Here is a 48,839-nt window from a genome sequence, read left to right as displayed (position 1 = left end):
GCATGGCCGATGGCGAACAGTGGGGATGCCGCTATTGTCTCAGGTCCGACTGCCGCGCGGAGCAGCGCCTGATGAATTAATCAGTGCTTCCTTAGAGATGCGCACGGGAAGGAGATAATGATGGAAGCTGCAAACTCAGTCGAGAAACAGTTTCATTGTTCGCGTGATGAGGTTGCGAAACAGATGGAAAAGAATGAGATTCCGGAAGACATTAAGAGCTTTTTCCGCAAACTCAAGGCAATGTGTGAAATCTCTTCATAGGACCCGACAGTGATGGCAAGGCTGAACAGCCAGCGCTTTCGTTTCGTTGATTCTTCCCAGGGTGACCAGAGAGCGACCAGAAACAAAAAAGTCCACGAACCGAAATTCGTGGACTTCCTTGATAATTCTTGGTAGGCCGTGCGGGATTCGAACCTGCGACCAACGGATTAAAAGTCCGCTGCTCTACCAGCTGAGCTAACGACCCAAAGGTATGAAACCTTGGCTTCTTTCGAGTGGTAGGCCGTGCGGGATTCGAACCTGCGACCAACGGATTAAAAGTCCGCTGCTCTACCAGCTGAGCTAACGACCCCCGAAAGAAGCGAGATTATAGGATGCCCCGGCGACCTTGTCAAATGCCTCTTGGCATCTTATTTGCGTCGGGACACCGTTCCCGCCGGCTTACTTGCCGCGCAGGCGCTCTTTGGCGGTGGCGGCGGCTTCCGATTCCGGATACTGCTTGATCAGCTCGGTCAGCGTCTTCTTGGCGTTGGCCACGGCTTTCAGTTCGGTCTGGCAGCTGGCGATGTTGAGCATGGCGTCGGCCGCTTTCGGGCTGTCGGGGTAGTTCTTCACCACGGCTTGCTGGGCCAGGATGGCGGCCTTGCAGTCGCGCTGGGCGTAGAAGGCGTTGCCGAGCCAGTATTGGGCGTTGGCGGCGTAGCCGGATTCGGGATAACGGCGCACGAATTCCTGCAGCGAGACAGCGGCGTTCTTGTAGTCGCCGTCCTTGAACAGCTGCAGGGCGGCGTCGTAGGATTTTTGTTCGGACAGGTCGACCGAGGCGGCTTTGCCGTCGATCGTGACTTCGCGCGGTTCCAGCTTGCGCAGGCGGGCGTCGAGGTCGGTGTACAGGTCGCGCTGGCGCTTTTGCACGGTGGCGATGTCGTTGGCCAGGATTTCGATCTGGCCGCGCAGCTTGGCGATTTCCTGCAGGGTTTGTTCGTGCTGGGCGACCAGGTCCAGGGTGGAGCTCTTGTCGGTCTTGGTTTCCAGGCGGGTTTGCAGTTCGCGCGTGATGTTCTCTACCTTGGCGCGCAGGTCGAGGATGGCTTTGCGGGCTTCGTCGTCGTCGAAGATGCCGGCTTGGGCCTGCATGGACAGGGCGGCGAGCAGGGCCAGCACCAGGGCTTTGGGAGTGAATTTCATCATGGTTGGGACGCTTTCAGTTACAGGTTCTGGCTGTGGAAACGGGGCAGGGCGCAGTTCACACTGCGCGCCGCCCCGTATTATTGCCTGTTACTTGAATCTGCTGACAGATTACTTGTAAACGATGTCGGCACGGCGGTTTTGCGACCATGCTTCTTCGTTGTGGCCTTCAGCCTTTGGTTTCTCTTTACCCAGCGATACGGCTTCGACTTGCGCTTCTGGCACGCCCAGGGTGGTCATCGCTTTACGCACGGCTTCAGCACGTTTCTGGCCCAGGGCCAGGTTGTACTCGGCGCCGCCGCGTTCGTCGGTGTTACCTTGGATCAGGATGGAGCGCTTGCTGTTTTTCGACAGGTAAGCGGAGTGGTTTTCCACCACTGGCTTGCCGTCGGCGCGCACTACATAGCTGTCGAAGTCGAAGTACACGCTGCGGTTAGCCAGCACGCCTTTTGGATCGTCCAGTGGATCGATCGATTGGGTTTGCACTGGGGCCACGGTGCGGGTGTCAGCTTGTGGTGGAGCGACTGGCTTTTCTACGACTGGAGCCGGTGCTGGCTCTTTCACTGGGGTGCTGGAGCAGGCTGCCAGCAGGGCGGCACTGGTGATGATGAGGGCTGCACTTTTTACGTTACGCATTTTTGCTTCTCCTGGTCATTGTTAAACAAACTACTGCTTTACTTCATGAAAGGACCCCAAGTGGGCTCCTTGATATTGCCCGCTTGAGTGGTCAAGCGCTGCTTTACTCGGCCGTCCACCGACACCACGGCGAGCGATTTGCGGCGCGCCGATTCGGTCGCGTACAGAATGTACTTACCGTTCGGCGAGAAGCTTGGCGATTCATCGCTGGTTGTGTCAGACAGGCGTTGCTCCTGGCCGCTTGCCAGATCCAATACAAAGAGCTGGAAGTTGCCGCCGTCGCGCCGGGAAATGTAAGCCAGCGTTTTTCCATCGGAGGAAATGCGCGGGCTGATGTTGTAGCTGCCGCTGAAGGTGACGCGCTGGGCATCGCCGCCGTTCACGCTCATGCGGTAGACCTGCGGGCCGCCGCTGCGGTCGCTGGTGAAGTAGATGGACTGGCCGTCGGCCGAGAATTGCGGTTCGGTGTCGATGCCGGAGCTTTGGCTCAGGCGGCGTAGGCCGCTGCCGTCGGCGTTGACGATATACACCTGGGTATTGCCGCTCTTGGACAGGGCCACGGCCAGGCGCTGGCCGTCGGGCGACCAGGTCGGGGCCGAGTTGCTGCCTTTTTCATTGGCCACCACCGTGCGCGCTCGGGTGACCAGGTTCTGCACATACACCACCGGCTTCTTCTGCTCGAAGGAGACGTAGGCGACCTTGGTGCCGTCGGGCGACCACGATGGCGAAATGATCGGCTCGTTCGAGCTCAGGGCCAGTTGCACGCCTTCGCCGTCGGCATCCGCCACTTCCAGGCGGTAGGAGCGGCCTTGCTGCGTGACGTAGGCGATGCGGGTGGCGAACGCGCCTTTCACGCCGGTCAGCTTTTCATAGATGTCGTCGGCGATCTTGTGGGCCGAGAGGCGGGTGAATTGCGGCGTGGTGGACTGGTCCAGCTGCGACAGCTTGGACGATTTGATGGTGTCCATCAGCTTGTAGCGCACGTCGAAGGTGCCGTTGGCCAGCTTTTGCACGCTGCCCACCACCAGCGCGTCGGCGCCGCGCGCCTTCCAGGCGCTGTAATCGACATTGGCGGCGTCCGAAATGGTGCCGGCGTCGATGATCTTGAACACGCCGCTGCGTTCCAGGTCGGCCTTGATGATGGCCGAAATCTGGGCCGGGGCCACGCCTTCGTCGGCGAAGGCGGCAATCGCCACCGGGATCTGGTTGCTGCCGACGCCGGAAATCTCCACGCGCAGTTGCGCATGGGCCGTGCCTGCCAGGCCGGCCAGCATGCCGGCGGTCATAAAGAGGACGTTCAGTTTTTTCATGGTTCGCATCAAGGTAAGTCTTTCATATTGAACACCAGATCAAGATCTCTTTCCACTGTGCCATCCTTTTTCTTTGGCAAAGGTGAAGATTTGTTGATGGCGTTTTCCACAGCGGCGTCGTAAGACGGGTTGCCGCTACTCTTGATCTTTCGGACCGAAATAATTTCCCCAGTTGGCATCTGCGAGACGCGGAACACGGCTTCGATATCCTGCTTGGCGCCGCCATAAGCGACATTGCTTTGCACCTTGGCGCGCAGCGCGGCGAGATAACCGCCATCGACGCGCGAGCCGGTGGATTTCGCCGCCGTGCCGGTGGAGCCGGTGCTGCCGTTGCCGACCGCGCCCGTGATGCGGCGCATTTCCGCCTCACGGTTCTTGGCCAGCTTGTCGGCTTCCTTCTTCTCGGCCAGCTTCTTCGCCTTTTCCTCGTCCAGCTTTTTCTTCTTGTCTGCTTCTTTTTTCTCTTCGGCCAGGCGCAGTTCTTCCTGTTTTTTCTTTTCCTCGGCCAGTTTTTTCTTCTCTTTTTCTTCTTCCAGCTTTTGCAGGCGTTTTTCTTCCGCCAGCTTGCGCTCTTTCTCTTCTTTCTCTTTTTTCTTTTTGGCCAGCGCGATCTCAGGATCGGGCTGCGGCGGCGCGATCTTCTCGGGCGGCGGCGGGGCTTCCACTGGCGGCGGGGTTGGCGTCGGCTCCGGCTGCGGCTCGGGTTCGGGCGCCGGTTCCGGCGGCGGCGCGGCCGACTGGATCGTCATATCCCATACCTCGGCTTCCACCGCCGCTGGTTCCGTATTCTGCCAGCGGATGCCGCCCCAGAGGAAGAAGAACAGCACGGCGTGCACGCCCACGGCCAGCGCCAGGGCGCGCCAGCCGTTCTGCCGCTTGGGAACCCGGTAAGGGCCGCTTGCTGTTGCCGGTTTCGTTGCCATGCCTTATTTCGTCGCCAATCCAACGCGCACGATGCCCATCTTCTTCGCTTCCGAAATCAGCTGAATCACATCGTCGTACTTGCTTTCCTTGTCGCCGGCGATCAGCACCGGATACTCGGGATTGTCTTCATGCAGGGTTTTCAGTTTCTTGACCACGGCGTCGCGGTTGGGCGCGGTTTCCGGCGCGTCGGCGTTCTTGCCGGCGATGCCGATCGACAGCGCGCCATTCGGCTTGATCGAAATCTGGATATAGGAGTCGGGCGGACGCACGGCCTTCTCGGCGTGCGGCAGGTCGACCGAGCTGGGATTGTTCGAGCTGGGCATCACCATGAAGATGATGAGCAGGCACAGCATCACGTCGATATACGGCACGACGTTGATCTCGGACTTCAGCTTGCGGCCGCCGCGGCTGCCGCGCATGCTGCTGGAGAAGGAAGAAGCCATGGCTTGCCTGTCCTCTTAGCGCGACTGGCGTTGCAGGATGTTCGAGAATTCTTCCACGAAGCTCTCGAAGCGGATCGCCAGACGGTCGATGTCGTGCGAAAAACGGTTGTAGGCCACCACGGCCGGAATCGCCGCGAACAGGCCGATGGCGGTGGCGATCAGCGCTTCGGCAATGCCGGGCGCCACGGCCGACAGCGTGGCTTGCTGCACATTGGCCAGGCCGCGGAAGGCGTTCATGATGCCCCACACGGTGCCGAGCAGGCCGATATACGGCGAGACGGAACCGACCGAAGCGAGGAAGGCCAGGTGGGCTTCCAGCGCATCCATCTCGCGCTGGAAGGCGGCGCGCATGGCGCGGCGGGCGCCGTCCAGCACCGCGCCCACGTCCAGCGATTCGCGGCTGTTGGCGTAAGCCTGTTTGCCTTTGATGAATTCACCCATGCCCGCTTCGAAGATGCGCGCCAGGGCGCCGCTGCTGGCGCGGTTGCTGCCGGCGCTCTGGTGCAGGGCGTGCAGATTGCCGCCGGCCCAGAAGGTTTTTTCGAATTCGATGGTCTGGCGGCGCGCTGAGCGCACGTCGAACAGTTTCTTGAAGATGTAAGTCCAGCTGATCAGCGAGATGCCGAGCAGCAGCGCCATGATCAGCTGAACGATCAGGTGCGCATTCGAGATGAGGGCGATGAAGGAAAGGTCTTGGGTGACGTTCATTGGATCTCAGTCTGGATAGATAGGGGCGGGCTGGCCTAGAGAACAAAGCCGCGCATGCGGGCGGCGGTATCGTCCGGCACAGCGCGCGGACGCAGGGCGGAATCGACGCAGCCGATTTTGACGCGCGCCGTGTTCAGCAGGGTGCCGCCGGTCCACGCCTCTTGCACGACGACGAGGGAGGCGCGGCCCAGTTTCTCGATTTTGAGGGTTAATTTTAGTACATCGTCCAGCTTGGCCGGCGCGTGGTAATCGGCGCTGACGCTCTTCACGACAAACATGGCATCTTGCTCCTGGAGCAGCTGGTGTTGACCAACGCCGATCGCGCGCAGCCACTCGGTGCGCGCGCGTTCGAAGAACTTCAGGTAATTTGCGTAATAAACGATTCCGCCGGCATCCGTGTCCTCGTAATAGACACGCACCTCCCAGTTGAACTCTGAAGACATGTTTGTTTTGCTACAAATGTAATTGGGCAACATTTTACGCGATTTTTATTAAGAAAGTCGCTTAAAAATTGCTTATTCCGAAAAACTGCCCAGTAGAACCGATTGCTGTGATAACGCCAACAAATGTAACAATCATTTACGTTTCCACAGTGTAAAGCCCATTCTAGCCGCGTTTGATGTTAAATGGCGAGAAACCCTGGCAAGTTGGCATCAGCTCGATCAGGTTCACATTGATGTGCGGCGGCAGGGTGGCGATCCAGTAGGCGGTGGCGGCGATGTCCTCGGCCGTCAGCGGCTGGGTGCCTTCATACACCTTGGCTGCGGCCGCGTCGTCGCCCTTGAAGCGCACATTCGAGAACTCGGTGCCGCCGCACAGGCCGGGCGCCAGATTGGTGGCGCGCACACCGGTGCCGACCAGGTCGGCGCGCAGATTCAAGGTGAATTGCTCGACGAAGGCCTTGGTCGCGCCATACACATTGCCGCCCGGGTAGGGGTAGTGGCCGGCCACCGAGCCGAGATTGATGACCGTGCCGCGGCCGCGCGCCACCATGCCGGGCAGCACGGCGCGCGTCATCGTCACCAGGCCGGTGCAATTGGTGGCGATCATGGTTTCCCAGTCTTCGAGCGGCGCTTCATGGGCCGGCTTCACGCCCAGCGCCAGGCCGGCGTTATTAATTAATACATCGATTTCTTGCCAGCCGGCCGGCAGGGCGGCCAGCGTGGCGTGGATGGCGGCCTTGTCGCTGACATCGAGGGTGAGCGGCAGCGCCAGCTCGCCCAGTTCGGCGGCCAGGGCTTGCAGGCGGTCCGCGCGGCGGCCGCTGAGGATGACTTTATGGCCTTGGGCGGCGAAGGTGCGCGCCATCGCGGCGCCGAAGCCGGCCGTCGCGCCGGTGATGAAAACGATCATGGGGCGGTCCTTGTGGATAGGTGAATGCGAGGGAAATTGTAGCCGAAACGCCAGTATTTCCGGGACTTGCCATGCTGTTATCGCTTTTCTTGCTCTAATCAGGCACATCACATACAATTTGCGCTCCATTACGTCTCACGTAACTGGCGAAAAGCGGATGCGGCGCGCTGGGCGCGACATCGGCGAAAGGTGGACATCCACCGGGGAACGTGAGAATTTCAACAGCCGTTCGCCTGGGCAGCCTATCGATGGACTCGTGCGAAGAGGCTGCCTATACCCTATCCGGCTCCCCTCATTCGATCCAACCTGCCAGTAATACTCTCAATTGGAGTTTTTTCATGTTTGCAAAAGATCACACCCTCGCCAACGTTGACCCAGAGCTGTTTGCCGCCATCCAGGCCGAAAACGTGCGCCAGCACGACCATATCGAACTGATCGCGTCCGAGAACTACACCTCGCCAGCCGTGATGCAAGCCCAGGGCTCGCAGCTGACCAATAAATACGCCGAAGGCTACCCAGGCAAGCGCTACTACGGCGGCTGCGAACACGTGGACGTGGTCGAGCAGCTGGCGATCGACCGCGTGAAGCAGCTGTTCGGCGCCGAAGCGGCCAATGTGCAGCCGAATTCCGGTTCGCAAGCCAACCAGGGCGTCTTCTTCGCCGTGCTGAAACCGGGCGACACCATCATGGGCATGTCGCTGGCCGAAGGCGGCCACCTGACCCATGGCATGGCCCTGAATATGTCGGGCAAATGGTTCAACGTCGTGTCCTACGGCCTGACCGCCGAAGAAGACATCGATTACGAGGCGATGGAGCGCCTGGCCCACGAAAGCAAGCCTAAGCTGATCATCGCCGGCGCATCGGCCTTCTCCAAAAAGATCGACTTCGAGCGCTTCGCCAAGGTGGCGAAAGCCGTTGGCGCTTACTTCATGGTCGATATGGCCCACTACGCCGGCCTGATCGCCGCCGGCCTGTATCCGAACCCGGTGCCGCACGCCGACTTCGTCACCTCGACCACCCACAAATCCCTGCGCGGCCCGCGCGGCGGCATCATCCTGATGAAGGCCGAGCACGAGAAGATCATCAACTCCTCGATCTTCCCAGGCATCCAGGGTGGCCCGCTGATGCACGTGATCGCCGGCAAGGCTGTCGCCTTCAAGGAAGCGCTGAGCCCTGAATTCGTGGAATACCAGAAGCAAGTGATCAAGAACGCCGACGCCATGGCGCGCACCCTGATCGAGCGCGGCCTGCGCATCGTGTCCGGCGGCACCGAGTCGCACGTGTTCCTGGTGGACCTGCGTCCGAAGAAGCTGACCGGCAAGGAAGCCGAGGCGGTGCTGGGCCAGGCCCACATCACCTGCAACAAGAACGGCATCCCGAACGATCCTGAGAAGCCATTCGTGACGTCCGGCATTCGCCTGGGCAGCCCGGCCCTGACCACGCGCGGCTTCAAGGAAGCGGAAGCGGTGGAAGTCGCCAACCTGGTCGCCGACGTGCTGGATAATCCGAAGGACGCCGCCACCATCGAGCGCGTGAAAGCCGCAGTGAAGGTCTTGGCTGACAAGTACCCAGTTTACGCCTGATCGGGCGGTTGGTAATATCGGGGCGCCGGGCCGCAAGGTCCGGCGCTTTTTCATTCTATTTTTAGCGCACACTATGAAATGTCCTTTCTGCCAGCACGGCGAAACCCATGTCCTCGATACGCGCGTATCGGAGGAGGGCGACGTCATCAAGCGCCGCCGGCGCTGCGGCAACTGCGACAAGCGCTTTACCACCTATGAGCGCATCGAGCTGATGATGCCGTCGGTGGTGAAAAAGAACGGCAACCGTACCGACTACGACCCGGCCAAGCTGCGCGGCAGCCTGTCGCTGGCGTTGCGCAAGCGTCCGGTGGCGGCTTCGGCGGTCGACCTGGCGATACAGTCGATCGAGGAAAAGCTGCTGACCAGTGGCAAGCGCGAAGTCGATTCCGGCTACGTGGGCGAGCTGGTGATGCAGGAATTGCAGCGTCTGGACAAGGTCGCCTATATCCGCTTCGCCTCGGTGTACAAGAACTTCGAAGACCTGGCCGAGTTCCAGGACGCGATCGAAGAAGTCGGCCAGGGCGGCAAGCCGCGCCAGGGCTGATCCCTTACATTCCATTTGCAAGTCTCCAGCACAAATTTCATTTGGAAATTTGTGCCGATCACGTTCGCCTTTGCGCGGGCGCAAACCCCCACCTGAGCTAGCTGCTAACTTGCCTGTATCGGGACGGGAGGCGGATCATGGGCACTCGGAAAATGACGGCCGCGGCGGGTTTCAGCCTGCTGGAAGTGCTGGTGGCGATGCTGCTGCTGGCGATGGGCGTGATCGGCGCCTCGGCCATGCAGCTGCATGCGCTGCGCACCCGGCACGAATCGGCCACGCTGTCGGCGGCCATGCGGATGGCGGCCGATATGGCCGACCGCATCCGCGCCAATGCCGCTTCGGCCCATCTCTACCTTGAACTCGACTACGAATCGGCGCGCGAAGGCGAGCCGCAGCTGCCCGCGCGCCAATGCCGTGCCGCCGCCTGCACCAGCGGGGAAATGGCGCGTTTCGATGCCTACCAATTCCAGCAGCTGGTGCATGACAGTCTGCCCGGCGGCCGCGCGCGCATCTGCCGCGATGCCGCCACCTGGGCCGCTGGCCGGCCGCGCTGGGAATGCAGCAATGCGGCGGGCGCTCCCTTGGTGATCAAACTCGGTTGGCGCGCCCGCAATCCCGACGGCACGCCGGCCCAGGCGGCGACGGATGAACAGCCGCCGGCCGCGGTGCTGGTGCTGGCCGGACTGACGTTATGAGAAGGTATTTTGCCGGCCGGGAGGGCTGCGCCGGCATGGGCCTGGCCGAAATGATGGTGGCGCTGTTGCTGGGCATGGCGTTGGCGCTGGCCGCCGCCGGCATGCTCGTCGCCAGCAATGCGGCGTATGTCAATCATGGCGCCCATGTACGGCTGGATGATGGCGGCAGGCTGGCGCTGGCGCTGATCGGACAGGCGTTGCGCCAGGCTGCTTTCGTCAACTGGGAGCCGGGGCAGGCGCCCGGCGTGCCGGCGGAGCGCAGCGCCAGCATTGCCGGCCTGGATGCGCACACCTTGCCGCGCGCCAGCCAGGCCATCGATGGCGCGCGGCCGGGAGCTGTCAATGGCAGCGACGTGCTGGCGCTGCGTTTTTCCGGTTCCGGCTTCGGGTCCGGCGCTTTTGCTGCGGATGGTTCGGCGCTCAACTGCGCCGGTTTCGCCGTGGGCGGTGGCGCGTCCGAGGCGGAGCAGGGCTGGAGCATTTTCTACGTGGCGCTGGCGGCCGACGGCGAGGCCGAACTGCGCTGCAAATACCGCGCCGATTCCGGCTGGACCTCCGATGCGCTGGTGCGCGGCGTCGACGCCTTCCAGGTGCTGTATGGGCTGGATACCGACACGCCGCCCGACGGCATTCCCAACCGCTTCCTGAACGCGACCGAGATCAATGCGCTGGACGAGGCCCTGGTGCTGGCGGCCGGCAGCGCCGGCGAGCGGCAGCTTGAGCGCAACCGCAAGACCCATTGGAAGCGTATCGCCAGCGTGCGCGTGGCCTTGCTGCTGCATGGCGAGTTTGCCTCGCGCCCAGCCGGGCCGCCGCTGCGCTATGCGCTGTTTGGCCCGCAGCAGGCGGACGAACCGGATGCCCTGGTCGATGAAGCGGCCATGCCGAAATCCCTGCGGGAACGCGCGCGGCGCCTGTTCGCCATCTCGGTTGTCTTGCGCAATACCGGCAAGGGTTGAGGCATGCGGCGCAAGAGGGAAGGGGGCGCCACCCTGCTGGTCGTGTTGCTGATGCTGGCCGGGATACTGCTGCTGGGGGCGTCGGGTGCGCAAATGGCTTTGCAGGACGAGATGGCGGCGCGGGCCGAACGCGACCGGCTGGTGGCTTTCCAGGCTGCGGAGGATGCGTTGATGGACGCGGAAAAAGATATCGGCGGCGCGCCCGGCGTCCCGCCCGAGCGCGGCGCTCACTTCAGCGGCGACGGTAGCGCCTTCACCGCCGATTGCGGCGGCATGGCGTCGGCCGCAGGCCTGTGTTGCGGCGTGGAGGGCGAAGCGCCCGTATGGCAGCGCGTGGATCTGGCCGCGGCGGGCGTGGCTTTCGGCCGCTTTACCGGCGCCGCCATGGAAACCGGACGCGGAACGCTGCCTTTTGCGCGTCCCCGCTATGTGATCGAGCGCCAGCCATACAGCTTGCCGGGCGAGGACGCCGCCACTCCGCTGCACCACTACTACCGTGTGACAGCCATCGGCTTCGGGCCGCGCCCGAGCGCCGAAGTGGTGCTGCAAGTCACGCTGGCCGACAAGGCGGTGCCTGCCGGGCGGCTCAGCTGGCGCGAAATATCGAACTGGCGCGAACTGCACGAGGCGGCAAAGCGCAAATAGCTTGAAGGGAGGGGCATCATGCGCAGGCAAGGTTTTTCGCTCATCGAAATGATGGTCGCGCTGGCCATTCTGGCCATCGTTGCCGGGGCCGCGCTGCCGGCCTGGAACAGTGCCGTGATCCGCGCCCGCCGCATCGAGGCGCAAGCCTTGCTGCTGGCGCTGATGCAGCAGCAGGAGCGCTACTTCACCCAGCACAATACCTATATCGCTTTTTCGTCCGCCGCCAGCGATCCGGCCGCCCGCCAGTTCCAGTGGTGGACGGGGCGCAAGGCCGAAACCAGCGCTTACGAGGTGGAAGGGCGGGCCTGCGAAGGCGAGGAAATCCGCAACTGCATCCAGCTGGTCGCCACGCCCGGCACGCGGCGCGTGGACGCCCGCTTCAAGGACCGCCAATGCGAAGCCTTGACGCTGACCAGCACCGGCCTGCGCCTGGCCTCCGGCCCCGCCCTGCAATGCTGGCGCTGAAAGGCCGGCGCCCCGGTTTCAGCCTGCTTGAACTGCTGCTGGTGCTGGCCATTGCAACCTTGCTGCTGGGCGTTGCCGCGCCCAGCTTCCGCAGCGTCATCGAAGGCCAGCAGTTGCGCGTTGCCGCCGCTGACCTGCTGGCGGCCATCAACCTGGCGCGTTCGCAAGCCATTGCGCGTGGCCGCACCGTGCTGCTCGCGTCCAGCGGCGACGACTGGGCGCAGGGCTGGCAGATATTCATCGACCGCAACGCCAACCAGCGCCGCGATGCCGGCGAAGCGCTGCTGGCGCGCCACGATCCCCTGCCGCAAGGCCTGCGTGGCGAGTCGAAGTTTTCCTCGCCCGCAAGCCCGCCCTATATTGCCTATAATATGGCCGGACGCGGTTGCGCCGCCACCAACAGCCAGGCCGCCCGCTGGGGCACGCTGACGCTGGAATTGGGCGGCCAGCGCCGCCGCATCGTAATCAATATGCTGGGCAGGGCGCGCTTATGCGACCCGCTCGGCGAACCGGCCGCCTGCGGCGCAGCGGCCCCTTAGGCAGACAAGATGAAGATTGCAAGCGATCTGGAAGGCATGCGCCTGGCCCTGGAATGGGCGGGGAAAGGCTTGTACACCACGTCCCCGAACCCGCGCATCGGCTGCGTGATCGTGCGCGACGGCGAAGTGATCGGCGCTGGCGTGACCCAGGCCGCCGGCCAGGACCACGCCGAAATCCAGGCCATGAAGGATGCCCGGCAGCGCGGCCACGACGTGCGCGGCGCCACCGCCTATGTGACGCTGGAGCCGTGCAGCCACCATGGCCGCACCCCGCCTTGCGCCGACGCCCTGGTGCGCGCCGGCCTGGGACGCGTGGTGGCGGCGATGGAAGACCCGAATCCGCTGGTGGCGGGGCAGGGCATGCGCAAGCTGGCGGCGGCCGGCATCGAGGTGGCGAGCGGCCTGCTGGCAGCTGAGGCCCATGAAATGAATATCGGCTTCTTCTCGCGCATGCGGCGCGGCCAGCCCTGGGTGCGCATGAAGTCGGCCGCCAGCCTGGATGGCATGACAGCCCTGCACAATGGCCAGAGCCAATGGATCACCGGCCCCGAAGCCCGCGCCGACGGCCACGCCTGGCGCGCCCGCGCCTGCGCCATCCTGACCGGCATCGGCACGGTCAAGGCCGACGATCCCCAGCTGAATGTGCGCTCGGTGGAGACGCCGCGCCAGCCGCGCCGCATCGTCGTCGACAGCAAGCTTGAAATCAGCCCGTCCGCCCGCATCCTGGAAGGCGGCGGGACGTGGATCGTGGCGGCGGCCGCCAATCCGGAAAAAGAGGCGGCCTTGCGCGAGCGGGGCGCCGAGATCATCGTGCTGCCGAACGCGCATGGCAAGGTCGACCTGCCGGAGCTGATGCGCGAGCTGGGACGGCGCCAGATCAACGAGCTGCACGTGGAAGCCGGTTCCAAGCTGAATGGATCCCTGATCCGTGAAGGCTGCGTGGACGAGCTGCTGCTCTATCTGGCGCCGATGCTGCTGGGCGACGCGCAAGGCATGTTCGCGTTGCCCGCGCTCGCTGAGCTGAGCGGAAAATACGATTTGAAATTCCATGAGTTTAAGCAGGTCGGCAGCGACCTGCGTATTCTTGCCCGATTCAACCCACAATAGATTGGTATCCCAATGTTTACTGGTATCGTTGCCGCAGTCGGCAAAATCAACACCGTCACCCCGCTGGAAGGCGGCCTGGATGCTGGCGTGCGCCTGAATATCGACGCGGGCGGCCTGCCGCTGGCTGACGTGGCCCTGGGCGATTCCATCGCCATCAACGGCGCCTGCATGACCGTGGTGGAAAAGAGCGCCAGCGGCTTCACCGTCGACGTCTCGCGCGAAAGCCTGAACTGCACCGTGGGCCTGGACACCACCACCGAAGTGAATCTGGAAAAAGCGCTGACCTTGGCCGAGCGCCTGGGCGGCCACCTGGTCTCCGGCCACGTCGATGGCCTGGGTGTGGTGCGCAAGTTCGAGCCGGTCGGCGAATCCTGGGAGCTGGTGATCGAGGCGCCGCGCGAGCTGGCCAAATACCTGGCCTTCAAAGGCTCGGTGGTGGTCAACGGCGTCTCGCTGACGGTCAACCGCGTCGAGGACATCGGCAGCGGCGCGGATATGGTCTGCCAGTTCTCCATTAACCTGATCCCGCACACCATCCAGGTCACGACCCTCAAGCACTTGAAGGCCGGCGCCAAGGTCAATCTGGAAATCGACCTGATCGCGCGTTATGTGGAGCGCATGCTGTCGGTGGAAAAAGCCGCCGGCTGATTTCCTACATGCCTTTGAAGCGGTGCTGGTAGCGCTGGCTGACCGGCAGCCGCGCGGCATGGCCGCGCAGTTTCAGCCACAGCGCGCCATCCTCGTCGCGCACTGCGGCGGCAATATGCTTGAGCGCCACCACATAGCCGCGATGGATTTGCCAGAACTGTTCTCCCAGCGCGTCGGCCAGCTCTTTCAGGGGTGTGCGGATATGCGCCTCCAACTGCGTCGTCACCACGCGCGTATATTTGGTCTCGGCGCAGAAGTAGATCACGTCTTCCGGTGCGATGAAGTGGATGGTATTGCCGACCGAGGCTTGCAGCCAGGCCGGCGCTGTCGGTTTGATTGCCAGCGTGCGCGCAAGCTGGCGCAGATCGGGCGGCGGGCTGCTCATCCGCGTCCGCAGCCGTTCGATGGCGCGCGCCAGGCGCAGTGGATCGGTCGGCTTCAGCACATAATCGAGCGCGCCGCTGTCGAAGGCGGCCAGTGCGTGTTCCTGGTAAGCCGTGACAAAGACCACATGGGTGCGCAGGCCAAAGGCAGCAGCCAGTTCCAGTCCATTCAAGCCCGGCATGCGGATATCGAGAAATGCCGCGTCGGGTTGGTGTTCGCGCGCCAGACGTAGCGCCTCGTAGCCATCGGCCGCCTCGGCCACGATATCCGCTTCCGGCCATAGCCGGCGCAGCGATTCGCGCAATTCGGCACGCAACAGCGGCTCGTCGTCGGCGATCAGGATGCGCGGGCGGAGCATATCGTTTTCTTGCATTTATTCTTTCAAGGGTAGCAGCAGTTCGGCCTCGGTGCGTCCATGGGCGCCGGTGCGCAAGTCAAAGCCGGCATTGCCGCCGTAGCGCGCCGCCAGCCGCTCGCGCAGATTGCGCAAGCCGACGCCGCTGCCCATCACCGTGGTTCCCAGGCCGGCGCCATTATCGCTGACGATGATCTGCAAATGCGAGCCTGCCGCCAGCGCCGCTACTTCCACATGCACGGCGCCGGGTTGCGGCTCAACGCCATGCCGGATCGCGTTTTCCACCAGGGACATCAGCAGCAGCGGCGGCATTGCGCTGGCGCCCAGCGTTGCGGGATACGCCACCTTGACGGACAGGCGCTCGCCAAAACGAATCGCCATCAGGGCCAGATAGTGCTCCGCCAGCTCGCATTCGCGCGCCAAGGTGGAAGCATGGCTGCGCATATCGGGCAAGGCGCTGTGCAGATAGGCGATCAGGTGGTCCAGCATCTGCACGGCTTTTTGCGGATCGTGGCGCGCCAAATAGCGCGTGTTGGCCAGGGTGTTATACAGGAAGTGAGGTTCGACCTGGGCTTGCAGGGCTTTCAATTCAGCCGACAGGGCCGCCTGCTTGAGGTGCGCCAGTTGCAGCGTCCCGGCCTGGTTCTGCGCCTGCCACAGCGGAATGCCGAGCAGCAGGGCGCCGCAGGCCAGGGCGCAGGCCAGGGCTTGTTCGCCGGTGAGACCAAGAAGTTCATGGCGCGCATTCCAGGCCAGGTAGGCGCGCAGGGCCAGATAGCTGCCTGCCGCCAGCGAGATGGCCAGCACCAGCCAGCTCAGACGCCAGCCATTGCGCCGTCGCGGCAGCAGCCGGGCCAGACGCGGGCGGCGCGCCAGCCATTGCAGCAGCAGGCGCCAGCCTTGCAGGCCGGCGCTGCCGATGATGGGCGGCAGCAGGAGCAGGATGAAGGTGGCCAGCCATAGATGTTCCTTGCGCAGCCAGGCCAGGCCGGCCACCACGGCCAGCGCCAGCAGGCTGAGACCAGTTTGCATGACGCTGAATCGCGGCAGGCCGGCGAGCAAGGCTTGCGTGCGTTCCGGCAGTGGTGGCGTGGAGCCGCCACCTGTTTGCGTGGAGTGCATCAAAGCTGTGGCGTGGTGGGCAAGGGATCGGAGTTCGGCTGCACGTCGACCGGCACGTCGTTGCCCACGATTTCCAGCGCCAGCGCATCGATCCATACCTGACCCTTGCCGCCGCCGATGACGCCGAACGAGATCGAGTTTGCGTCCTGCGGTACGTCCAACACCACGCTGCGCAATTGCCAGCCGGTGGTGCCCTTGATCGGTTTGTCTTCGCTGTTATAGAAGGGGGACTTGGAACGGCGCGGCGTGTCGACGCGCATCCACAGGCCGGCCCATTCGCTGACATCCTTGGTCTTGACCTTGGCCTGGAAGCGCACGCGCTTGCCCAGGTAGTGGTCGGGTGCGATCTGCTGCATCACGGTGGCCCAGCTCTGTCCATTGCCCTTGGCGTGGCGCAGGAACTTGGCGCCCTTGCCGCTGACGGTGGCATCCATATCCACGCCGGCCACATACTGGCGTGGCGATTCGCCCGCCAGCAGCCATTGCGCAGGCAGGGGCACGGCGTTGCCGGCCAAGGCGGTGATGGCGCTGGCGCCAAGCGCGGCGGCGATCACATAAACGATTTTCATATGCAGGTATTCCAGAGAGCGGACGGGATTGTCTGGCACCACTTTGCCCGAAGGGGCACCGATGCGGGATGGTTTGCGATAAGCGCTGTTGCTGGCGGATTAGTGCTGCTAAATCGCGATAAGTGTCCGGCAGTATTGTACGGGAAAGGTTCTGGCCGGTATTGGCATGCTTTCCATGTATAAATATTGCATTAAATAAATATTAATTTGTATAATACATTTTTTACATGGAGCGCATAAACATGGTGGCAAGAGTTATTTTGGGGAGTTTGTTGGCGGCTGGTGCTTTGGCTGCATGTGGCGGTGGTGGTGGTAATGGCGGTAATGGCGAGGATAGCAATAAGGCCGCACCGGATACGGGTAAGCCCTTAAGCTACGCTATTGCCGCGCCAACCATAGACGATTACGTCAGTTATGAGGTGCGGGTAGCAACCAGCAAGTCTGGCGTTTCGACACCGGTAAGCGTTTCTTACCGCTCAGAGCAGCTTGGATACACGCCGCTTGGCGGCTCGGCATGGCAAGAGAATAACATTGCGTCTGACAAGGACCAGGTAGACCGTTTTTCCACCCAACTGACCGATGACCGTGGCATTTTGGGCCACTACTACGGCGATGGCCGGGAAAGCTGTACTTTCTTTTATAAGACGCCTCTGCGCATGATGCCGAGTACCATTGCCATCGGCCAGAAATGGGCACTAAGCTTTGAGGGTAGTGGCAATAACTGCCCGCGCATCAAGGATATCTCGCCAGTCAGCTTCACTGGGCAAGCATTGGCTGCGGAGACCCTGACGGTAAAGGGCGGTGTTTTCAATACGGTCAAGGTAGGCATTGAACAATCGCTGGTCAAGCAGGGTAATTCTTCCAAAGCCATTACCTATACTATTTGGCGCGATGCCCTGAGCGGGCGCGATGTCAAACAGATGCGCACCACCACCACGACCAATCTGCTTAACGGCCAGATCGAGGTGGAAAAATATGAAGAGGAGCTGATCGGTTTGCTGATTGCATCGACTCGCCAGAAAAAATTCGCTCTGGAAAGTCTGACTGGCAAATGGCGTGGAAACTTCCGCAGCGATAAAGCTGCTGGCTATTGCCAGTTCCAGATCAGTATTCAAGGGGATATGCAAGGCACGTGCTCGTCCGATCCCGGCGGGCGGGTTCTTGCACTAAAGGGGAAGATAAACGCTGGCGGTGCGGCGAAGTTCGAAATTGGTGGCGGTGCCGAGGTTTTGCGCTACAGTGGCATGTTTGAGCAGCCATCGTCGGCTCAGGACAACTGGCCGGAGAAATATAAACCAGCAATAGGCAATCACGGTTGGCTTTTCGTGCACGAGTAAATCGTTTGATCACTGGTCGCCGGCTCCTACCGATTCAGCGCGCTGGCGGCAACAGCGGCAGCTGGCGTGCCGAGCACTAATAAGCCGCTGCTCATTCCGTGCGCAACGTTTCCTGCTGCTCGGCCAGCGCGAAGGCGTCGCGCACGGCTTGTTTGAGCTCCTCGCCATCCCAGGGCTTGCTGAGGAATTTGTAGATGGCGCCGCGGTTGATGGCGTCGGTGACGGTGGCCAGGTCGGCGTAGCCGGACAGCACCATGCGCACCGTGTGCGGATACAGCTCGCGTGCCCGCGCCAGAAATTCGGTGCCGCTCATTTCCGGCATGCGCTGGTCGGAAATGACCACCTGCACCGGATTGGCCGCCAGCAGTTCCAGCGCCTGATGCGCGTTGTGCGCGATCAGCACGCGGTAGCCTTCGCGCCGGAACAGGCGCACCAGGGCGTACAGGATGCTCGGTTCGTCGTCCAGCAGCAGCAGGGTGCGCGAGGGCGTCAGCTCGATGTCTTCCAGGGTTTCGGGCAGCAGGCGCCGTCCTTCGCGCAGCAGGCGCTCGCAATCGTCCGCGGCCAGCGGAGCGCTGAACAGGAAGCCCTGGATCTTGTCGCAGCCGATGCCGCGCAGATAGCTGAGCTGGCCCGCCGTTTCCACGCCTTCCGCCACCACCACCAGATTCAGGCCGTGCGCCAGCGCCACCGTGGCCTGGGCGATGGCGGCGCTGCGCGGCTCGCTGGTGATATTGCGCACGAAGCTCTGGTCGATTTTCAGCTTGTCCAGCGTGAAGCGCGACAGATAGCTGAGCGAGGAGTAGCCGGTGCCGAAATCGTCGAGCGAGATGGAGACGCCGAGACTGGCCAGTTCGGCCAACTGCGCCTGCGTATGTTCGAAGTCGCGCATCATCACGCTCTCGGTCAATTCCAGCTCCAGGCATTGCGGCGGCAAGCCGCTGGCGGCCAGCGCGGCGCGCACTTCGTCCGGCAGGCGGCCGCTGGCCAGTTGGCTGGCCGAGACATTCACGGCCACCGGCAGCTCGCCCAGGCCGGCCGCGTGCCAGAGCTGGTTCTGGCGGCAGGCTTGCTGCAGGACCCAGCGGCCGATCTCGTGAATCAGGCCGCTGTCTTCGGCCAATGGGATAAAGTCGGCCGGCGAGACGCGGCCCAGCTCCGCGCTGTTCCAGCGCAGCAGCGCCTCCATGCCGCTGATGCGGCCATCGCTGAGCGACACCTGCGGCTGATAGACCAGCTCCAGCTCCTGCCGTTCGATGGCGTGGCGCAGATGGGTTTCCAGCGTCACCCAGCGCAGGGCGTGGGCATTCATCTCGGTGGTGAAGAAGCGGAAGCCGTTGCGGCCCGTCTGCTTCATATGCGAGAGCGCGGCGCCGGCGCCGATCAGCAGGGCGCTGGCGGTAGCGCCGTCGCGCGGCGACAGGCTGATGCCGATGCTGGCGGTGATATACACTTCCTGCCCGTGGATGTCGAGCGGTTCGGTCAGGTGCGCCAGCAGGCGGCGCGCGGCGGCGATCACTTCGTCCACATCGTCGAACTGGGTGAGCAGCAGGGCGAACTCGTCGCCGCCCAGGTGGGCCAGGGTGTCGGCCGGCCCTGCCGTCAGGCTGAGACGCCGCGCCAGCTTTTGCAACAGCAGGTCGCCCGCTTCGTGGCCCAGGCTGTCGTTGATGCGCTGCAGGCGGTCGATATCGAGCAGCAGCAGCGCCACCTGGCGCGTGCCGGCTTCCGCGCTCTGGATCGCCTGTTGCAGCCGGTCGTTGAGCAGGGCGCGGTTGGGCAGTTGGGTCAAGGGATCGTGGCTGTGCAGGAAGTCGAGCTGGTAGTGGGCTTGCTTCAGCGCGCTGATGTCGCTCGACACCGAGACATAGGCGGCCACCTGGCCGCGCTCGTCGCGCATGGTGTCGATGCTCATGCGCTCCGGATAGACCTCGCCGTTCTTGCGCCGGTTCCAGATCTCGCCGCGCCAGTGGCCCTGGGTTTCCAGGCAGTGCCACATCTCGCGGTAAAAGCTGGGCTCCTGGCGCCCGGAGCGCAGCAGGCGCGGATTTTGGCCTAGCACCTCGCTCTCCGCGTAGCCGGTGATCTGGGTGAAGGCGGGATTCACGGCCACGATGCGGCCGGCAGCGTCGGTGATGGTGATGCGCTCCTGGGTGCTGTCGAAGACGCGCGCGAACAGGCGCAGGCGCTCTTCCATGGCGCGCCGCTGCGTGGTGTCGCGCAGGATCACGGTAAACAAGGGCGCGCCGTCGGCGCTGGCCACCGACAGCGACAGCTCGCCGATGAATTCCTCGCCATTTTTGCGCCGCCCGTGCAGCTCCGCCAGACGGCCGCTATAGCTGGTCTCGCCGGTGTCGCGGTAGTGTTCGAAACGGGCCTGGTGCTCGGCCTGCGAACGCGGTGCGATCAGCAGGGCGGCGTGCCGGCCCAGCACTTCTCCGGCGGCATAGCCGAACATGGCCTCGGCGGCGCGGTTAAAGCTGAGAATGTGCTGTTCGCTGTCGAGGGCGATGATGGCGTCCGGTGCCGATTCGCTCATGGCGCGGTAGCGTGCCTCGCTGGCCTGGCGCGCGGCCGCTTCCACTTGCAGATGGGCGGCGTGGCGCTGCACCATCTCGTACAGCTGCATATTGCGGTAGGCGCCGGCCAGTTGGGCGGCCAGCAGCAGCAAGATTTGTTCGTCCTCGCCGCTGAAGGGCCGGGTGCGCGGATTGGCCGCATACACCCAGCCATGCAGCGCCAGGCCGTCGCGGATCGCCAGGCCCAGCGCCTCATGCACCGGCGGATGGCCGGCCGGCAGCGCCAGCAGCTCGGCCGCGCCGCCGCGCAGATGCAGCAGGTGGCGGCTTTCCATCAGCTGGCCGGGGAAGCGCGCGGAGTCGGTGGCCTGGGCCTGCAGCAGCTTGGCGTCGAGACCGTGGGCGGCCAGTTGGCCGACGCCGCTCTCATTGCTGTGAAGCAGGCAGAGTGCCACCACCTCGGTGTCCAGCAGGGCGGCGGCGGCGCGCGCGAAATCGGCGGCCATCTGCGCGCTATCGCGCTCGCCATTCAGGCGCAGGCTGAGTTCCTGAAGGGCCATCAGGCGGCTGGCCGGACCCGGTTGGCTGGATAAGAAGGCGGGGCGGCTGGCGGCGTCGGCCGGCGCGATGCCGGCGTCCACCGTGCCCGCGCCCATGCCGGGCGGCGCGCCGGCCGCCGCGGTCTGCGGCCCTGCGGCGCCGTGATCCGCGTCGGCGTCCAGTCCCAGCTCGAATGCCACGGCGTCGAGTATCGCTTGCTGCTCGCAGGGCTTGGGCAGCACCGTGCGCACGCCGCAGCTGCTGGCCATGGCCTGCATCTCGTCCGGCGAATAGGTGGCGCTGTAAAAGATGACGGGCGTGGCGGCCAGCGCCGCATCGGCGCGCAACTGCTGCACGAACTCGAAGCCATCCATGCCGGGCATGAGGATGTCGGTGACTACCAAGTCGGGATATTCGCGGCGCGCCAGCGCCAGCGCCTGTACGCCATCGCTGGCTTCGAGCAGGCGGTGGGCGCTGAAGCCCAGCAGCGTCACCAGGTATTCCCGGTTGCTGGGGCGGTCGTCGACGATGAGAATAGTGGCCATGGTGTTTGCCTGGCGGGGGTGGAACTGATGTTACGCCTCAGTTAAGGAGGAGGGCGCACGGCTGTGACGTGCTTGAAAGTTACCGTCTTTATAATATGGTATTTTTGGAATAGGAAGAATTGCAGTCCGCCGCAGGGAATTACGGCCGGCCAGCGCCAAATCCTTTAAAATAGCGGGTTAAGAAATATTTGCCGTTCCTGCATTTCACAAAAGGATAGAATAATGTCTATTTCCAGCACCGAAGAAATCGTTGCCGAACTGCGCGCTGGCCGCATGGTGATTCTGGTGGACGAGGAAGACCGCGAGAATGAAGGCGATCTGGTGCTTGCCGCCGATTTCGTCACGCCCGAAGCGATCAACTTCATGATCAAGCATGCGCGCGGCCTGGTGTGCCTGACCCTGAGCGAAGAACGCTGCGACCAGCTGGAACTGAGCATGATGACCAGCCGTAATGGTACCTCTTTCGGCACCAACTTCACCGTTTCGATCGAAGCGGCGGAGGGCGTGACGACCGGGATTTCGGCGGCCGACCGCGCCAAGACCATCCAGGTTGCCGTGGCCAAGAACGCCAAGCCGAGCGACATCGTGCAGCCGGGCCATATCTTCCCGCTGCGCGCGGTGAAGGGCGGGGTGCTGATGCGCGCCGGCCATACCGAAGCCGGTTGCGATCTGACCGCCATGGCCGGCCTGACGCCGGCCTCGGTGATCTGCGAGATCGTCAAGGACGACGGCACCATGGCCCGCCTGCCGGACCTGCTGGAATTCGCCAAGGAACATGGCCTGAAGATCGGCACCATCGCCGACCTGATCCACTACCGCAGCCAGAACGAGTGCATGGTCGAGCGCGTGGCCGAACGGCCGCTGCGCACCGCCCACGGCGACTTCCAGATGATCGCCTTCCGCGACAAGCCGAGCGGCAGCGCCCACCTGGCGCTGGTGCATGGCGCGGTGGCGCCGGACCAGGATTCGCTGGTGCGTGTGCACCAGCCGGTGTCCATCCTGGACCTGCTGGAAACGGAAGCCACCACCCACTCGTGGAATGTGTCATCCTCGCTGAAAGCGATCAAGGCGGCGCCGCACGGCGTGATCGTGCTGCTGAACTGCGGCGAGACCGCCGAACAGCTGTTTACCCAGTTCGCCGCGCTCGGCCAGCCGGCCGCCAAGCCGCAGGGCCGCGCCGCCAGCATGGACCTGCGCAGCTACGGTATCGGCGCCCAGATCCTGCGCGAACTGGGCGTGAGCAAGATGCAATTGCTGGCCAGCCCGCGCAAGATGCCGTCGATGACGGGCTTCGGGCTGGAAGTCAGCGGTTTCCTGGCCAAGCCGGCCGCGTAAACTATATTAACCATTTATCGAAAGAGGCAAGTCATGACTGTAGGAACCTACGAAACCAATCTGGATGGCGAAAGCCTGCGCATCGGCATCGTACAGGCGCGTTTTAACGAAGACGTGTGCCATGGTCTGCTGTCGGCCTGTCTGGCGGAACTGAAGCACCTGGGCGTGGCCGACGAAGACGTGCTGCACGTGACCGTGCCGGGTGCGCTGGAAATCCCGCTGATCCTGCAAAAGATGGCCGAGACCGAGCAGTTCGACGCGCTGATCGCGCTGGGCGCCGTCATCCGCGGCGAGACCTACCACTTCGAACTGGTCTCGAACGAGTCCGGCGCCGGCATCACGCGCGTCAGCCTGGACTGCAATATCCCGATCGCCAACGCCGTGCTGACCACCGAAAACGACGAGCAGGCCGAAGTGCGCATGGCCGTCAAAGGCGCCGAAGCGGCGCGCGTGGCCGTGGAAATGGCCAATCTGGCCATCGCCCTGGAAGAGCTGCACCAGGACGACGACGACGGCGACGAGTAATCCCGAGCGGCCCGCGCGGCCGCTCCCCATATGTATTTAAGAATAGGTAGGAAACCATGACCGATAAATCTGCACACGCCAATCCGAGCAAGAACCGCACGCCGCGCCACCGCGCGCGCGAGTTCGCGCTGCAGGGTCTGTATCAGTGGCTGCTGAATAACGAAGATGCGACCACGGTCGTCAACAATATCCGTGCCGCGCACGGCTTCGACAAAGCCGACGCCGAGTACTTCACCAATCTGCTGTATGGCGCCATCAAGGATTGCGTTTCCCTGCGCGACACCTTCGCGCCGCTGGTGGACCGCGGCGTGGCCGAACTGTCCCCGATCGAGCACGCCGTGCTGCTGATCGGTGCTTACGAGTTCAAGAACCATCCCGAGATCCCATACCGCGTGGTCATCAACGAAGCGGTCGAGCTGACCAAATCCTTCGGCGGCATCGATGGCCACAAATACGTCAACGGCGTGCTGGACAAGCTGTCCGCCAAGTTGCGCGCCGACGAAGTCGCCGGCGACAAGAAACGCTGATCCGCGGCGGGTCCACGCGCCCGCCTACGGCACCGCAATGCCGCCCCGCCGTCCTGGCCGGGCGGCATTTTGCATCTGCATAGCCGAGCCCGTGTCCACCATGGTGCCAGGCACCATGGTGGACACGGGCTCGGCTGGTTGGTGCGGATTTTCACATCGGGTTCACGCGCCTGCTGGCATCATCTGCAGGGGCTGGCCAAGGGATAGACGACGATGAATGTACTGGTGGTGGAGGACAACGCTCTGCTGGCCCGCAACCTGGCGGAGGTGCTGGAGCAGGGCGGCTATAGTGCGGACTTTGCCGGCGACGGCCTGCATGGTTTGAAGCTGGCGCTGGAACAGGATTATGATGTGCTGGTCCTCGATCTGGCCCTGCCGGGTATGGATGGCCTGGAAGTCTGCCGCCATCTGCGCCGCGAGCTGCCGCGCCGCCTCCCCGTCCTGATGCTGACCGCGCGCGACACCTTGCAGGACAAGCTCGCCGGCTTCGACAGCGGCGCCGACGATTATCTGGTCAAGCCCTTTGCGCCGGAGGAATTGCTGGCGCGCTGCCGCGCCCTGGCGCTGCGCCGGCAGGATTATCAATTGGCGGTTGGCGCGCTGCGCATCGATCGCCGCAGCCAGACGGCCACGCGCGCCGGGCAGGCGCTCAAGCTGAATCCGCAGGCCTACCGCATTTTGCTGGCGCTGGCCGAAGCCCATCCGCGCATCCTCACGCGCTCCGAGCTGACGCGCAAGCTGTGGCAGGACGAACCACCCGATTCCGACGCCCTGCGCAGCCATCTCTACCTGTTGCGCCAGGAACTCGACAAGCCTTTCGACAAACCCATGCTGCATACCGTGCACGGCGTTGGCTTCCGTCTGGACGCGACGGCATGAAGCCCGCCGCGAGCCTGCGCCGCCGGCTGATGCTGGCTTTCGCCCTGGTGGCCTTGCTTACCGCGCTGTGCTTCAGCGTGTTCGGCCTGCTGTTCGTGTACGCGGTCGAAGACGATTTCTTCGCCAATATCCTGAGGCAGGAAACCATGCACCAGCAGCGCAGCTGGGCCGAGCATGGCGTGCTGGCGCGGCCCTTGCGTGACACCGTGCGTGTGCTGGACGGCGCGGACCAGTTGCCGGCCGACCTGTCGGCCCAGCTGCCAGCCGGACCACGCAGCGGAGAATTCTTCGGCGAGCAAGGCCGCCACTACCATCTGCGCGAGCTGCGGCTCGCGGGCCGCGCGGCTCCGCTATATTTATTGGCGGAAGTCAGCGGCGAGCTGGTGGTGCGTCCGCGCCTGCCATTCATCCTGGGTTTTCTGGGCGCCGCGATGCTGGCGATCGTCGCCTTCACGCTGCTGCTGGGCTACTGGCTGGCGGGGCGGGCTAGCGCGCCGCTGACGCGGCTGGCACAACTGGTTGCGGGGGCGAAGCCGGAACAGTTGCCGCGCCAGTTCGCCGCCGCTTTTCCCGACAATGAAATCGGCGCCCTGGCCCGCGCTCTGGAAGAGGCCTTGGCCCGCACCGCCGCCTTCATCGAGCGCGAACAGCATTTCACGCGCGACGCTAGCCATGAACTGCGCACGCCGCTGGCCGTGATCGGCGGCGCGGCTTATCTGCTGGGGCAGCAGCCGCTCGCGCCGCAAGCGGCCGACCAGCTTGCGCGCATCCGCAGCGCCGCAAGCCACATGGAGCAAAGCCTGGCCGCGCTGCTGGCGCTGGCCCGTGAGGACGCAGCGCCGGCCGCCAGCGCCAGCGCGCTGCTGCCATCCATCGAAGCGGCCGTGGTGCGCTTCGCCCATCTGCTCGACGGCAAGCCGGTGCATGTTGCCGTTGCGGTGGATGCGTCCGCGCAAGCGCGCTGCCCCGCCGCGGTGCTCGATATCCTGCTTTCCAATCTGGTCAGCAATGCCTTCGCCAATACCCAGCAAGGTGAAGTCAGGATTACGTTTGAAGACAACAGCCTGGTGGTCAGCGATAGCGGCAGCGGCATTTCCCCCGCCGTGGCCGAGCGTCTTTACGAAGCCGGTGTCAAAGGGGAGGGCAGTCAAGGACTGGGTCTGGGTCTGTCGATCGCGCAGCGCCTGGCCCAGCGCCATGGCATCAGGCTGCATGTCGCCAACGCCAGTGGCAGCGCCGCAGGCGTGCGCGCCAGCTTGCAGTTTCCAGCGTAAAAAGCCGGCGCGGCTTTGCGCCGCCTCCAAGGCGGGCGAAGGTATGCGTGGGACCATGGCATAATCATTCCACAGACGGAGTTGCATATGGTTGCCGCCAATTTCGATGCCCATCAATACGCCAGACGCCTGATTGATGCAGGTTTCTCACCCTCCCAGGCAGATGTATTGGCAGAAACGACGGGGGAGATCATGCTGGAAATCACAAGCGTTGCCACCGCTGTCGAAAAACTCGAATGCAAGATGACGGCCGAGTTTGAGAAGCAGCGTGCTTATACGGACAAGGTTGTGGCTGAACTGCGCCAGGCCATGGCCGAGCAAGGCCAGAATATGATGCGCTGGATATTGTTGGTCGGCGCCGCTTTTGGCCTCATTCAGACAGGCCTGCTCACTGCCATCGTTGTGAAGCTGCTGTTCTGAGACGAAAAAAAAGCCACCGCAAGGTGGCTTCATCGTTTCCGCCGGCTGGATTACAGGCCAGCCAGTTGTTCCGTTTCCATCGGTTTGGCGCCACTGCTGGCGACGGTGGTGGTTTTCGGGGCCGGGGCGGCCGCCATGATCGGCGTGATCGTCGGTACTTTCTTGCCGGTCGAGACTTGTTTCAGGCGCTTGTACTCCGCCAGCACTTTCGAGCCATAGCCGTCATCGGTTTCAAAGGCGGCGGCGCCGACATAGGTTTTCAGGCCGGCTTCGACCGAGCCGCCACGGGTCACATAATCCTTCAGGATTTGCGAACCGACGCGGATATTGGCCACCGGATTCAGCGCCGCTTGCACGCCGCCCATTTCCTGGAAGCGGTCGTGGTGCACCTTGGACATCACCTGCATCAGGCCTTGCGCGCCCATCGGGCTTTCCGCGAACGGATTCAGGCCGGATTCGATCGCCATCACGGCCAGGATCAGCAGCGGGTCGAGTTTGATCTCATGCGCGGTCAGATACGCGGTCGAGACCAGCATATTGGCCGCATCGCCGGCCACGCGGTAGCGCTTGGACAGCCAGCTGGTCACCCATTCCTGCTGCTTGCGGGTGCCCATCAGGGCTTTTTCTTCCGGCGTCAGCGGGGCCGCTGTGCTGGTTTTGGTGGCGGTGGCGGCCGACGCGTCCATCAATTCGTGCAGCGGTGGCGCCACCACGGCGACGACTTCAGGGGCCGGCTCTTCCGTCAGACTTTTGCTCAGTTGGCGAGCCAGGTCGGGACGGACAAACAGTACTGCAATTACTACCAGGGCGGAAACGCCAAAGATCGTCAGCGTGTGCTGAGCCGTAGTCAGAAGACTACGCACTGAAATTTGCGGCATGGACAGCCGCGCAATCAGATTATGGTTCATAGAAACTCCTCTGGAATGACCGCCGAGGACGCACCATCGCCGCGCAAAAGCGCGGTCGTGCCGGTGTGCCAAAGCCGTGCATCAGAATTATCATCGCCCGCCGCGGCCGTAGGCCCGCGCGCTGGACGCCATCATTGCTTGCTAGAGCTGATTACTTATATGTAGAACCAGTCGCAATACAACTTTTTTCGGGGGAGGAGGCAGACGCCTCGTGAAAAACACTCCTTAAAATGTCATGTGGAGCCCCGACTCCGTGAATGAATGAGCGACAATTAGTTGGCGTTCTTGCCATGTCCTCTTCAAGTAGGGTGGATTGTAGGAGGCACAATATACCACGTCAATACTAAAGAATCGATTCTTTATTACTTTTGGATATAGGTTTCCCAGGCAGGTTTGAGCAAAAACCAATAGAATCAAGCACTTGATCGAAACTCTTCAGTTAGCCTGTTTAAACAGAAAAAATCGTAAAAAAGTATGAAATATTCGGATCTGCGAGATTTTATTTCCCAACTGCAACGCATGGGCGAACTAAAGCACATTTCCTTGCCAATTTCGCCATATTTGGAGATGACCGAGATCTGCGACCGCACCTTGCGCGCCGAAGGTCCGGCCCTGCTGTTCGAGAAACCGGCCGGTTTCGACATCCCCGTGCTGGGCAATCTGTTCGGCACCACGCGCCGCGTGGCACTGGGCATGGGCGCCGAGGATCTGGGCGAGCTGCGCAAGATCGGCCATGTGCTGGCGCGCCTGAAAGAACCCGAGCCGCCCAAGGATTTCAAGGATCTGATGGGCCTCGGCTCGCTGGTCAAAGCCTTATGGGATATGGCGCCGAGGGAAATGCGCGGCGCGCCTTGCCAGGAAGTCGTCTGGGAGGGGAATGACGTCGACCTGGGCCGCTTGCCGATCCAGCACTGCTGGCCGGGCGATGTGGCGCCGCTGATTACCTGGGGCCTGGTGATTACCAAGGGGCCGAATAAGAAGCGGCAGAACCTGGGCATCTACCGCCAGCAGGTGCTGGGCCGGAACAAGGTCATCATGCGTTGGCTGGCGCATCGCGGCGGCGCGCTCGATTTCCGCGAGCACGCCATCAAGAACAAGGGCCAGCCGTATCCGGTGGCGGTGGCGCTGGGCGCCGACCCGGCCACGATTCTGGGCGCGGTGACGCCGGTGCCGGATTCGCTGTCCGAATACCAGTTCGCCGGCCTGCTGCGCGGCAGCCGCACGGAGCTGGTCAAGGCCATCGGCAGCGAGTTGCGCGTGCCGGCATCGGCCGAAATCGTGCTGGAAGGGCATATCTATCCGGACGAGAATCACCCGTCCGGCTACGAGCATGCGCTGGAAGGACCGTATGGCGACCACACCGGCTACTATAATGAGCAGGACTGGTTCCCGGTCTTCACCATCGACCGCATCACGATGCGGCGCGATCCGATTTACCACTCCACGTATACGGGCAAGCCGCCGGACGAGCCGGCGGTGCTGGGCCTGGCGCTGAACGAAGTCTTCGTGCCGCTGCTGCAAAAGCAGTTCAGCGAAATCACCGATTTCTATCTGCCGCCGGAAGGCTGCAGCTACCGCATGGCCGTGGTGCAGATCCGCAAGCAGTATGCCGGCCACGCCAAGCGCGTGATGTTCGGCGTGTGGAGCTTCCTGCGCCAGTTCATGTATACCAAGTTCATTGTGGTGGTGGACGAGGATGTGAACATCCGCGACTGGAAAGAGGTGATCTGGGCCATTACCAGCCGCGTCGATCCGATCCGCGACACCACCCTGGTCGACAACACGCCGATCGATTATCTGGACTTCGCTTCGCCCATCAGTGGCCTGGGCAGCAAGATGGGCATCGACGCGACCAATAAGTGGCCGGGTGAAACCAGCCGCGAATGGGGCACGACCATCCAGATGACGCCGGAAGTGAAGGGGCGCGTGGACCAGATCTGGCAGCAGCTCGGCCTGTAAACGGCAGGGTGCGATTCCGCACCCACGAAATCCGCCGGTCGGTTATAATTGCATCTGGCGGGCCCCTGCGCATTGTGGCACGGTTAACCTGGTCAGGTCGGGAACGAAGCAGCCAAAGCTGTTCACCGCAAGTGCCGCAGATCAGGCTCGCCTCTTATCGAAAAAGCTGCCCCGGGCAGCTTTTTTCATTTCCGCTCCAACGCGAAGACAGCCCGAAGCGGGCGCGCACCGCCTAATCTTGTCCGCTGGACGGGCATCTACGGTAAAATCAGCGAATGTCCTATCAAGTCCTAGCTCGCAAATACCGTCCCCGGAACTTTGAAACGCTCGTCGGCCAGGAGCACGTCGTGCGCGCGCTCACGCATGCGCTGCACAGCGGCCGCCTGCACCACGCCTATCTGTTCACGGGTACGCGCGGCGTCGGCAAGACTACCTTGTCGCGCATTCTGGCCAAATCGCTCAACTGCGTCGGGCCGGACGGCACGGGCGGCATCACCGCCACGCCCTGCGGCGTGTGCGAAGCCTGTACCGCCATCGACGGCGGCCGCTTCGTCGACTATATAGAGATGGACGCGGCGTCGAACCGTGGCGTCGATGAAATGGCCCAGCTGCTGGAGCAGGCGGTGTACGCGCCTTCCAACGCGCGCTTCAAGGTCTATATGATCGACGAGGTGCACATGCTGACCAACCACGCCTTCAACTCCATGTTGAAGACGCTGGAAGAACCGCCCGAGCACGTGAAATTCATCCTGGCGACCACCGACCCGCAAAAAATTCCGGTCACGGTGCTGTCGCGCTGCCTGCAGTTCAATCTCAAGCAGATGCCGCCGGGGCATATCGTCGGCCACCTGGAAAACATCCTGGGCCAGGAAAATGTGAGCTTCGAGCATCCCGCCTTGCGCCTGCTGGCCCAGGGCGCGCACGGTTCGATGCGCGACGCGCTGTCGCTGACCGACCAGGCGATTGCCTACGCCGCCGGCGCGGTGACGCTGGATGCGGTGCAGGGCATGCTCGGCGCGCTCGACCAGTCCTATCTGATCCGCCTGCTCGATGCGCTGTCCAAACAGGATGGCGCCGACCTGATGGCGGTGGCCGACGAAATGGCCACGCGCAGCCTGTCGTACAACGGCGCCTTGCAGGATCTGGGCACCTTGCTGCACCGGATCGCGCTGGCGCAGACCGTGCCTGCGGCCGTGCCGGAAGATCTGCCGGAGTACGCCGACATCGTGCGCCTGGCCGGCGCTTTCGACGCGGAAGAAGTCCAGCTGTATTATCAGATCGCCGTCCATGGCCGCAATGAGCTGGGCCTGGCGCCCGACGAATACGCCGGCTTCTCCATGACCCTGTTACGCATGCTTGCCTTTCGGCCCGGCATCGGCGGGGCGGACGGCGTACCGGCCGCTGCCCCGGTAGCGGCTCGTCCGTCCGGCGCGAATCCGGCCCGTGCCGCCGCCGCTGCGGCCGGCATGCCGGCGCGCGCGGCATCGGCTTCCACCGTCAGCCATGCCAGCGTGATCCCGAATCCGGCCGCCGCCGCAATGGCCGCCGCCCAGCCTGCGGCCAGCGAGCCGCCCGCGTATGGCGCCGCCGCTGGCGCGCCCATGCCGCAAGCCCCAGTGGCGGCAGCGCCGATTCCGGTGGCGCCGCCGGCTGTTGTGCCGAACCATGTCCAGCCGCAGCATCAGCCGGCCGTCGCGCCAGCCGCCCGTCCGGCTGCCGCCGCTGCGCCGCTGAGCCCCGCGCGCGCCGCCATCAATGCGGCGCTGGAAGCGGCCCGCGCCGCCACGGCCGCCCGTACTGGCGCGCGGCCGCCAATGAAAACCACGCCGCTCGAAAGCGATGCGCCAGCGGCTGCCGCGCCAGCGCCAGCCGTTCCTGCGCCGGCTCCAGCCTTTGCGCCCGCGCCAAGCACCGCGCCGGCGCCGTCGGCTGGCGGCTTTGGCGCCGCCGCGCAACCAGCGGCGGCGCGTCCCGCGCCGTGGGAAGATGCATCGGCGGGCGGGGCGCCAGTTGCCCGCGCCGCCGCGCCTTGGGACGACGCGTCCGCCAGCGCGGCCGTGATGGAAGCGCCGGCGCAGGCCGCCGCGCCAGCCATGATGCCGTCCGCTGCGCAAGCCGCGCCGCAAGCAGCGCCACGCGCTCCGGTGCGCCAGCAGTCCGAGGAAGACGATCTGCCGCCCTGGGTGACGGAGTTCTCCGACGATTCCGCCATGCCGGCCAGCGCTTCGCAATTCGGCTATGACGAGGCGCCTGTTGCCGCCGCCGCGCCGCGCCAGGCAGCGCCAGCGAAACCGCCTTACGAATATGTGATCACCCCCGTTCCTGAGCTGGACTGGGACGGCAATTGGCCGCTGCTGGCCGCCCACCTGCCGCTGCGCGGCGTGGCGCAGCAGCTGGCCACGCAGTCGGAGCTGATCGATTGCAGCATCGACGGCAACGCCGCGCTGTTCCGCATCCGCTGCCCGATCGAAACCTGGCGCACGCCCGCCAACGTGGAAAAACTCACGGCCGCCCTGGCTGAGCGCTTCCAGCGCGTGGTGCGCGTGGAATCGGAAACCGGCGCGGTCTGGTACACCACCAGCGCCGAAGCCCAGGCCCACCGCGACGCCTGCCAGCGCGCGGCGGAAGCGACGGTCGCCAGCGATCCCTTCGTGAAAAGCATGATCCGCGAATTCGGCGCTTTCATCGTACCGGGATCGATAGTGGCGCCGCAGACGCCCGCGCATTAAACTGAATACAAACCCTAGCCTTACGGAGAAACACCATCATGATGAAAAATCAACTGGCCGGCCTGATGAAACAGGCGCAAGCAATGCAGGACAATATGAAGAAAGCCCAGGAATCGCTGGGCAGCATCGAGGTCGAAGGCCAGTCCGGCGCCGGCTTGGTGAAAGTCGTCATGACTTGCAAAAACGATGTGAAGCGCGTCACCATCGATCCATCGCTGCTGGCCGACGACAAGGACATGCTGGAAGACCTGGTGGCCGCCGCCTTCAACGACGCCGTGCGCAAGGCTGAAGCCACCGCCGCCGAGAAAATGAGCGGCCTGACCGCCGGCATGAATCTGCCAGCCGGCTTCAAAATGCCATTCTAAAATGTTCGTCATCGCGCTCACTTACCTGAAGCCCGCCGCGGAGATCGACGCTCTGCTCGGCGCGCATCGTGAGTATTTGCGTGAGCAATATGCGAACGGCACCTTCCTGCTATCCGGCCGCATGGTGCCGCGCACCGGCGGCATCATCCTGGCCATGGCGGACAGCCGGGCCGATATCGAAGCCGTGATCGAGCTGGACCCGTTCAAGCAGGCCGGCGTGGCCAGCTACGCGATCACGGAATTCGTTCCCACCATGGCGGCCGAGGCGCTGAGCCAGTTCCAGCATCAGGGTTAGCCATGTCCAAGTCGCTTGAATTCCTGACGGAGGCGCTGCGCCGCCTGCCCGGCGTTGGGCCGAAATCGGCGCAGCGCATGGCTTTCCACCTGCTGCAGCATGACCGCGAAGGCGCGGCCCAGCTGTCACGCGCCCTGTACCAGGCGGTGGACGCGGTGCACCACTGCGCCCTGTGCAATACCTTCACCGAAACCGAGACCTGCGACACCTGCATCGACGAGGAGCGCGACCGCCGCCTGTTGTGCGTGGTCGAAACGCCGGCCGACCAGATGATGATCGAGCAGACCCTGACTTACAAAGGGCTGTACTTTGTGCTGATGGGCCGCCTGTCGCCGCTGGACGGCATCGGCCCCAAGGACATCCACCTGGAAAAACTGCTGGCGCGCGCCAGCGACGGCGTGGTGAGCGAGGTGGTCTTGGCGACGAACTTCACCAACGAAGGCGAAGCCACGGCCCACTACATCAGCGAGATGCTGAAAGCGCGCGGCCTGCAGGTTAGCCGCCTGGCGCGCGGCGTGCCGGTCGGCGGCGAACTCGAATATGTGGATGCGGGCACCATCGCCCGCGCCATGCTGGACCGGCGCAGCACCTAGGTGCCGGACAGCGGAACGCTCAACAGGCGCTGCCGGTTGAGCATCTGCGCGATCGATTCCTGCGGCGATGGATGGCCGAGGAAAAATCCCTGCACCAGATCGCAGCCATACTGCTCCAGCAAATGAAGCTGGGCATTGGTTTCCACGCCTTCCGCCACCACCACCATTTTCAAGCCGTGTGCCATGGCGATGATGGCGCGCGTGATGGCGGCATTCTCCGAATCCTGCGGCAGGCCGCTGATGAAGCTCTTGTCGATCTTGAGCGCCCGCACATCGAAGCGCTTCAGATAGCTCATGGATGAATAGCCGGTGCCGAAATCGTCGATCGAAAGGTAGACGCCGATGCCGCGCAGCTGGTCCAGCGTGGCCATGGTGGCGCGCGCGTCGTCCATCAGCGTGCCTTCGGTCAGCTCCAGCTCCAGCAGGCGCGGCTCCAGCCCCGTGTCGTGCAGGGCCGAGACCACGATCTGGCTCAGGTTCTCGTCCTTGAATTGCTTGGCCGAGAGGTTGACCGCCATGCGCACCGGCCGCTGGCAAGCCTGCTGCCAGGCGCGCGCCTGCTTGCAGGCGGTGCGCAGCACCCACTCGCCGATCGGTACGATCAGCCCTGTTTCTTCGGCCAGCGGGATGAATTCATTGGGGGGAATCACGCCGTGCTCGGGATGGCGCCAGCGTACCAGCGCCTCCACGCCCACCAGCTGGGCGCTGGACACATCGACCTGGGGCTGGTACAGCAGATACAGCTCATCGTTCTGCAAGGCTTTGCGCAGGCCGACCTCCAGCTTCACATGGCTCATGATCTGCATCGTCAGCGAAGAGCTGTACAGCTTCGCATTGTCCTTGCCGCAGTTCTTGGCGTGGTACATGGCGGTGTCGGCGTACTTGAGCAGGGAGCTGCTGTCCTCGCCGTCCTGCGGATACAGTGAGATGCCGATGCTGGCCGTGACGAAGATTTCATGGCCGTCGAGCTGGAAGGGGCGGCGCATGGCGTCCTTGACGCGCTGCGCCACATGCAGCGCATCCTCGACCTGCTGCAGGTCGGGGATCAGGATGGTGAACTCGTCGCCGCCCAGGCGCGCCAGGCTGCCGTGGCCAAGCAGGGACACCGTGTCGCCGGGGCGGATGGTTTCATGCAGGCGCTCCGAGACGGCTTGCAGCAGCAGGTCGCCCACATTGTGGCCCAGCGTGTCGTTGATGCGCTTGAAGGAATCCAGGTCCATGAACAGCACGGCGAACTTGCACCCGCCGGCGCGCGAGCGCTGCAGCTCATGCTCCAGCGATTCGAGGAAGGCCTGGCGGTTGGGGATGCCGGTCAGGCTGTCGCAGTAGGCCAGGCGGCGGATCTGGTCCTCCGTGCGTTTGCGCTCGCTGATGTCGCGCACCAGGCCCAGCACCTCGCCCGCGCCGGTATTGACCAGGCGCGCCTCGAAGTGGTGCAGCATGCCGCCGCTGAACAGCTCATAGTCGACGGAACGGATGTCGTGGGTGTCGAGCACGCATTCCAGCTCCAGCATCAAACGCTGCGCGATGGGGGCGGGCAGCACCTCGCTGACGTGGCGGCCCACGCAGCGCGTTTCGGCCAAGGTGGCGCCGGGGCCATGGCCCTGCTCATAGTCCAGATAAAAACCCTCGGGACTGAGGCGGAAGAAGGTGTCGGGAATTGCCGCCAGCACGGCGCGGTTGTGGGCGTCGGCGATGCGCAGGCGGGCGATGGCGTCGCTGGCGCGCAGCACGTACAGCACGCGGTGGCCGAGGATGGGCCAGTTGATCGGCTTGGAAATGAAGTCCGTGGCGCCCACCTCATAAGCCTGCGTCACCGCTTCCAGATCGTCGCCGCCCGTGACCATGATGATGGGGACCGTGGCGCCATGCTCCATCTGGCGGATTTCGCGGCAGACGGTAAAGCCATCCACGCCCGGCATGTCCACGTCGAGCAGCACCAGGTCGGGGCACATCTGGCGGAAGCAGGACAGGGCTGCCGAGCCGTCCGCCGCTTCCACCGCGTTCAAGCCGACCTGCGCCAGCATCTCCAGCATCAGCAGGCGCATGACGGGATCATCGTCAGCCACCAGCACGGTGCCGCGTTTGGGGGAATGTAGTGTGCCCATATCAGGTTTCCTTCTCTAGGATGGCACTCAGGGAATGACGCACCGTCTGGAACTCGCGCTCCATATTGCTCAACAGTTTTTCCGCGCCCTCGGTGGAATCGGCGCGGCCCAGCAATTCCATTTCCTTGCAGAGCCGGGCCAGCGCGTCGGCGCCGACATTGGCGCTGCTTGATTTCAGACTGTGCGCGGCCTTGCGGATGCCGCCCATATTCAGGCAGGCGATGGCTTCGCGCAGGGTTTGCAGATGGGCGGGCGTATCGTCCACATAGGCGTGGATCACGCGCTGCAGCAGCGCCTCGCCATCGGCGCTGAGGGCGCGGATGGCCTCCAGCGCGTGGCGGTTCAGCACCGTTACGGGCGGCGCGGCTTGCGCCACTGCGGGCTTTTCCGGCGGCGGCGCCAGATCGGCGTGATGCATGCTGGCGGCGCGCGGCAGCGCGATCCAGCGCGACAGGGTGTCGGCCAGCGCCTGGCGGCTGAAAGGCTTGCTCAGATAATCGTCCATGCCCGCCGCCAGGCAGTTTTCGCGGTCGCCCTGCAAGGCATTGGCCGTGATGGCGATGACCGGCAGGTGGCGGGCGTGGCCGCTCTGCTTTTCGCGGCGGCGGATTTCCTTGGTGGCGGCCATGCCATCCATCACCGGCATCTGGCAGTCCATCAGCAGCAGGTCGAAATGCGCGGCGCCCACCGCCGTCAAGGCTTCCTCGCCATTGCCGGCGCAAACGGCGTCCAGTCCCAGGCTGTTCAGCATGGCCAGCGCCACTTCGACATTGACCGGATTGTCCTCGGCCAGCAGCACGCGCAGCGGACGCTTGGCGCGCGGCAGCCGCGCGCCCGCGGGCGCCAGCGCCGTCATCGGCCGCGTGCCTTCGCCGCCGCGGGCCGGCGTCACCAGGCATTCATACAGATCGCAGTCGCGCGCCGGCTTGATCAGCTGGAAGGCCACGCCGGCCTCGCGCCGCTGCACCGTATCGGCCGCGCTGCGCTCTGTGCTGAGCAGCAGCAGGCGCACGCCGGACAGCGCGGCATCGGCCTTGATCTCGGCTGCCAGCGCCAGCCCGCTGATGCCTGGCAAGTCCATATCCAGCAAGGCCGCGTCGTAGGGCTGGCCGCTGCTGGCGCCGGCGTGCAGCAGGCGCAGCGCTTCCGCCGCCGTGGCGGCGCTGTCGCAGTGCAGATGCCAGCGCCCAAGCAGGCGTTCCAGCACGGCGCGGCTGTCCGGATGCGGATCGGCGATCAGCGCGCGCAAACCCTTGCTCTTCTGGCTAAAGCCGGATTCGTCGCCATCGACACGGCGCTTGTCGAACTGCACGGTGAACCAGAAGACCGAACCTTGCGCGAGCGCGTTGTCGACGCCGATCTGCCCGCCCATCAGCTCCACCAGCTGGCGCGAAATCGCCAGCCCCAGGCCGGTGCCGCCATGCTTGCGTGTGGTCGAACCATCGGCCTGGGAGAAGGAGTCGAAGATGCGGCTGCGCGCCTCGCGCGCCACGCCCAAGCCGGTATCGTGCACCTCGAAGCGCATGCGCACGGTTTGCGCATCCTCGCCGGTGACGTAGACCTTGAGCTGGATGCGGCCCTTGTCGGTGAACTTGATGGCATTGCCCATCAGGTTCACGATCACCTGGCGCAGCCGGTTCGGATCGCCGCAGATGGCGATCGGGATATCGTTGGCGATCTCGAAATGCAGGTCCAGCCCCTTGGCCTGCGCCTGCGGCGAAAACACATAATCGATATCGTCCAGCAGCTCGCGGAAGTTGAAATGGATGTACTCCACCGTCAGCTTGCCCGCCTCGATCTTGGAGAAGTCCAGGATATCGTTGATGATCACCAGCAGATGCTCGCCCGAACGCTTGACCATGCTGGTGTAATGGCGCTGTTCCTCGCTCAGGCGCGTGGCCATCAGCAGCTCGGTCATGCCCAGCACCCCGTTCATCGGCGTGCGGATTTCGTGGCTCATCGTGGCCAGGAAGGCGCTCTTGGCCTGGCTCGCCGCCTCCGCCGCGTTCTTCGCCTTCTCCAGTTGTTCGGTGCGCACGCTGACCTGGCGCTCCAGCTGATCGCGGTACTGCGCCAAGCGCGTATCGCGGTTCTCGATCTGCGCCAGCATATGGTTGAAGCTATCGATCAGCGTGCCCAGTTCATCACTGCGGCTGTGCTGCACCTGCGAGTAAGTCTGGCTGCTCGACACCTGTTGCGCCGCCGCCACCAGCTTGCCGATCGGCTCCGCGATGCTGCCCTTGAAACGCGCCGCCAGCATCTGCGCCAACAGGAAGGAGAGGGCGGTGGCCGCCCCCGTGATGCCCAGGTTCTTCAGGATGCCCAGCCACATGCCGAGCTGGCCCGCCTCCACCATCACCGCGCCGATCGCATGCGGCCCCACGCGCACCGGCCGGTAGAGGCGGGTCAGCGGACGCCAAGGCGCACCGGCCCGTTCGCTGAGCGGCTGGCCGACCAGCGCCGCGACGCCCTGCGGCGACAAGGATGGTGGGCGCGCGGACGACGCCGGAAAACTGGCGAACACCCGGCCCTCGCGGTCGAACAGAGCGGCCCGCGTAATCTGATCCTTCACCGCCAGCGCCGCCAAGTTCTGCTCCGCCTGCACGCGATCGGCAAACAGCAAAGCCTGCACGCTGCTGGCCCCGACCACATCGGCCAGGGAGGCAAGCTGCTTCTGCTCATCATCCGCATGGCCGAGCACCGTCGTCAGCGCGAACGCCAGGAACACCAGCAGCAAAGCGCTGCCGGTGGACAGGACCGAAATGATGGTCAGTTTCTGACTAAGGCCGGAACGTTCGAAGTTGAGCATTGCCGCCGCCGATAAAGGATTCCAACAGGAAAAATATAGCCTCCTGCCCATCCCCCACCTTGCGCCGACGCAACCCCTTCCCATCCCCTTTGCGCCACATCAAACAATGTCTAACCCTGGTGTCAGGCACCAGGGTTAGACATTTGCTGATTTAGATCAAAGAATGTCCGCCCTAGTGCCTGACACCAGGGTGGACATTTGTTGAGGAAGATCAAAGGTTAGCAGCAGCCGCCGCGCTTGCCGGCGCCGCCGTAGCGGGCTTCTTGCCGCTCGCGGAAGAATTCTTCGTAGCTCATCATCGGCTCGCCGGGGTGGGTGGCTTCGCGATGGGCGACGTAGCTGTCATATTCGGGCAAGCCGACCATCAGACGCATGCTTTGTCCGAGGTAGCGGCCTGCTTTGACGATTTCGTTCAACATGCTCAGGCGGCCGGCATCAGCTGTACCGGGCTTTCCTTGTGGCTCGGCTTGGCGTTGGCGCGCGCGGCCAGGGCGGTGCGCACGCCGAAGATCAGCACGGCCAGCACGACGACGATGAAGAAGCCGGCCAGCGAGGCGTCGAGGTAGTCGTTGAAGATCACCTGGCGCATCTGGTCGAGCGATTTGGCCGGGGCCAGTAGTTCGCCTTTGTCGAGCGCGGCCTGGTATTTGGCGGCGTGCGCGAGGAAGCCGACTTTCGGATTGGCGGCGAAGATTTTCTGCCAGCCGGCGGTCAGGGTGCACAGCAGCAGCCAGACGGTGGGCAGCAGCGTGACCCAGGCGAAGCGGGCGCGCTTCATCTTGAACAGCACGCAGGTGGCGAGAATCAGCGCGATACCGGCCAGCATCTGGTTGGCGATGCCGAACAGCGGCCACAGGGTGTTGATGCCGCCCAGCGGATCGACCACGCCCTGGTACAGGAAGTAGCCCCAGGCGGCCACGCACAAGCCGGTGGCGAGCAGGCTGGCGAACACGGAGTCGGTGCGTTTCAGCGATGGGGCGAAGGCGCCCAGCAGATCCTGCAGCATGAAGCGGCCGGCGCGCGTGCCGGCGTCGACGGCGGTCAGGATGAACAGGGCTTCGAACAGGATGGCGAAGTGGTACCAGAAGGCCATCATGGCTTTGCCGCCGATGACGTTCGACAGGATATGCGCCATGCCCACGGCCAGCGTCGGTGCGCCGCCGGCGCGCGAGATGATGGTGTGTTCACCCACGTCCTTGGCGGTCTGCGTCAGCATTTCCGGCGTGACGCGGAAGCCCCATTGCGAGATGGCTTGCGCGGCCGATTCGGCGGTGGTGCCGATCAGCGCGGCCGGGCTGTTCATGGCGAAGTAGATGCCCGGTTCGATGGTCGACGCGGCCACCAGGGCCATGATGGCGACGAAGGATTCCATCAGCATGGCGCCATAGCCGATGAAGCGGGCGTGGGTTTCGTTCTCGATCATCTTGGGCGTGGTGCCGGAGGAGATCAGGGCGTGGAAGCCGGAGACGGCGCCGCAGGCAATCGTGATGAACAGGAAGGGGAAGAGGTTGCCCGACCATACCGGGCCGCTGCCGTCGATGAATTTGGTCACGGCCGGCATTTGCAGATACGGCGCGGCGATCAGGATGCCCAGCGCCAGGCCGACGATGGTGCCGATCTTGAGGAAGGTGGACAGGTAGTCGCGCGGCGCCAGCAGCAGCCACACCGGCAGCACGGAGGCGATGAAGCCGTAGCCGATCAGCATCCAGGTCAGTTCCGTGCCGGTATAGGTGAACAGCGGCGCCAGGGCCGGATTCTCCTGCACGTACTGGCCGCCGAAGATGGCCGCCATCAGCAGCACAAAGCCGATCAGCGAGACTTCGCCGACGCGGCCCACGCGCACATAGCGCGAGTACACGCCCATGAACAGGGCGATGGGAATGGTCGCCATCACGGTGAAACTGCCCCATGGCGAGCCGGCCAGCGCCTTCACCACGATCAGGGCCAGCACGGCCAGGATGATCACCATGATCATGAAGGTGCCGAGCAGGGCGATATTGCCGGGGATCGGCCCCAGTTCGGATTTGATCAAGTCGCCCAGCGAGCGGCCGTCGCGGCGCATGGAGATGAACAGCACCATGAAGTCCTGCACCGCGCCGGCAAACACCACCCCGGCCAGAATCCACAACATGCCGGGCAGGTAGCCCATCTGCGCTGCCAGCACCGGACCGACCAGCGGACCAGCGCCAGCGATGGCGGCGAAGTGGTGGCCGAACAGCACGTTCTTATTGGTCGGTACGTGGTCCAGGCCATCGTTGAATTTGTAGGCGGGCGTCATGCGTTTCGGGTCCAGGCCCATCACGTCGCGCGCGATGAACAGGCTGTAGAAACGGTAGGCGATCAGGTAGACGCAGACGGCCGCGATCACGATCCAGATGGCGCTGATTGGTTCGCCGCGCTGCAGCGCCACGACGCCCAGCGCGCCCGCGCCAGCCAGCGACAGCGCTGCCCAGCCAAATTTGCTCAAAACAGGGTTCATTACTTCCTCCAATGGGTAGCGGGATGGCGGGCAGGGGATTTATTCTTATGGTCTGCGCTCAGCCTATATAAAGTATTCAGGAAGCGAATATCTCGGGCAAGCGCAGGATTACGCAGGCGGGCTAGGTAGTACTACGTAGGAAGTCCGCCTCGCCCCGGCGTACAATGCCCCTCACTCACTGGTCGCTACGAGCTTGCAATGAAGTTGAAGCAGAAAGTCATTTTCCTGGCCATCACGCCGCTGTTTCTGGCGCTGTGCGCCATTGCGCTGGCCGTGCAGTACCAGGCCAACACGCTGGCGCGCCAGCAGAAGGAAACCATCGAGCAAGCCTACCTCGCCAGCAAGGAGGCGGAACTCAAGCACTACGTGACGCTGGCCACGCATTCCGTCGCCCACCTATACCGCTCCGGCCGACGCGATCCCGCCACGCTGGACGAGGCCAAGCGCATCCTGTCTTCCTTGAGCTTCGGCGACGACGGCTACTTCTTCGTCTACGATATGCAGGGCAATAGCCTGATGCATCCGCGCCAGCCCGAGCTGGTGGGGCAGAACCTGTTCGAGTTGCGCGACGGGCAAGGCCGTCCCACCATCCAGCGCCTGCTGGCGCGCGCCCGCGCCGGCGGCGGCCTGGAACGCTATTCCTGGGTCAAGCCTTCGACCCATAAGGCCGCGCCCAAACTCGGTTACGTGATCCAGCTGGAGCAATGGGGCTGGATGATGGGCACCGGCATCTATCTCGATGATGTCGACCAGGCGCTGGAAAAGGTCGATGCCCAGCAGCGCGGCAATATCCGCAACACCATGCTGTGGATCGCCGGCATCGCGGCACTGAGCGCGCTGGCCGTGGGCTTCTCCGGCCTGGCGCTGAACCTGAGCGAGTCGCGCGTGGCCGACGCCAAGCTTAAAGCCTTGGCCCAGCGCGTGGTTGAATCGCAGGAAGAGGAGAGGGCGCGCCTGTCGCGCGATCTGCACGACGGCATCAGCCAGTGGCTGGTGTCGATCAAATTGCAGATCGAAGCCGGCATCATCCGCCTGACCGGCAATCCCGAACAGCAGCAGGCGGCGCAAGCCGTGTTCGAACACACGGCCGAGCAGTTGAACAATGTGCTGGGCGAAGTGCGCCGCATCTCGCATAATCTGCGTCCCGCGATTCTGGATGACCTGGGCCTGGCTGCGGCGCTGGGCCACCTGGCCGAAGAGTTCGAGCACGATAGCGGCACGCCGATCGATTTCAAGGCCGAGGGCTGCACCGAAGGCCTGGCCGATGTGGCCAACACGGTGCTGTTTCGCATCGCCCAGGAAGCATTGACCAATATCGAGCGCCACGCGGGCGCCAGCCGCATCGAGATCCGCCTGACCGGCACGCCGGAGCGCGTCAGCCTGCGCATCACCGACAACGGCAGCGGCTTCGACGCCGACGGCATCGCCGTCCACCCCAAGCGGGGCATCGGATTGCGCAATATGATGGAACGCATGGACGCGATCGGCGGCAAGTTCGAGATCGCATCCTCGCCGGCCGGCACCACGGTGCTGGCCCAGGTAGACAACCGGAGTTAGCTTATGACGATCAGGATACTGCTGGTGGACGACCATCCCCTCGTGCGCGACGGCTTGCGCGCGCGGCTGGAGGCTATGCCGCAGTTCGAAGTGGTGGCCGAGGCGGGCGGCGCGGCCGAGGCGCTGGAACAGGCCAGCGTGCAGAGGCCCGACCTGGTTCTTATGGATATCAATATGCGAGGCGTGAACGGCATCGAGGCCACGGCCCAGTTCCGCGATCGCTTCCCGGATATCGCCGTGCTGATACTGTCCATGCACGACAAGCTGGAATATGTATCGCAGGCGATCCAGGCCGGCGCGCGCGGCTACGTGCTGAAGGACGCGCCGGGCAAGGACATTGTGGTGGCGATCGAAACCGTGATGTCGGGCGGGATCTACTACAGCGCCGCGCTGGCGCGCCAACTGGCCCGCCCGCAGAACCAGGACAACCAGCTGACGTCGCGCGAGCACGAAGTCCTGCAGCATATCGCCAACGGCCAGTCAAACAAGCAGATCGCGCGCGACCTTGACCTGAGCGTGCGCACGGTGGAAACCCACCGCCTGAACATCAAGCGCAAGCTGGGCATCGAAGGCCAGGCGGAGCTGATCAAGTACGCCGTCCAGCATGTGCAATTCGAGGGCCGCAAGCCGGAATAGGCGCGCCGCGCAAGAGCAAAATTTTGAGCTTGCACTCTAGTAGGCGGCTCATGGTTTCTTCGACAATTTCTGGTATATTCCTGCGTCCGGTTCGCCGGCGCCACTTTCATAGTTTGAGATAAAGGTCTGGGGTGCGTTGCGTCGATGAAAAATGGTTGCTTAGAGTTAATACTTGTTCTACCATTTGACGCATAACCACACCGAGAAACTGATGTCCGCATCTGATTCAAGTACCTTCCCGCTCGTGGGATTGCAAGCGGTGTCCAACGCCCAGCATCAATGGGTGGCACTGGCTTTCCATCTCACTCCCCAAGCCGGGCTGGCCGCGCCAGCCTTGGCACAGCTATTTGCCTATCCGGACATGCGCGCCGCGCTGGCGCCGCTCGATTTCATCGTCTCCCTCGACGACCCGCTGCATGTGGATGAAGCGCTGGCCGCCAGCCTGCCGGCCCAGCACACCATCTTGCGTGTTCCCGCCGCCGCCTGCGCCAGGAATGAGGTACAGAACCGGTGCCGCGCGCTGGCCGAACGCGGCTTCCGCCTGATGGTCGATGGCGAAGCCGGCCTCGATGCGGGCAAGGCTGGCATGCGCGCCTTGTCGGCCGATGCCGGCGGCGGCCTGCCGTCGATGGTCTCGATCCTGACGCTGGCCGGTCCGCACTGGGTCAGCAATGTGGCCGACAAAGCCTGCCTGGCAAACTGGCGCAGCGCCGGCTTCTCCTGGTTCAGCGGCGCGTACAGCCGCGAGGGCGCGGCCGAAGCGCCCAATAGCGATGGCACCTCGCGCAAACGCCTGCTTGCCCTGCTTGGGCTGCTGGCGCGCGACGCCGACTCGCGCGAACTGGAAATCCTGCTCAAGCAGGACCCCGCGCTGGCCTACCATCTGCTCAAGCTGGTCAACTCCGCCGCGTTCGCGCCGCCCGCGCCGATCCACAGCTTCACCCAGGCCATTAATGTGCTGGGCCGGCGCCAATTGCAGCGCTGGCTGCAGCTGCTGCTCTACGCGCGCCAGCAGGACGACGGCGGCGCCAACGCGTTGCTGCCGCTGGCCGCCGTGCGCGGCGCGCAAATGGAATTCCTGAGCAGGGAGCGCGGCGGCGACCGCGACGCGCAAGACATGGCCTTCGTCGCCGGCGTTTTCAGCCTGCTCGACGTCTTGCTCGGCATGCCGATGACGGAAATCGTCAGCGCCCTCAGTCTCGACCTCGACGTGGTGCGCGCCTTGCTTGACCGCGCCGGCCCGCTGGGCGATATGCTGGCCCTGACGGAAACCGAACGTCCCGATCCCGCCCGCCTGCAGGCATTGGGCATCGACACAGAAACCCACTGGCGCGGCCTGCTGCAGGCCTACCACTGGGCGATCCAGGTCAGCAGGAATCTATGAACACGCTGGCGCATCCGGTCTCCGACTTCCTGGGCAACAGCGCGGCACTCTGCGACGCGGTGCTGCGCCTGCGAGGACCAGTCCTAGCCGAAGAACTCGGACGGATCGCCCGCAGCGTCATGAACAGTCCCGAAGGCCGCTACGTGCCGGCGGGCGAAGAAGAAGCCATGCTCTTGCTGGGCACCGGCGAAGGCCTGCGCCAGGAAGTGCGCTTCGACGAACACTACTTCGGCCGCTTCGAAGTATCGGGCCGCAGCGGCTACAGCGACGCCGACAGCCAGCACCTGGCCAGCCTCGCGACCCTGGCCGCCAGCGTGCTGCAAGTGCACTCCGTTGCCCAGCGCACCACGCACGCCTATGTGCAGGTTGAAGCCCAGCTCCAGCACCAGTCGCAGATCCTGGAGCAGATCCACGAATCCGTGCTGACCATGGACCTGAACGGCTTCATCACCAGCTGGAACAAAGGCGCCGAGCGCCTGTTCGGCTACAGCGCGGTGGAAGCGGTGGGCCGCAACATCCTCTTCCTGTACGACGACGAAGACGCCTCCTTCCACGACAATTTCCTGGAACAGGGCGGGCGGCTGATGGAAGTCCGGCGCCGCAAGAAATCCGGCGAAGTCTTCTGGGCCAGTCTCTCGCTGTCGCCGCTGTGCGATATGGATGACCGCTCCATCGGCCTGATCGCCTATTTGACCGACATCACCGAGCGCAAGCTGGCGGAAGAACGCATCCACCACCTGGCGTACTACGACGCGCTCACCAATCTGCCCAACCGCACCCTGCTCACCAAGCTGGTGGACCAGGCGCTGACGGTGGCCCAGCGCAGCAAGCTGCATGGCTGCGTGCTGTTCATCGACTTGAACCGCTTCAAGCTGATTAACGACACCCTGGGCCGCAAGACTGGCGACGAGCTGCTGCGTGAAGTGGCGCAACGCTTCCGCCACGTGCTGCGCGAGCAGGACGTGGTGGCGCGCCTGGGCGGCGACGAATTCGCCGTCGGCCTGTTCGAACTGGGCCAGCATTACGAAGCCAGCATGGTCGCGCACAAGCTGCTCGCAGCGCTGAACGAACCCTTCATGATCGACGGCCACGATCTGCGCGTGGGCGCCAGCATCGGCATCAGCGTCTATCCGCAAGACGGCGGTGACGCCGAGACGCTGCTGCGCCTGGCCGACATCGCCATGTACCGCGCCAAGCAAGGCACGGGCGACGGCGAGCATGTCGCGTTTTACAGCCAGGACATGAACCAGGGCATGCAGGAACGCATGCGCGTCGAATCCGGCCTGCGCCACGCGCTCGGCAACGGCCAACTGATGCTGCACTACCAGCCCAAATTCTCCATCCAGACAGGTCACATCATCGGCGCCGAAGCGCTGGTGCGCTGGCACCATCCCGAACGCGGCATGGTGCCGCCCGCCGAATTCATCCCCCTGGCCGAAGCCACGGGTCTGGTGGTGCAGCTCGGCGAATGGGTACTGGAAGCCGCCTGCGCCCAGGCCCAAGCCTGGAAAGAAGCCGGGCTGCCGCCGATCCGCCTGGCGGTGAACGTCTCCGCGCGCGAATTCACCTCCGCCTTGCCGGGGCGCGTGCGCGACACGCTGCAACGCTACGGCCTGGAACCCTCGTGGCTGGAACTCGAGATCACCGAGAGCACGCTGATGCACAATATCGACCGCGTGATCGGCATCATGGACCGCATCACCGCGCTAGGCGTGACCCTATCGCTGGACGATTTCGGCACCGGCTACTCCAGCCTCTCGTACCTCAAGCGCTTCCCCATCGACACGCTCAAGATCGACCGCTCCTTCACCACCGGCATCCCGACGGATGCCAACGACTGTGCGATTGCCAGCACCATCATCAGCATCGCGCAGCAGCTCAAGCATAAGGTGATTGCGGAAGGCGTGGAGACGGTCGAGCAGCTGGCCTTCCTCAAAGATTCAGGCTGCGATGAAGTGCAGGGGTATTTGTTCTCCAAACCCCTGCCGGCGGCTGAATTTGAAAAAGCACTCAAGGAAAGCTGGGGACGCGAGGGATGAGTTGGTGGCAAGCGACGGTGAAATCTGTATAATGCAGGCCTTCAGGAAGCGTGGCCGAGTGGTTGAAGGCAGCAGTCTTGAAAACTGCCGACGGGTTAAACCGTTCGTGAGTTCGAATCTCACCGCTTCCGCCAGGAAATAAAACAAACCGCCGTCAGGCGGTTTTTTTATTGCCTGGCGGAAGCGAGGGGAGCGCCTGCGCGCTCCCCGTGTGAGTTTCGAAGGGCTGGGCCTACTGGCCCAGCCCTCTTCGAATCGCCCGTTTGCTGCCCGCTGCGCGGGCAGCCCCGCGCGCCGAAGGCGCGCGTCCCATCTCCCAATCAATTGCTTTTAAGTAACAAACCAGCAAACATCCAAAAAATCCCCACATTAGTTGTTTCCTTGTTAGGATATCAAAGTATCGAAATTCACCATTCAGATAGCAAAGTATGCGATTTCTTGAACTAAAATCGATACCGGACTATCATGAATAATCAAATCAGATAGCTAAGTATCCATATGAAGATAGCCCAAAGAATCGCTGAAACCCTGCGATCAGCCAAGCGGGAGCGCAAGCTTACAACCGCAGAACTCGAACGCCGAACGGGCCTCACGGCGGTATCCATCCGTGCGGCGCTATCCGGTTTGAAAGACTCCAAGCTCTCAACCCTCATCGCGATAGCACATGAACTTGAACTGGATCTTGTACTTATCCCCAATGCAATATCCGCAAGCATCGCGCCACCTGCCGCTCCCACGCCACAGGTAAAGACCTTGGCCGATGCTGTTCGAGAGCGACCCCAGCGACTCATCTCAAAAGGATGATGAATGAAGCTCAGTGTTTTGGAAATCCGCCTGGGTGAGAGAAAAATCGGCCACCTGTTCAAATATGGTGACATCATCCGTTTGGCCGTAGAGCCGGACTATGCAAATGATCGTGAGCGGCCAATGCTGTCGCTGTCCTTTCAAGCTGCCGACCCAGCGCAGACGCCAGCGCTGTTACTGGATCCCTTCTCCTCCATTCTAAATTCCCCTGGGAACGGACGGCTGCCAGCGTTCTTCCAGAACCTACTACCCGAGGGTATTCTTCGCAAACACATCGCGATGGAGAGGAAGTGCGATGAAGATGATCACTTCGAGCTGTTGGCAGCATGCGGAGGCGATCTACCCGGCAAAGTCTATGCGACGCCAGCCCCAAGCGATAAATCATTGACGGCGCGCTTAGTGACCCAGAATAACGATTCCGTGGAAATGACGGTAATCGATGATCCACTGGACGACGGCATTTCCCTCAGTGGCATGCAGCCCAAAATCGCCCTTGTGAAAGAGGGTGGACGCTTTGTCGCCGCGCGGCATCTGGACTCCGGTCACATTATTGGCAAGCTGCCGGCGGCGCAATACGACTTATTGCCGCAAGTCGAACTCTTATCTCTGCAATTGGCCGATGCCGCTGGCGTTACCGTGTGTAAGGCCACGCTAGAACCGTTGACCCTGATCGACAATAAGGGGGAACTCGCATTAGGGCGGTCGACCCACTTCTTGGCCGTGCAGCGCTTCGACCGTGACTGTCCGGGCAGAATGCACGCCGAGGACTTTGCTCAAGTGCTGTCAGTAGATCCACAAAATAAGTACAGCGGCGGCACCTATGCCGATATCGCCGCAATGATGCTGGCCGTCACTGGATTAGGCGAGTCAGCAGTCCTGGAACTCACGCGACGCATTGCAGTTTCTGAACTGCTTGGAAATTACGACTTCCATCTGAAAAACATCGGCATTCTGCACCATGATGATGGCCGAATTGAGCTTTCGCCTGCTTACGACATTGTGGCCTATTGCGTCTATGTCCGAGGCTCTGGCCATGCTCTTCGATTCACGCCAGAACAGAAGTCGCGTGAAGGGCTGACTCCGCAGCAGTTGCGCGCATTTGCCAATGACATCGGACTTCCGGAACCCAAGCTTCGCAAAGAAGTTTCGAAAGTATGTCAGCTTGCCTTGGAGCGTTGGCCGGCCTTGATTGAACGAAGCGATCTCCTGGATGGCCAGAAAGCCAAATTGTTGGAGCACTTGTATTCGCGCCCAATGGTACAGACGTTGATGCGGCGGCAGGCGGTGAAGTCCAATGCCTCAGCAGGATCAGAAAGCTGAAAATCACCTTTCGTTGCTGCGCTCCCCTAAAAAAGATAACTGCCTTGGTGCAACGGCTGGACAAAAACATAAAAATCCGCTGCAGCTAGCAATCAATCTGCGCTGCCCACGAGCCAGGCAGTACTGCGCGTCGAGGGCGTCTTCTACGCTTTGTTGCTTTTCGGGAAAATTCACACTTCGTTTATTTTCGCTTAAAAACCGTCCAACTCATCAGTCCTACAGTTAAGACATCTACCCACTTCCTACAGCAAGGAGAACCACGATGTCCTACACCTACACGAAAGTTGACGATCTGGAAAATTCGGAAATGGTAGGCAATCACCAATGTGTCGCATTGGTTCGTCAATATGCAGGAGCGCCAGCCACGATCGCCTGGAAACAAGGAACTGCTGTTTTTGGCAACCGTTTGCTGAAAAAGGGAACAGCCATCGCCACTTTCGTTAATGGGCGATACGCGAACCAAGGGAAGCGCTGATCAATTCACCCTTTTAGCGAGATTGGTGCGCAAAAAAGGTGGAACTATGAGCCGATCAAGCATATTTCCGTTCGATTTGACG

44 protein-coding genes, 3 tRNA genes, 1 other RNA gene and 1 riboswitch are annotated in these 48,839 nt (G+C 63.3%); of the genes, 29 read left to right on the top strand and 19 right to left on the bottom strand.

The features are described from left to right. Positions 1-390 precede the first annotated feature (390 nt). The 10 genes from FHS03_RS26930 to FHS03_RS26885 form a co-directional block, all read right to left on the bottom strand. Positions 391-466, bottom strand: a tRNA-Lys gene (locus tag FHS03_RS26930). Positions 467-495: 29 nt separating this feature from the next. After that, a tRNA-Lys gene (locus FHS03_RS26925) sits at positions 496-571 on the bottom strand. An 89-nt stretch (positions 572-660) separates the two neighbouring features. Then, entirely contained in the window at positions 661-1,410 is a 750-nt protein-coding gene (ybgF, locus tag FHS03_RS26920) for a tol-pal system protein YbgF (RefSeq protein ID WP_183443984.1), read from the bottom strand. 108 nt (positions 1,411-1,518) lie between these two features. Then, positions 1,519-2,043 (bottom strand): peptidoglycan-associated lipoprotein Pal, encoded by a 525-nt coding sequence (pal, locus tag FHS03_RS26915; protein WP_183443983.1) that lies wholly within the window; start codon positions 2,041-2,043, stop codon positions 1,519-1,521. Between the two features lie 38 nt (positions 2,044-2,081). Continuing rightward, entirely contained in the window at positions 2,082-3,353 is a 1,272-nt protein-coding gene (gene tolB / locus FHS03_RS26910) for a Tol-Pal system beta propeller repeat protein TolB (RefSeq protein WP_229426463.1), read from the bottom strand. 8 nt (positions 3,354-3,361) lie between these two features. After that, positions 3,362-4,276: a cell envelope integrity protein TolA gene (gene tolA / locus FHS03_RS26905; protein WP_183443981.1), complete on the bottom strand. Its 915-nt coding sequence runs from the start codon at positions 4,274-4,276 to the stop codon at positions 3,362-3,364. Positions 4,277-4,279: 3 nt separating this feature from the next. After that, positions 4,280-4,720, bottom strand: coding sequence for a biopolymer transporter ExbD (locus FHS03_RS26900; protein ID WP_229426462.1), 441 nt, complete (start codon positions 4,718-4,720; stop codon positions 4,280-4,282). A gap of 15 nt (positions 4,721-4,735) precedes the next feature. Further along, the gene (tolQ, locus tag FHS03_RS26895; RefSeq protein WP_176349829.1) at positions 4,736-5,428 is read right to left on the bottom strand and encodes a protein TolQ; all 693 of its coding nucleotides are present in this window, start codon (positions 5,426-5,428) and stop codon (positions 4,736-4,738) included. Between the two features lie 35 nt (positions 5,429-5,463). Then, positions 5,464-5,871, bottom strand: coding sequence for a tol-pal system-associated acyl-CoA thioesterase (gene ybgC / locus FHS03_RS26890; protein ID WP_183443980.1), 408 nt, complete (start codon positions 5,869-5,871; stop codon positions 5,464-5,466). 163 nt (positions 5,872-6,034) lie between these two features. Further along, on the bottom strand, positions 6,035-6,781 hold the full coding sequence (locus tag FHS03_RS26885; RefSeq protein ID WP_183443979.1) for an SDR family oxidoreductase: 747 nt from the start codon (positions 6,779-6,781) through the stop codon (positions 6,035-6,037). A 129-nt stretch (positions 6,782-6,910) separates the two neighbouring features. Further along, positions 6,911-7,027: riboswitch (ZMP/ZTP riboswitch) on the top strand. A 92-nt stretch (positions 7,028-7,119) separates the two neighbouring features. Here FHS03_RS26885 and glyA point away from each other — a divergent pair. The 9 genes from glyA to FHS03_RS26840 all read left to right on the top strand — a co-directional run bounded on the left by glyA (position 7,120) and on the right by FHS03_RS26840 (position 13,966). Then, a complete protein-coding gene (gene glyA, locus FHS03_RS26880) occupies positions 7,120-8,364 on the top strand; it encodes a serine hydroxymethyltransferase (protein ID WP_183443978.1) in 1,245 nt (414 codons plus the stop codon). 73 nt (positions 8,365-8,437) lie between these two features. Further along, a complete protein-coding gene (nrdR, locus tag FHS03_RS26875) occupies positions 8,438-8,908 on the top strand; it encodes a transcriptional regulator NrdR (RefSeq protein ID WP_183443977.1) in 471 nt (156 codons plus the stop codon). Between the two features lie 137 nt (positions 8,909-9,045). Then, positions 9,046-9,603 (top strand): type IV pilus modification protein PilV, encoded by a 558-nt coding sequence (gene pilV / locus FHS03_RS26870; protein ID WP_229426461.1) that lies wholly within the window; start codon positions 9,046-9,048, stop codon positions 9,601-9,603. Beyond that, positions 9,600-10,562 (top strand): PilW family protein, encoded by a 963-nt coding sequence (locus tag FHS03_RS26865; protein WP_183443976.1) that lies wholly within the window; start codon positions 9,600-9,602, stop codon positions 10,560-10,562. Before pilV ends, FHS03_RS26865 begins: the two co-directional genes overlap by 4 nt. Positions 10,563-10,565: 3 nt before the next feature. Further along, positions 10,566-11,207, top strand: coding sequence for a pilus assembly PilX family protein (locus FHS03_RS26860; protein WP_183443975.1), 642 nt, complete (start codon positions 10,566-10,568; stop codon positions 11,205-11,207). 18 nt (positions 11,208-11,225) lie between these two features. Then, complete coding sequence (locus FHS03_RS26855) at positions 11,226-11,672, top strand: type IV pilin protein (RefSeq protein WP_183443974.1); 447 nt, start codon at positions 11,226-11,228, stop codon at positions 11,670-11,672. Next, entirely contained in the window at positions 11,660-12,211 is a 552-nt protein-coding gene (locus tag FHS03_RS26850; protein WP_183443973.1) for a GspH/FimT family pseudopilin, read from the top strand. Before FHS03_RS26855 ends, FHS03_RS26850 begins: the two co-directional genes overlap by 13 nt. A 9-nt stretch (positions 12,212-12,220) precedes the next feature. Then, positions 12,221-13,318 (top strand): bifunctional diaminohydroxyphosphoribosylaminopyrimidine deaminase/5-amino-6-(5-phosphoribosylamino)uracil reductase RibD, encoded by a 1,098-nt coding sequence (gene ribD / locus FHS03_RS26845; protein ID WP_183443972.1) that lies wholly within the window; start codon positions 12,221-12,223, stop codon positions 13,316-13,318. 12 nt (positions 13,319-13,330) lie between these two features. Further along, entirely contained in the window at positions 13,331-13,966 is a 636-nt protein-coding gene (locus FHS03_RS26840; RefSeq protein ID WP_183443971.1) for a riboflavin synthase, read from the top strand. 4 nt (positions 13,967-13,970) lie between these two features. Here FHS03_RS26840 and FHS03_RS26835 read toward each other — a convergent pair whose 3' ends face one another. Genes FHS03_RS26835 through FHS03_RS26825 form a run of 3 tightly spaced genes read right to left on the bottom strand, consistent with a single transcriptional unit; the run spans position 13,971 to position 16,396 of the window. Then, positions 13,971-14,708 carry a LytR/AlgR family response regulator transcription factor gene (locus FHS03_RS26835; protein WP_183443970.1) on the bottom strand — a complete coding sequence of 246 codons (738 nt, stop codon included), beginning with the start codon at positions 14,706-14,708 and terminating at the stop codon, positions 13,971-13,973. Between the two features lie 15 nt (positions 14,709-14,723). Then, positions 14,724-15,827, bottom strand: a complete 1,104-nt coding sequence (locus FHS03_RS26830; protein WP_183443969.1) for a sensor histidine kinase — start codon at positions 15,825-15,827, stop codon at positions 14,724-14,726. After that, positions 15,827-16,396, bottom strand: a complete 570-nt coding sequence (locus FHS03_RS26825; RefSeq protein ID WP_183443968.1) for a transcriptional regulator — start codon at positions 16,394-16,396, stop codon at positions 15,827-15,829. The genes FHS03_RS26830 and FHS03_RS26825 overlap by 1 nt, the downstream gene beginning before the upstream one ends. Positions 16,397-16,623: 227 nt before the next feature. On the opposite strand from FHS03_RS26825, the gene FHS03_RS26820 reads away from it, so the two are divergent. Next, the gene (locus tag FHS03_RS26820; protein ID WP_183443967.1) at positions 16,624-17,733 is read left to right on the top strand and encodes a hypothetical protein; all 1,110 of its coding nucleotides are present in this window, start codon (positions 16,624-16,626) and stop codon (positions 17,731-17,733) included. 91 nt (positions 17,734-17,824) lie between these two features. Here FHS03_RS26820 and FHS03_RS26815 read toward each other — a convergent pair whose 3' ends face one another. Then, positions 17,825-21,337, bottom strand: a complete 3,513-nt coding sequence (locus FHS03_RS26815; RefSeq protein WP_183443966.1) for an EAL domain-containing protein — start codon at positions 21,335-21,337, stop codon at positions 17,825-17,827. Positions 21,338-21,559: 222 nt separating this feature from the next. Between FHS03_RS26815 and ribBA the strand changes: the two genes are divergently transcribed. From ribBA to FHS03_RS26785, 6 genes are all read left to right on the top strand, one after another. Continuing rightward, positions 21,560-22,672, top strand: a complete 1,113-nt coding sequence (ribBA, locus tag FHS03_RS26810; RefSeq protein WP_176349845.1) for a bifunctional 3,4-dihydroxy-2-butanone-4-phosphate synthase/GTP cyclohydrolase II — start codon at positions 21,560-21,562, stop codon at positions 22,670-22,672. Between the two features lie 33 nt (positions 22,673-22,705). Beyond that, entirely contained in the window at positions 22,706-23,197 is a 492-nt protein-coding gene (gene ribH, locus FHS03_RS26805; protein WP_183443965.1) for a 6,7-dimethyl-8-ribityllumazine synthase, read from the top strand. Positions 23,198-23,253: 56 nt separating this feature from the next. Next, positions 23,254-23,724: a transcription antitermination factor NusB gene (gene nusB, locus FHS03_RS26800; protein WP_183443964.1), complete on the top strand. Its 471-nt coding sequence runs from the start codon at positions 23,254-23,256 to the stop codon at positions 23,722-23,724. A 213-nt stretch (positions 23,725-23,937) separates the two neighbouring features. Continuing rightward, positions 23,938-24,603, top strand: coding sequence for a response regulator transcription factor (locus FHS03_RS26795; protein ID WP_183443963.1), 666 nt, complete (start codon positions 23,938-23,940; stop codon positions 24,601-24,603). Then, on the top strand, positions 24,600-25,877 hold the full coding sequence (locus tag FHS03_RS26790) for a sensor histidine kinase (RefSeq protein WP_183443962.1): 1,278 nt from the start codon (positions 24,600-24,602) through the stop codon (positions 25,875-25,877). Before FHS03_RS26795 ends, FHS03_RS26790 begins: the two co-directional genes overlap by 4 nt. An 87-nt stretch (positions 25,878-25,964) precedes the next feature. Then, positions 25,965-26,297, top strand: coding sequence for a CCDC90 family protein (locus FHS03_RS26785; protein WP_183443961.1), 333 nt, complete (start codon positions 25,965-25,967; stop codon positions 26,295-26,297). A 50-nt stretch (positions 26,298-26,347) separates the two neighbouring features. Here the strand turns inward: FHS03_RS26785 and FHS03_RS26780 are convergent, their stop codons facing one another. After that, on the bottom strand, positions 26,348-27,205 hold the full coding sequence (locus tag FHS03_RS26780; RefSeq protein ID WP_183443960.1) for a lytic transglycosylase domain-containing protein: 858 nt from the start codon (positions 27,203-27,205) through the stop codon (positions 26,348-26,350). Positions 27,206-27,679: 474 nt separating this feature from the next. Here FHS03_RS26780 and ubiD point away from each other — a divergent pair, with 474 nt between their 5' ends. The 6 genes from ubiD (at position 27,680) to recR (ending at position 33,146) form a co-directional block, all read left to right on the top strand. Next, positions 27,680-29,164 carry a 4-hydroxy-3-polyprenylbenzoate decarboxylase gene (gene ubiD, locus FHS03_RS26775; RefSeq protein WP_183443959.1) on the top strand — a complete coding sequence of 495 codons (1,485 nt, stop codon included), beginning with the start codon at positions 27,680-27,682 and terminating at the stop codon, positions 29,162-29,164. 56 nt (positions 29,165-29,220) lie between these two features. Continuing rightward, positions 29,221-29,319, top strand: an RNA gene (gene ffs / locus FHS03_RS26770) — signal recognition particle sRNA small type. A gap of 120 nt (positions 29,320-29,439) precedes the next feature. Further along, a complete protein-coding gene (gene dnaX, locus FHS03_RS26765) occupies positions 29,440-31,893 on the top strand; it encodes a DNA polymerase III subunit gamma/tau (RefSeq protein ID WP_183443958.1) in 2,454 nt (817 codons plus the stop codon). Positions 31,894-31,931: 38 nt separating this feature from the next. Continuing rightward, positions 31,932-32,258 carry a YbaB/EbfC family nucleoid-associated protein gene (locus FHS03_RS26760; RefSeq protein WP_183443957.1) on the top strand — a complete coding sequence of 109 codons (327 nt, stop codon included), beginning with the start codon at positions 31,932-31,934 and terminating at the stop codon, positions 32,256-32,258. 1 nt (position 32,259) lies between these two features. Beyond that, positions 32,260-32,553 carry a YciI family protein gene (locus tag FHS03_RS26755; protein ID WP_183443956.1) on the top strand — a complete coding sequence of 98 codons (294 nt, stop codon included), beginning with the start codon at positions 32,260-32,262 and terminating at the stop codon, positions 32,551-32,553. Between the two features lie 2 nt (positions 32,554-32,555). Beyond that, positions 32,556-33,146 (top strand): recombination mediator RecR, encoded by a 591-nt coding sequence (gene recR, locus FHS03_RS26750; RefSeq protein WP_050408693.1) that lies wholly within the window; start codon positions 32,556-32,558, stop codon positions 33,144-33,146. Here the strand turns inward: recR and FHS03_RS26745 are convergent. The 4 genes from FHS03_RS26745 to FHS03_RS26730 form a co-directional block, all read right to left on the bottom strand. After that, entirely contained in the window at positions 33,143-35,254 is a 2,112-nt protein-coding gene (locus FHS03_RS26745; protein WP_183443955.1) for a putative bifunctional diguanylate cyclase/phosphodiesterase, read from the bottom strand. The two genes, recR and FHS03_RS26745, sit on opposite strands and share 4 nt — an antisense overlap. 1 nt (position 35,255) lies before the next feature. Continuing rightward, positions 35,256-38,063, bottom strand: a complete 2,808-nt coding sequence (locus FHS03_RS26740) for a hybrid sensor histidine kinase/response regulator (RefSeq protein WP_183443954.1) — start codon at positions 38,061-38,063, stop codon at positions 35,256-35,258. Between the two features lie 218 nt (positions 38,064-38,281). Next, complete coding sequence (locus FHS03_RS26735; protein ID WP_183443953.1) at positions 38,282-38,482, bottom strand: YbdD/YjiX family protein; 201 nt, start codon at positions 38,480-38,482, stop codon at positions 38,282-38,284. A 2-nt stretch (positions 38,483-38,484) separates the two neighbouring features. Next, positions 38,485-40,542, bottom strand: a complete 2,058-nt coding sequence (locus FHS03_RS26730) for a carbon starvation CstA family protein (RefSeq protein ID WP_183443952.1) — start codon at positions 40,540-40,542, stop codon at positions 38,485-38,487. 198 nt (positions 40,543-40,740) lie between these two features. On the opposite strand from FHS03_RS26730, the gene FHS03_RS26725 reads away from it, so the two are divergent. The 7 genes from FHS03_RS26725 (at position 40,741) to FHS03_RS26695 (ending at position 48,757) form a co-directional block, all read left to right on the top strand. Then, positions 40,741-42,099 (top strand): cache domain-containing protein, encoded by a 1,359-nt coding sequence (locus FHS03_RS26725; protein WP_183443951.1) that lies wholly within the window; start codon positions 40,741-40,743, stop codon positions 42,097-42,099. 3 nt (positions 42,100-42,102) lie between these two features. After that, positions 42,103-42,735, top strand: coding sequence for a response regulator (locus FHS03_RS26720; RefSeq protein ID WP_183443950.1), 633 nt, complete (start codon positions 42,103-42,105; stop codon positions 42,733-42,735). Positions 42,736-42,946: 211 nt separating this feature from the next. Beyond that, positions 42,947-44,119 carry an HDOD domain-containing protein gene (locus tag FHS03_RS26715; protein ID WP_183443949.1) on the top strand — a complete coding sequence of 391 codons (1,173 nt, stop codon included), beginning with the start codon at positions 42,947-42,949 and terminating at the stop codon, positions 44,117-44,119. Next, on the top strand, positions 44,116-46,158 hold the full coding sequence (locus tag FHS03_RS26710) for a putative bifunctional diguanylate cyclase/phosphodiesterase (protein ID WP_183443948.1): 2,043 nt from the start codon (positions 44,116-44,118) through the stop codon (positions 46,156-46,158). Before FHS03_RS26715 ends, FHS03_RS26710 begins: the two co-directional genes overlap by 4 nt. Positions 46,159-46,202: 44 nt before the next feature. Continuing rightward, positions 46,203-46,292, top strand: a tRNA-Ser gene (locus FHS03_RS26705). Positions 46,293-46,965: 673 nt separating this feature from the next. After that, positions 46,966-48,282 (top strand): type II toxin-antitoxin system HipA family toxin, encoded by a 1,317-nt coding sequence (locus tag FHS03_RS26700; RefSeq protein ID WP_183443947.1) that lies wholly within the window; start codon positions 46,966-46,968, stop codon positions 48,280-48,282. 262 nt (positions 48,283-48,544) lie between these two features. Further along, on the top strand, positions 48,545-48,757 hold the full coding sequence (locus FHS03_RS26695; protein ID WP_183443946.1) for a BPSL0067 family protein: 213 nt from the start codon (positions 48,545-48,547) through the stop codon (positions 48,755-48,757). The last annotated feature ends 82 nt before the right edge of the window (positions 48,758-48,839 follow it).

It is taken from the genome of Pseudoduganella violacea (genome assembly GCF_014191875.1).
GTDB lineage: Bacteria > Pseudomonadota > Gammaproteobacteria > Burkholderiales > Burkholderiaceae_D > Rugamonas > Rugamonas violacea_A.
This window is presented reverse-complemented; position numbering and strand designations above follow the sequence as displayed.

Coding starts and splice junctions, on each gene's coding strand:
- ybgF (WP_183443984.1), bottom strand. CDS start 1,410: ATGATGAAATTCACTCCCAAAGCCCTGGTGCTGGCCCTGCTCGCCGCC.
- pal (WP_183443983.1), bottom strand. CDS start 2,043: ATGCGTAACGTAAAAAGTGCAGCCCTCATCATCACCAGTGCCGCCCTG.
- tolB (WP_229426463.1), bottom strand. CDS start 3,353: ATGAAAAAACTGAACGTCCTCTTTATGACCGCCGGCATGCTGGCCGGC.
- tolA (WP_183443981.1), bottom strand. CDS start 4,276: ATGGCAACGAAACCGGCAACAGCAAGCGGCCCTTACCGGGTTCCCAAG.
- FHS03_RS26900 (WP_229426462.1), bottom strand. CDS start 4,720: ATGGCTTCTTCCTTCTCCAGCAGCATGCGCGGCAGCCGCGGCGGCCGC.
- tolQ (WP_176349829.1), bottom strand. CDS start 5,428: ATGAACGTCACCCAAGACCTTTCCTTCATCGCCCTCATCTCGAATGCG.
- ybgC (WP_183443980.1), bottom strand. CDS start 5,871: ATGTCTTCAGAGTTCAACTGGGAGGTGCGTGTCTATTACGAGGACACG.
- FHS03_RS26885 (WP_183443979.1), bottom strand. CDS start 6,781: ATGATCGTTTTCATCACCGGCGCGACGGCCGGCTTCGGCGCCGCGATG.
- glyA (WP_183443978.1), top strand. CDS start 7,120: ATGTTTGCAAAAGATCACACCCTCGCCAACGTTGACCCAGAGCTGTTT.
- nrdR (WP_183443977.1), top strand. CDS start 8,438: ATGAAATGTCCTTTCTGCCAGCACGGCGAAACCCATGTCCTCGATACG.
- pilV (WP_229426461.1), top strand. CDS start 9,046: ATGGGCACTCGGAAAATGACGGCCGCGGCGGGTTTCAGCCTGCTGGAA.
- FHS03_RS26865 (WP_183443976.1), top strand. CDS start 9,600: ATGAGAAGGTATTTTGCCGGCCGGGAGGGCTGCGCCGGCATGGGCCTG.
- FHS03_RS26860 (WP_183443975.1), top strand. CDS start 10,566: ATGCGGCGCAAGAGGGAAGGGGGCGCCACCCTGCTGGTCGTGTTGCTG.
- FHS03_RS26855 (WP_183443974.1), top strand. CDS start 11,226: ATGCGCAGGCAAGGTTTTTCGCTCATCGAAATGATGGTCGCGCTGGCC.
- FHS03_RS26850 (WP_183443973.1), top strand. CDS start 11,660: ATGCTGGCGCTGAAAGGCCGGCGCCCCGGTTTCAGCCTGCTTGAACTG.
- ribD (WP_183443972.1), top strand. CDS start 12,221: ATGAAGATTGCAAGCGATCTGGAAGGCATGCGCCTGGCCCTGGAATGG.
- FHS03_RS26840 (WP_183443971.1), top strand. CDS start 13,331: ATGTTTACTGGTATCGTTGCCGCAGTCGGCAAAATCAACACCGTCACC.
- FHS03_RS26835 (WP_183443970.1), bottom strand. CDS start 14,708: ATGCTCCGCCCGCGCATCCTGATCGCCGACGACGAGCCGCTGTTGCGT.
- FHS03_RS26830 (WP_183443969.1), bottom strand. CDS start 15,827: ATGCACTCCACGCAAACAGGTGGCGGCTCCACGCCACCACTGCCGGAA.
- FHS03_RS26825 (WP_183443968.1), bottom strand. CDS start 16,396: ATGAAAATCGTTTATGTGATCGCCGCCGCGCTTGGCGCCAGCGCCATC.
- FHS03_RS26820 (WP_183443967.1), top strand. CDS start 16,624: ATGGAGCGCATAAACATGGTGGCAAGAGTTATTTTGGGGAGTTTGTTG.
- FHS03_RS26815 (WP_183443966.1), bottom strand. CDS start 21,337: ATGGCCACTATTCTCATCGTCGACGACCGCCCCAGCAACCGGGAATAC.
- ribBA (WP_176349845.1), top strand. CDS start 21,560: ATGTCTATTTCCAGCACCGAAGAAATCGTTGCCGAACTGCGCGCTGGC.
- ribH (WP_183443965.1), top strand. CDS start 22,706: ATGACTGTAGGAACCTACGAAACCAATCTGGATGGCGAAAGCCTGCGC.
- nusB (WP_183443964.1), top strand. CDS start 23,254: ATGACCGATAAATCTGCACACGCCAATCCGAGCAAGAACCGCACGCCG.
- FHS03_RS26795 (WP_183443963.1), top strand. CDS start 23,938: ATGAATGTACTGGTGGTGGAGGACAACGCTCTGCTGGCCCGCAACCTG.
- FHS03_RS26790 (WP_183443962.1), top strand. CDS start 24,600: ATGAAGCCCGCCGCGAGCCTGCGCCGCCGGCTGATGCTGGCTTTCGCC.
- FHS03_RS26785 (WP_183443961.1), top strand. CDS start 25,965: ATGGTTGCCGCCAATTTCGATGCCCATCAATACGCCAGACGCCTGATT.
- FHS03_RS26780 (WP_183443960.1), bottom strand. CDS start 27,205: ATGAACCATAATCTGATTGCGCGGCTGTCCATGCCGCAAATTTCAGTG.
- ubiD (WP_183443959.1), top strand. CDS start 27,680: ATGAAATATTCGGATCTGCGAGATTTTATTTCCCAACTGCAACGCATG.
- dnaX (WP_183443958.1), top strand. CDS start 29,440: ATGTCCTATCAAGTCCTAGCTCGCAAATACCGTCCCCGGAACTTTGAA.
- FHS03_RS26760 (WP_183443957.1), top strand. CDS start 31,932: ATGATGAAAAATCAACTGGCCGGCCTGATGAAACAGGCGCAAGCAATG.
- FHS03_RS26755 (WP_183443956.1), top strand. CDS start 32,260: ATGTTCGTCATCGCGCTCACTTACCTGAAGCCCGCCGCGGAGATCGAC.
- recR (WP_050408693.1), top strand. CDS start 32,556: ATGTCCAAGTCGCTTGAATTCCTGACGGAGGCGCTGCGCCGCCTGCCC.
- FHS03_RS26745 (WP_183443955.1), bottom strand. CDS start 35,254: ATGGGCACACTACATTCCCCCAAACGCGGCACCGTGCTGGTGGCTGAC.
- FHS03_RS26740 (WP_183443954.1), bottom strand. CDS start 38,063: ATGCTCAACTTCGAACGTTCCGGCCTTAGTCAGAAACTGACCATCATT.
- FHS03_RS26735 (WP_183443953.1), bottom strand. CDS start 38,482: ATGTTGAACGAAATCGTCAAAGCAGGCCGCTACCTCGGACAAAGCATG.
- FHS03_RS26730 (WP_183443952.1), bottom strand. CDS start 40,542: ATGAACCCTGTTTTGAGCAAATTTGGCTGGGCAGCGCTGTCGCTGGCT.
- FHS03_RS26725 (WP_183443951.1), top strand. CDS start 40,741: ATGAAGTTGAAGCAGAAAGTCATTTTCCTGGCCATCACGCCGCTGTTT.
- FHS03_RS26720 (WP_183443950.1), top strand. CDS start 42,103: ATGACGATCAGGATACTGCTGGTGGACGACCATCCCCTCGTGCGCGAC.
- FHS03_RS26715 (WP_183443949.1), top strand. CDS start 42,947: ATGTCCGCATCTGATTCAAGTACCTTCCCGCTCGTGGGATTGCAAGCG.
- FHS03_RS26710 (WP_183443948.1), top strand. CDS start 44,116: ATGAACACGCTGGCGCATCCGGTCTCCGACTTCCTGGGCAACAGCGCG.
- FHS03_RS26700 (WP_183443947.1), top strand. CDS start 46,966: ATGAAGCTCAGTGTTTTGGAAATCCGCCTGGGTGAGAGAAAAATCGGC.
- FHS03_RS26695 (WP_183443946.1), top strand. CDS start 48,545: ATGTCCTACACCTACACGAAAGTTGACGATCTGGAAAATTCGGAAATG.